Annotated in this window: 52 protein-coding genes, 3 tRNA genes and 4 pseudogenes (2 of these 59 running past the window's edge); 23 read left to right on the forward strand and 36 right to left on the reverse strand. The window is 70.4% G+C overall.

The genetic code is table 11. From position 1 onward, the window contains the following. Together BMZ18_RS01595 and BMZ18_RS01600 are read right to left on the reverse strand one after the other, a co-directional pair. Positions 1-811: the 5' portion of a S9 family peptidase gene (locus BMZ18_RS01595; protein WP_068362316.1), read on the reverse strand. The gene continues 1,244 nt to the left of window position 1, outside the view; only the first 811 of its 2,055 coding nucleotides appear in the window; its start codon is at positions 809-811; the stop codon falls past the left edge of the window. Positions 812-868: 57 nt separating this feature from the next. Continuing rightward, positions 869-1,870 carry an iron-siderophore ABC transporter substrate-binding protein gene (locus BMZ18_RS01600; protein ID WP_068100118.1) on the reverse strand — a complete coding sequence of 334 codons (1,002 nt, stop codon included), beginning with the start codon at positions 1,868-1,870 and terminating at the stop codon, positions 869-871. A gap of 193 nt (positions 1,871-2,063) precedes the next feature. Here BMZ18_RS01600 and fdhD point away from each other — a divergent pair, with 193 nt between their 5' ends. Then, positions 2,064-2,924, forward strand: a complete 861-nt coding sequence (gene fdhD, locus BMZ18_RS01605) for a formate dehydrogenase accessory sulfurtransferase FdhD (RefSeq protein WP_068362318.1) — start codon at positions 2,064-2,066, stop codon at positions 2,922-2,924. Here fdhD and BMZ18_RS01610 read toward each other — a convergent pair. The 5 genes from BMZ18_RS01610 to BMZ18_RS01625 form a co-directional block, all read right to left on the reverse strand. Then, positions 2,884-4,266, reverse strand: coding sequence for an amino acid permease (locus tag BMZ18_RS01610; RefSeq protein ID WP_371828473.1), 1,383 nt, complete (start codon positions 4,264-4,266; stop codon positions 2,884-2,886). The genes fdhD and BMZ18_RS01610 overlap by 41 nt on opposite strands. A gap of 69 nt (positions 4,267-4,335) precedes the next feature. Then, complete coding sequence (locus tag BMZ18_RS19555; protein ID WP_156511608.1) at positions 4,336-4,506, reverse strand: hypothetical protein; 171 nt, start codon at positions 4,504-4,506, stop codon at positions 4,336-4,338. Beyond that, on the reverse strand, positions 4,503-4,832 hold the full coding sequence (locus BMZ18_RS01615) for a hypothetical protein (RefSeq protein ID WP_068362323.1): 330 nt from the start codon (positions 4,830-4,832) through the stop codon (positions 4,503-4,505). Before BMZ18_RS01615 ends, BMZ18_RS19555 begins: the two co-directional genes overlap by 4 nt. 139 nt (positions 4,833-4,971) lie before the next feature. Beyond that, complete coding sequence (locus BMZ18_RS01620; protein WP_068100113.1) at positions 4,972-5,604, reverse strand: CoA transferase subunit B; 633 nt, start codon at positions 5,602-5,604, stop codon at positions 4,972-4,974. Then, on the reverse strand, positions 5,601-6,347 hold the full coding sequence (locus BMZ18_RS01625) for a CoA transferase subunit A (RefSeq protein ID WP_068362333.1): 747 nt from the start codon (positions 6,345-6,347) through the stop codon (positions 5,601-5,603). Before BMZ18_RS01625 ends, BMZ18_RS01620 begins: the two co-directional genes overlap by 4 nt. Before the next feature lie 92 nt (positions 6,348-6,439). Between BMZ18_RS01625 and pcaD the strand changes: the two genes are divergently transcribed. The 3 genes from pcaD to BMZ18_RS01640 are packed head-to-tail and all read left to right on the forward strand — an operon-like array spanning position 6,440 to position 9,256. Further along, positions 6,440-7,240, forward strand: a complete 801-nt coding sequence (pcaD, locus tag BMZ18_RS01630) for a 3-oxoadipate enol-lactonase (RefSeq protein ID WP_068362326.1) — start codon at positions 6,440-6,442, stop codon at positions 7,238-7,240. Further along, positions 7,237-8,031, forward strand: coding sequence for an IclR family transcriptional regulator domain-containing protein (locus tag BMZ18_RS01635; protein ID WP_068100109.1), 795 nt, complete (start codon positions 7,237-7,239; stop codon positions 8,029-8,031). The genes pcaD and BMZ18_RS01635 overlap by 4 nt, the downstream gene beginning before the upstream one ends. 16 nt (positions 8,032-8,047) lie before the next feature. Continuing rightward, positions 8,048-9,256 carry an acetyl-CoA C-acetyltransferase gene (locus tag BMZ18_RS01640; RefSeq protein ID WP_068362328.1) on the forward strand — a complete coding sequence of 403 codons (1,209 nt, stop codon included), beginning with the start codon at positions 8,048-8,050 and terminating at the stop codon, positions 9,254-9,256. Here BMZ18_RS01640 and BMZ18_RS01645 read toward each other — a convergent pair. Both BMZ18_RS01645 and BMZ18_RS01650 read right to left on the reverse strand, forming a co-directional pair. Then, a pseudogene (locus tag BMZ18_RS01645) lies at positions 9,223-10,194 on the reverse strand (MFS transporter); the annotation flags it as partial. The gene BMZ18_RS01640 and the pseudogene BMZ18_RS01645 sit on opposite strands and share 34 nt — an antisense overlap. A 76-nt stretch (positions 10,195-10,270) precedes the next feature. Beyond that, positions 10,271-10,594, reverse strand: a pseudogene (locus BMZ18_RS01650) (LysR family substrate-binding domain-containing protein); the annotation flags it as partial. On the opposite strand from BMZ18_RS01650, the pseudogene BMZ18_RS01655 reads away from it, so the two are divergent. Together BMZ18_RS01655 and BMZ18_RS01660 are read left to right on the forward strand one after the other, a co-directional pair. Beyond that, a pseudogene (locus BMZ18_RS01655) lies at positions 10,547-10,939 on the forward strand (MFS transporter); the annotation flags it as partial. The pseudogenes BMZ18_RS01650 and BMZ18_RS01655 sit on opposite strands and share 48 nt — an antisense overlap. Beyond that, positions 10,939-11,022: pseudogene (locus tag BMZ18_RS01660) on the forward strand (muconolactone Delta-isomerase family protein); the annotation flags it as partial. The pseudogenes BMZ18_RS01655 and BMZ18_RS01660, both read left to right, overlap by 1 nt. An 85-nt stretch (positions 11,023-11,107) precedes the next feature. Here BMZ18_RS01660 and clpX read toward each other — a convergent pair. The 5 genes from clpX to BMZ18_RS01685 form a co-directional block, all read right to left on the reverse strand. Beyond that, on the reverse strand, positions 11,108-12,388 hold the full coding sequence (clpX, locus tag BMZ18_RS01665; protein ID WP_068100090.1) for an ATP-dependent Clp protease ATP-binding subunit ClpX: 1,281 nt from the start codon (positions 12,386-12,388) through the stop codon (positions 11,108-11,110). A 141-nt stretch (positions 12,389-12,529) separates the two neighbouring features. After that, positions 12,530-13,201, reverse strand: coding sequence for an ATP-dependent Clp protease proteolytic subunit (locus tag BMZ18_RS01670; RefSeq protein ID WP_068100088.1), 672 nt, complete (start codon positions 13,199-13,201; stop codon positions 12,530-12,532). 67 nt (positions 13,202-13,268) lie between these two features. Then, on the reverse strand, positions 13,269-13,886 hold the full coding sequence (locus BMZ18_RS01675) for an ATP-dependent Clp protease proteolytic subunit (protein ID WP_280141905.1): 618 nt from the start codon (positions 13,884-13,886) through the stop codon (positions 13,269-13,271). Between the two features lie 204 nt (positions 13,887-14,090). Then, a complete protein-coding gene (gene tig / locus BMZ18_RS01680; protein WP_068362337.1) occupies positions 14,091-15,470 on the reverse strand; it encodes a trigger factor in 1,380 nt (459 codons plus the stop codon). A 57-nt stretch (positions 15,471-15,527) separates the two neighbouring features. Further along, positions 15,528-15,601, reverse strand: a tRNA-Pro gene (locus BMZ18_RS01685). 188 nt (positions 15,602-15,789) lie between these two features. Between BMZ18_RS01685 and BMZ18_RS01690 the strand changes: the two genes are divergently transcribed. Continuing rightward, positions 15,790-15,863, forward strand: a tRNA-Gly gene (locus BMZ18_RS01690). A gap of 87 nt (positions 15,864-15,950) precedes the next feature. On the opposite strand, the gene BMZ18_RS01695 is transcribed toward BMZ18_RS01690, so the two are convergent. Continuing rightward, the gene (locus BMZ18_RS01695; RefSeq protein ID WP_068100086.1) at positions 15,951-16,385 is read right to left on the reverse strand and encodes an STAS domain-containing protein; all 435 of its coding nucleotides are present in this window, start codon (positions 16,383-16,385) and stop codon (positions 15,951-15,953) included. Positions 16,386-16,661: 276 nt separating this feature from the next. Between BMZ18_RS01695 and BMZ18_RS01700 the strand changes: the two genes are divergently transcribed. The 4 genes from BMZ18_RS01700 (at position 16,662) to BMZ18_RS19950 (ending at position 20,735) form a co-directional block, all read left to right on the forward strand. Further along, positions 16,662-17,546, forward strand: a complete 885-nt coding sequence (locus BMZ18_RS01700; RefSeq protein ID WP_068365454.1) for a universal stress protein — start codon at positions 16,662-16,664, stop codon at positions 17,544-17,546. Next, the gene (locus BMZ18_RS01705; protein ID WP_068365455.1) at positions 17,543-18,835 is read left to right on the forward strand and encodes a sensor domain-containing phosphodiesterase; all 1,293 of its coding nucleotides are present in this window, start codon (positions 17,543-17,545) and stop codon (positions 18,833-18,835) included. The genes BMZ18_RS01700 and BMZ18_RS01705 overlap by 4 nt, the downstream gene beginning before the upstream one ends. Positions 18,836-18,844: 9 nt before the next feature. Then, positions 18,845-19,861 carry an iron-containing redox enzyme family protein gene (locus tag BMZ18_RS01710; RefSeq protein ID WP_068365456.1) on the forward strand — a complete coding sequence of 339 codons (1,017 nt, stop codon included), beginning with the start codon at positions 18,845-18,847 and terminating at the stop codon, positions 19,859-19,861. A 67-nt stretch (positions 19,862-19,928) separates the two neighbouring features. Next, positions 19,929-20,735: a hypothetical protein gene (locus BMZ18_RS19950; protein ID WP_068365457.1), complete on the forward strand. Its 807-nt coding sequence runs from the start codon at positions 19,929-19,931 to the stop codon at positions 20,733-20,735. Here the strand turns inward: BMZ18_RS19950 and BMZ18_RS01720 are convergent. Both BMZ18_RS01720 and BMZ18_RS01725 read right to left on the reverse strand, forming a co-directional pair. Further along, entirely contained in the window at positions 20,732-21,526 is a 795-nt protein-coding gene (locus BMZ18_RS01720; RefSeq protein ID WP_068365458.1) for an Fpg/Nei family DNA glycosylase, read from the reverse strand. The genes BMZ18_RS19950 and BMZ18_RS01720 overlap by 4 nt on opposite strands. Positions 21,527-21,560: 34 nt before the next feature. Continuing rightward, a complete protein-coding gene (locus BMZ18_RS01725; protein WP_068100075.1) occupies positions 21,561-22,052 on the reverse strand; it encodes a ribose-5-phosphate isomerase in 492 nt (163 codons plus the stop codon). Between the two features lie 16 nt (positions 22,053-22,068). Between BMZ18_RS01725 and BMZ18_RS01730 the strand changes: the two genes are divergently transcribed. Next, entirely contained in the window at positions 22,069-22,761 is a 693-nt protein-coding gene (locus tag BMZ18_RS01730) for a DUF429 domain-containing protein (protein WP_139203718.1), read from the forward strand. A gap of 66 nt (positions 22,762-22,827) precedes the next feature. Here the strand turns inward: BMZ18_RS01730 and BMZ18_RS01735 are convergent, their stop codons facing one another. Next, a complete protein-coding gene (locus tag BMZ18_RS01735) occupies positions 22,828-23,439 on the reverse strand; it encodes a mycothiol-dependent nitroreductase Rv2466c family protein (protein ID WP_068365459.1) in 612 nt (203 codons plus the stop codon). Between the two features lie 177 nt (positions 23,440-23,616). On the opposite strand from BMZ18_RS01735, the gene pepN reads away from it, so the two are divergent. Then, a complete protein-coding gene (gene pepN, locus BMZ18_RS01740) occupies positions 23,617-26,205 on the forward strand; it encodes an aminopeptidase N (RefSeq protein ID WP_068365460.1) in 2,589 nt (862 codons plus the stop codon). Between the two features lie 56 nt (positions 26,206-26,261). Here the strand turns inward: pepN and BMZ18_RS01745 are convergent, their stop codons facing one another. Genes BMZ18_RS01745 through BMZ18_RS01755 form a run of 3 tightly spaced genes read right to left on the reverse strand, consistent with a single transcriptional unit; the run spans position 26,262 to position 27,745 of the window. Beyond that, on the reverse strand, positions 26,262-26,744 hold the full coding sequence (locus BMZ18_RS01745) for a DUF5130 family protein (protein WP_074921692.1): 483 nt from the start codon (positions 26,742-26,744) through the stop codon (positions 26,262-26,264). Beyond that, positions 26,731-27,006, reverse strand: coding sequence for an aa3-type cytochrome oxidase subunit CtaJ (ctaJ, locus tag BMZ18_RS01750; RefSeq protein ID WP_068100069.1), 276 nt, complete (start codon positions 27,004-27,006; stop codon positions 26,731-26,733). Before ctaJ ends, BMZ18_RS01745 begins: the two co-directional genes overlap by 14 nt. Before the next feature lie 37 nt (positions 27,007-27,043). Continuing rightward, positions 27,044-27,745: an HNH endonuclease gene (locus tag BMZ18_RS01755; protein WP_082895167.1), complete on the reverse strand. Its 702-nt coding sequence runs from the start codon at positions 27,743-27,745 to the stop codon at positions 27,044-27,046. Positions 27,746-27,985: 240 nt separating this feature from the next. Here BMZ18_RS01755 and BMZ18_RS01760 point away from each other — a divergent pair, with 240 nt between their 5' ends. Together BMZ18_RS01760 and BMZ18_RS01765 are read left to right on the forward strand one after the other, a co-directional pair. Beyond that, positions 27,986-28,918 carry a mechanosensitive ion channel family protein gene (locus tag BMZ18_RS01760; RefSeq protein WP_068365462.1) on the forward strand — a complete coding sequence of 311 codons (933 nt, stop codon included), beginning with the start codon at positions 27,986-27,988 and terminating at the stop codon, positions 28,916-28,918. Between the two features lie 11 nt (positions 28,919-28,929). Next, a complete protein-coding gene (locus BMZ18_RS01765) occupies positions 28,930-29,358 on the forward strand; it encodes a globin (RefSeq protein WP_068100065.1) in 429 nt (142 codons plus the stop codon). A gap of 19 nt (positions 29,359-29,377) precedes the next feature. Here BMZ18_RS01765 and BMZ18_RS01770 read toward each other — a convergent pair whose 3' ends face one another. Then, a complete protein-coding gene (locus tag BMZ18_RS01770; protein WP_068365473.1) occupies positions 29,378-29,815 on the reverse strand; it encodes a cupin domain-containing protein in 438 nt (145 codons plus the stop codon). A 142-nt stretch (positions 29,816-29,957) separates the two neighbouring features. Between BMZ18_RS01770 and BMZ18_RS01775 the strand changes: the two genes are divergently transcribed. Continuing rightward, positions 29,958-31,580, forward strand: coding sequence for a glycoside hydrolase family 13 protein (locus BMZ18_RS01775; protein ID WP_082833757.1), 1,623 nt, complete (start codon positions 29,958-29,960; stop codon positions 31,578-31,580). 84 nt (positions 31,581-31,664) lie between these two features. Here BMZ18_RS01775 and BMZ18_RS01780 read toward each other — a convergent pair whose 3' ends face one another. From BMZ18_RS01780 to BMZ18_RS01805, 6 genes are all read right to left on the reverse strand, one after another. Further along, on the reverse strand, positions 31,665-32,333 hold the full coding sequence (locus tag BMZ18_RS01780) for a DUF8010 domain-containing protein (protein WP_068365463.1): 669 nt from the start codon (positions 32,331-32,333) through the stop codon (positions 31,665-31,667). Beyond that, positions 32,330-32,788 carry an acyl-CoA thioesterase gene (locus BMZ18_RS01785; RefSeq protein WP_068365464.1) on the reverse strand — a complete coding sequence of 153 codons (459 nt, stop codon included), beginning with the start codon at positions 32,786-32,788 and terminating at the stop codon, positions 32,330-32,332. The genes BMZ18_RS01780 and BMZ18_RS01785 overlap by 4 nt, the downstream gene beginning before the upstream one ends. Before the next feature lie 9 nt (positions 32,789-32,797). Continuing rightward, positions 32,798-37,657 (reverse strand): NAD-glutamate dehydrogenase, encoded by a 4,860-nt coding sequence (locus BMZ18_RS01790; protein ID WP_068365465.1) that lies wholly within the window; start codon positions 37,655-37,657, stop codon positions 32,798-32,800. Positions 37,658-37,875: 218 nt separating this feature from the next. Further along, on the reverse strand, positions 37,876-39,555 hold the full coding sequence (gene ettA / locus BMZ18_RS01795) for an energy-dependent translational throttle protein EttA (RefSeq protein ID WP_068100057.1): 1,680 nt from the start codon (positions 39,553-39,555) through the stop codon (positions 37,876-37,878). Between the two features lie 119 nt (positions 39,556-39,674). After that, complete coding sequence (gene ssb / locus BMZ18_RS01800; RefSeq protein ID WP_068100055.1) at positions 39,675-40,154, reverse strand: single-stranded DNA-binding protein; 480 nt, start codon at positions 40,152-40,154, stop codon at positions 39,675-39,677. Between the two features lie 136 nt (positions 40,155-40,290). After that, the gene (locus BMZ18_RS01805) at positions 40,291-42,093 is read right to left on the reverse strand and encodes an ABC transporter ATP-binding protein (protein ID WP_068365466.1); all 1,803 of its coding nucleotides are present in this window, start codon (positions 42,091-42,093) and stop codon (positions 40,291-40,293) included. Between the two features lie 98 nt (positions 42,094-42,191). Between BMZ18_RS01805 and BMZ18_RS01810 the strand changes: the two genes are divergently transcribed. Further along, positions 42,192-42,623 (forward strand): MarR family winged helix-turn-helix transcriptional regulator, encoded by a 432-nt coding sequence (locus BMZ18_RS01810; RefSeq protein ID WP_068365474.1) that lies wholly within the window; start codon positions 42,192-42,194, stop codon positions 42,621-42,623. Positions 42,624-42,672: 49 nt separating this feature from the next. After that, positions 42,673-43,080 carry a GtrA family protein gene (locus tag BMZ18_RS01815; protein WP_308124844.1) on the forward strand — a complete coding sequence of 136 codons (408 nt, stop codon included), beginning with the start codon at positions 42,673-42,675 and terminating at the stop codon, positions 43,078-43,080. On the opposite strand, the gene BMZ18_RS01820 is transcribed toward BMZ18_RS01815, so the two are convergent. Then, on the reverse strand, positions 43,077-45,098 hold the full coding sequence (locus BMZ18_RS01820) for a bifunctional copper resistance protein CopD/cytochrome c oxidase assembly protein (protein ID WP_068365467.1): 2,022 nt from the start codon (positions 45,096-45,098) through the stop codon (positions 43,077-43,079). The two genes, BMZ18_RS01815 and BMZ18_RS01820, sit on opposite strands and share 4 nt — an antisense overlap. A 112-nt stretch (positions 45,099-45,210) precedes the next feature. On the opposite strand from BMZ18_RS01820, the gene BMZ18_RS01825 reads away from it, so the two are divergent. After that, a tRNA-Arg gene (locus tag BMZ18_RS01825) sits at positions 45,211-45,283 on the forward strand. A 112-nt stretch (positions 45,284-45,395) separates the two neighbouring features. Here BMZ18_RS01825 and BMZ18_RS01830 read toward each other — a convergent pair. Next, positions 45,396-46,037 (reverse strand): YoaK family protein, encoded by a 642-nt coding sequence (locus BMZ18_RS01830; protein ID WP_068365468.1) that lies wholly within the window; start codon positions 46,035-46,037, stop codon positions 45,396-45,398. Between the two features lie 35 nt (positions 46,038-46,072). On the opposite strand from BMZ18_RS01830, the gene BMZ18_RS01835 reads away from it, so the two are divergent. Continuing rightward, a complete protein-coding gene (locus BMZ18_RS01835; RefSeq protein WP_074921694.1) occupies positions 46,073-46,501 on the forward strand; it encodes a DUF732 domain-containing protein in 429 nt (142 codons plus the stop codon). Here the strand turns inward: BMZ18_RS01835 and BMZ18_RS01840 are convergent. Then, positions 46,498-48,021, reverse strand: coding sequence for an AMP-binding protein (locus BMZ18_RS01840; protein WP_068365475.1), 1,524 nt, complete (start codon positions 48,019-48,021; stop codon positions 46,498-46,500). The two genes, BMZ18_RS01835 and BMZ18_RS01840, sit on opposite strands and share 4 nt — an antisense overlap. Positions 48,022-48,165: 144 nt before the next feature. Between BMZ18_RS01840 and BMZ18_RS01845 the strand changes: the two genes are divergently transcribed. Continuing rightward, on the forward strand, positions 48,166-48,963 hold the full coding sequence (locus BMZ18_RS01845) for a LuxR C-terminal-related transcriptional regulator (protein WP_068365470.1): 798 nt from the start codon (positions 48,166-48,168) through the stop codon (positions 48,961-48,963). 32 nt (positions 48,964-48,995) lie between these two features. Here BMZ18_RS01845 and BMZ18_RS01850 read toward each other — a convergent pair whose 3' ends face one another. From BMZ18_RS01850 to BMZ18_RS01865, 4 genes are all read right to left on the reverse strand, one after another. Next, positions 48,996-50,180, reverse strand: coding sequence for a winged helix DNA-binding domain-containing protein (locus tag BMZ18_RS01850; RefSeq protein ID WP_074921720.1), 1,185 nt, complete (start codon positions 50,178-50,180; stop codon positions 48,996-48,998). A gap of 145 nt (positions 50,181-50,325) precedes the next feature. Then, positions 50,326-50,562 carry a hypothetical protein gene (locus BMZ18_RS01855; protein ID WP_068100038.1) on the reverse strand — a complete coding sequence of 79 codons (237 nt, stop codon included), beginning with the start codon at positions 50,560-50,562 and terminating at the stop codon, positions 50,326-50,328. Positions 50,563-50,573: 11 nt separating this feature from the next. After that, entirely contained in the window at positions 50,574-51,776 is a 1,203-nt protein-coding gene (locus tag BMZ18_RS01860; RefSeq protein WP_068365997.1) for a fatty acid desaturase family protein, read from the reverse strand. Between the two features lie 26 nt (positions 51,777-51,802). Beyond that, positions 51,803-52,915, reverse strand: coding sequence for a ferredoxin reductase (locus tag BMZ18_RS01865; protein ID WP_068366027.1), 1,113 nt, complete (start codon positions 52,913-52,915; stop codon positions 51,803-51,805). A 211-nt stretch (positions 52,916-53,126) separates the two neighbouring features. On the opposite strand from BMZ18_RS01865, the gene BMZ18_RS01870 reads away from it, so the two are divergent. Both BMZ18_RS01870 and BMZ18_RS01875 read left to right on the forward strand, forming a co-directional pair. Continuing rightward, complete coding sequence (locus BMZ18_RS01870) at positions 53,127-53,795, forward strand: TetR family transcriptional regulator (RefSeq protein WP_068366025.1); 669 nt, start codon at positions 53,127-53,129, stop codon at positions 53,793-53,795. A gap of 10 nt (positions 53,796-53,805) precedes the next feature. After that, complete coding sequence (locus tag BMZ18_RS01875; RefSeq protein ID WP_068366023.1) at positions 53,806-54,615, forward strand: alpha/beta fold hydrolase; 810 nt, start codon at positions 53,806-53,808, stop codon at positions 54,613-54,615. 17 nt (positions 54,616-54,632) lie between these two features. Here BMZ18_RS01875 and BMZ18_RS01880 read toward each other — a convergent pair whose 3' ends face one another. Next, positions 54,633-55,733, reverse strand: partial view of an MFS transporter gene (locus BMZ18_RS01880; RefSeq protein ID WP_068365995.1) — the 3' portion only. Its footprint extends 231 nt past the window's final position; 1,101 of the gene's 1,332 nt are visible here — the last part of the coding sequence; its start codon lies beyond the right edge, outside the window; the stop codon is at positions 54,633-54,635.

Genomic DNA, 55,733 nt, shown 5'->3' on the forward strand with positions numbered 1-55,733 from the left:
CGTCCGGGGAGATCCGCGGGGACGACTGGTCGGCGTGCGGTTCGTCGACGAGAGTCTCGGCGCCCCCGGCGCCGTCCCGCAGGCCGATCCGCACCAGGACGTGGCGGGTCACGCCGTCGGCCCCGGGGACGCGTCGCGTCGCGACGACGAGGGCGCCGTCCGTCGACACGTCGTACTCGGTGTCGCGGAAGACGCCTCCGCCGGACGGACCGGCGGCGTCGGGCGTCACCGAGGTGAACACACCGTCGGGTCCGCCGATCCCGCCGCCGCCCACCACGTCGAACAGGTGGGTGACCGCCGGTCCGAGGTCGGCGTCCCAGTGCCGCATCGGGTACCCCGCGTGGAGGATCGCGGTGACGCCCTTGTCGCGCAGTGCCCGCACCTGTTCGTCCCGGTCGGGGTCGCCGAGGACCGGGCCGGTGACGACGATCCGGTCCGAGCGCGCGGCGCACCGCACGGTGTCCACCCCGCCGGCCCGGTGCGCGATACGCTGCGGTTCACCGCCGCGGAAGTCCAAGGCCCACAGCACCTTCGGGGAGGAGTCGGCGGTGTCGGCCGCGCGGCGGAACAGAAGCCGGCCGTCGGCCGCGAACACCGGATCGGATGCGGGCGCGCCGTACGTCAACCGCCGCGCGGGTTCCCTTCCCGCCGGGTCGATCGACCACAGCGCCGTCTCGAACCGAGTGCGGTCCTCGGACAGCGTCGACTGCACGGTGACCAGACGCGTCCCGTCCGGCGACAACGCCAGTCCCGCCGTACGCGGGGTGTCGAGGTAGGTGTCGGGATCGGCGAACGGGTGCGCGGCAACCATGCCCGTGAACCTAGACGCTCACCCCGACACCGCTCGAACCGAACGCTGCCCCGGCGGTCAGCGCACCAGCGGCGCGAGGCGACCGGGGATCTGGTCCAGCGCGAACGGGAGCGACAGAACCGTGCTCCAGGCGAGGGCCTCCGCGGCCTCGTCCTCGAGCACGATCACGCGCCCGTCCTGCACGACGGGCAGCTGCTGGTAGACCGGCGTCGCGTCGAGCTCGGCGCGGAGCTTGTCCCCGAATCCGCCGCCCGCGTACCAGACCAGCAGGTCGACGTCGGCGAGGGAGAGCTGCTCGGTGCTGATGGTGGCGAAGTTGGCCTCCCCCACCTGATCGGCGACCGGCGGGTTCACGAAACCGAGGTCGTTGAGGAACCGCACCTTCGGGTCCTGCGCGCCGTAGACGCCGAACTGTCCGGGGCCCTGCAGAGCGCCCACCAGCACCGTCTTGCCGGCGAACGACGGGTTGGCGGCGATCACCGAGGCGAACTTCTCCTCGACGCCGGCGATCTGCGTGTCGGCCTCGGCGGACTTGCCGACGGCGGCGCCGAGCAGGCGCGTCTGGTCGCGCCACGAGATGCCGAAGTCGGCGACTCCGGGCGGCGCGGTGACGGTCGGGGCGAGCGCCGACAGCTGGTCGTACTGGCCCTGCGTGATGCCGGCGTACGTGCCGACGATCAGGTCCGGGCCGACGGCGGCGACCTTCTCCACGTCGATGCCCTCGGCGGCCGTCCCGACGATCTCCGGCGTGGCGCCGCCCAGCAACGACTGCGCCCACGGCCAGGTCGCCCCCGGGTAGTCGCCGTACCAGTCGAAGACGCCGGCCGGGACCACGCCGAGCGCGAGGAGGGTGTCCTGGTCGTTGTAACCGACGCTGACGACGCGCTGCGGGTCGGCCGGCACCGTGATCTCGCCGTACTTCGTGGTGACGGTGGCGCCGGCCTCGTCGGACGACCCGCCGTCGGAACCCGAGCCGCACGCGGCGGCGCCGAGCGCGACGAGGGCGCCGGAGGCACCGAGGAGGAACGACCGACGTGACACGCGGGGCGACGAGGCCATGGTGAAGCAGTCCCTTCGGGAGACGGCCGTGAGCGACACGACCGGGGCAGTAGGCAGGTTAGGCTAACTTGCGTCGCTCGACATCCGCGACGCGAGGTGGCGGACGTGCGTGGCCGTCACGACGGACGCGGGTCCACTATGGAGTCATGCCCAGCGCCACCCCCCGCCCTCACCGATCGTCCGGACGGCTCTGATGGGCCGCGCGTCGGTCCGTCGTCCGGTACTCCGTATCCGGGGTCCGCACCACTCGTCGAGACCGGACACGCTGGTCGTCGAGGAACCGCTCGAGATCCGCGTCGCCGGTCGGGCTCTCGCGGTCACCATGCGTACACCGGGGCACGACGTGGAGCTCGCCCACGGGTTCCTGCTGACGGAAGGCGTCATCGCCGGCCGCGAGGACGTCGCCGTCGCGCGGTACTGCGACGGGGTGGACGACGAGGGTCGCAACACCTACAACGTGCTCGACATCGCTCTCGCGGAGGGCGTCCCGGCGCCGGATCCGGGCGTGGAACGGAACTTCTACACGACGTCGTCGTGCGGCGTGTGCGGCAAGGCGTCGCTCGACGCGGTACGCCTGACGTCCCGTCACGCCCCGGCCGGGGACCCGGTGACGGTGGACACCGAAGTTCTGTCGTCACTGCCGGACACGCTGCGCGACCACCAGCGTTTGTTCTCCACCACCGGCGGGCTGCATGCCGCCGCACTGTTCGACGCCGACGGCCGACTGCTCGTCGCGCGGGAGGACGTCGGCCGACACAACGCCGTCGACAAGGTCGTGGGGTGGGCGGTGTCCGAGGGTCGGGTCCCCCTGACCGGGACCGTCCTCATGGTGAGCGGCCGCGCGTCGTTCGAGCTGGCGCAGAAGGCCGTGATGGCCGGGATCCCCGTGCTGGCCGCGGTGTCGGCGCCGTCGTCGCTCGCGGTCGATCTGGCCGAGGAGACGGGTCTGACCGTGGTGGGGTTCCTGCGCGGTGACGGGATGAACGTCTACAGCCACCCGCACCGGATCGCGGTCACCGAGCCGGCTGCACCCGCTCGGAGCGCCGCGCGGTGACGGCACCGACCACCGCGAGCCCGGCGACCACGATCGCCATCGCGAGAACCTGCTGCCGGGCGCCGGGGTCGGTCAGCATCAGCACGGTCAGACCGGCCAGCAAAACCAAGGCGAACCAGCTCAGGTAGGGGAAGCCCCACATGCGGACGGGCAGGGGCCCGGCGGCCTCGAGCCGACGCCGGAGCTTCAGCTGGGCCGCCGCGGTCATCGCCCAGATGGCGAGGAGCGACGCGCCCACCGCGTTGAGCAGGAATGTCAGCAGCCCGTCGAGGTCGAGGTAGTTCAGGGCGACCGCGACGAAGCCGAAGAACACCGACACCAGGAGCGCCGCACGGGGAACTCCGGCCGACGTGACCCGCGCGAGCACGCGCGGGCCGTCGCCGCGGTCGGCGAGCGAGAACATCATGCGGCTGGTCGCGTAGATCTGCGCGTTGAACGCGCTGAGGAGGGCCAGGACGATCACCGCCTCCATGAACCCGACCACCCCCGGCAGGTTCGCCTGCTCCAGGACCAGAGCGAACGGACTCTGCGCGGCGGATTCGGCCGGCCCGAGGGAGTTCCAGGGCAGGAGCAGGGTGATGACGAGGATCGAGCCGAGGTAGAAGACGCTGATCCGCCAGACGACGCTGCGCACCGCACGACCCACCGACAGAGCAGGATCGTCGGATTCGGCCGCGGCGATGGTGACGATCTCGATCCCGCCGAACGCGAAGGCCACCACCAGCAAGCCGGCGGCGATGCCTGAGACGCCGTTCGGGGCGAATCCGCCGAGCCCGGTGAAGTTGGTCCAGCCGACCGGGTCCGACGACGGCAGCAGGCCGAAGACGAGCAACCCACCGATGACCAGGAAGCCGACGATCACGGCGATCTTGACCGCGGCGAACCAGAACTCGAACTCGCCGAAGTTGGCGACGCGGGCCAGGTTGACCGCGGCGAAGAACACCATCGCGATCAACGCCGGGATCCAGGGGTCGACGCCGAACCAGCGGCCCATGAACGCGGCGGCGCCGGTCATCTCCGCACCCATCACCATGATGAGGGTGAACCAGTAGAGCCAGCCGATCGCGAAGCCCGCGGTGCGGCCGAACGCCATCTCGGCGTACGTGGAGAACGATCCCGACGACGGGGACGCCGCCGCCATCTCCCCCAGCATCCGCATGACGAGAACGACCAGCAGGCCGGCCAGCGCGTAGGACAACAGCACCGCCGGACCCGCGGCGACGATGCCCGCGCCGGTACCGAGGAAGAGTCCCGCACCGATGGCGGACCCGAGGCCCATCATCGTCAGATGGCGGACCTTGAGTCCGGTGGAGAGTGAGGTGGGTTCGAGCGCGCTCATGATGGTCCGAACGCTAGCGCCGATCGGGATGTGACCTGCGCCTGGGTCGGGTCGTGCGGCCCGGGTTTCGGGTCAGGCCGGGTCGCGCGGCACCGTGGTCGGTTTCCCGGCGGCCACGTCACGAAGCCACTGCGGCACAGGTTCCTTGTCGTACTCGAGCAACTTGATCGATGCTTCGGCGGCCGCGGCCCGAACCTTCATCGAGCGGCCGCGGCGAACGGGCCGACGTTCGGTGGTGGTCATCGGAGGCCCTCCGTCTCGGTGTCGCTTCCAGTATCCCTGTCTTCGTCCCGTTCCGCCAGATCGTCGCCGGCGGCGTGCTGCGCGATCGTCTGCAGAGTGCGGCGATCGGTGGCGGCGATGAACGGAGTCGTCGCCACGGTGCCGAACACCGTCCATCCCAAGGCGGCTTCGTCGTCGTTGTCGCTGACGGTGCGGTCGAGGCACCAGGTGATGCGTTGCCACGATTGCGCACGGTTGTCGGCACGAGTCCGCTGCACAACGGTGAAGGCGACACCGCAGACGGCAAGAACGCCCACGATCAGGGTTACCCATGCCTGAGCGGTCATACGGTGACGTCCTTTCGGCGAAGAGGCGAGTCGGTCCGCGGCTCGACCACGGATCCGGACCGTAGCGGCTCCGTCCGACACGTCCCCTCCCGCGCTAACGGTGCGAACGAACACGCAGCGCGGGAACGGCGGGGCAGGGTCAGCGCACGATCAGGTCGGCCTCGGTGGCGGCGCGGACCTCGTCGACCGTGACGTCGGGCGCGGTCTCGACCAGCACCAGCCCCTCGGGCGTCACGTCGATCACGGCAAGGTCGGTGACGATGCGCTGAACGCAGGCCGCGCCGGTGAGCGGAAGTGTGCACTGCCGCATGATCTTCGGACTGCCGTTCTTGGAGACGTGGTCCATCATGACGATCACCCGCCGGGCGCCGTGGACCAGATCCATCGCGCCGCCCATGCCCTTGACCATCGAGCCGGGAATCATCCAGTTGGCCAGGTTGCCCTGCGCGTCGACCTGCATCGCGCCGAGCACCGCCACGTCCACGGCGCCGCCGCGGATCATGCCGAAGGACTGCGCGGAGTCGAAGAACGACGCGCCGGGCAGCACCGTGATGGTCTCCTTGCCGGCGTTGACCAGCTCCGGGTCGACGTCGTCCTCGAGCGGGTACGGCCCCACTCCCAGCACGCCGTTCTCCGAATGCAGGACCACCGTCACGTCGTCGGGAATGTGACCGGGAACCAGCGTGGGCATGCCGATGCCGAGGTTGACGTACTGGCCGTCCTCGAGTTCGGCGGCGACGCGGGCCGCCATCTCGTCGCGCGTGAGTGTCATGAGCGCACCGTCCGTCGTTCGATTCCTGTGGTGACCGGCCCCACGGGGACCACGCGCTGGACGTGGATGCCGGGGGTGTGGATGTCCTCGGGGCGCAGCTCACCGGGCTCGACGAGATGTTCGACCTGCGCGATGGTGATGCGGCCCGACTCGGCGGCCGGCGGGTTGAAGTTCCGCGCGCTGGCGCGGTAGACCAGGTTGCCCATCCGGTCGCCCTTCCATGCGTGGACCAGCGCGAAGTCGGCGACGATGCCGCGTTCCATCACGTACGTGACGCCGTCGAACTCGCGGGTCTCCTTCGGCTGCGACGCGAGCGCCACCCCGCCGTCGGCGTCGTAGCGCTGGGGCAGCCCGCCGTCGGCGACCTGCGTGCCGACGCCCGCCGGGGTGAAGAAGGCGGGGATGCCCGCGCCGCCGGCGCGCAGACGCTCGGCCAGTGTTCCCTGCGGGGTGAGTTCCACCTCGAGTTCGCCGGCGAGGTACTGGCGCGCGAACTCCTTGTTGGACCCCACGTACGAGCTGATCGTGCGCCGGATCCGCCCGGCCTCGAGCAGGATGCCGAGGCCCGTGCCGTCGGTACCGCAGTTGTTGCTGACCGTCTCGAGGTCGGTCGCGCCCTGCTCGAGCACCGCGGCGATGAGTGCGTTCGGCACACCGACGAGCCCGAAGCCTCCGACCGCGATCGACGCCCCGTTCGGGATGTCCGCGACTGCGTCGGGTGCCGACGCCACCACCTTGTTCATCATGACCGTCACTCTAGCGCGGTGTACGCTTGTCGGACAACAGTCCGCGATGCGGACACAATCGCAACCGCCGACCCCCCGAGGAGCGCCCGATGACCGTCCCGCTCGCCCACGACCTCTCCCCGGCCCCGAGGCCCGACGCGCCCACGGTCGTCTTCCTGGGCTCGCTCGGCTCGGACCGCTCCATGTGGAACGCGCAGGTCGCCGCGCTCGCCGACGTCGCGTCGGTGCTCACGGTCGACGTCCGCGGTCACGGCGGCAGCCCGATCACCGACACGGTCACCGACACCCGGGGATCCGGCGACGTGACGGTCGACGATCTCGCCGCGGACGTGACGGCCCTGCTCGACGGCCTCGGACTGGGTCGCGTACACGTGGTCGGCCTGTCCCTCGGCGGCGCCGTCGCGCAGACCCTCGCCGCGCAGCATCCGGAACGGATCGCGTCCCTCGCCGTGATCTGCTCCGCCGCCCGCTTCGGCGAGCCCGACGCGTGGACGACGCGCGCCGACACCGTGCGCCGCGACGGCGTCGCGTCGATCGCCGACTCCATCGTCGAGCGCTGGTTCACCGCCGAGTTCGCCGCCGCGCATCCCGACGTCGTCGACCGGTCCGTCGCCATGGTGTCCGCGGTGCCGGACGAGGGGTACGCCGTGTGCTGCGAAGCCCTGTCGCGCTTCGACTCTCGGACTCTGCTCGGCTCGATCTCCGCTCCCACGGTGGCGATCGCCGGCGACCGCGATCCCGCGACACCACCGTCGTCCCTGTCGGTGATCGCCGACGGCGTTCCGGGGGCGCGTCTCGAGGTCCTCTCCCCCGCAGCGCATCTCGCGGCCGTCGAGCGTGCCCCCGAGGTGTCCGCCCTCGTCCGCGACCACGTTCTCGCGCACTCGTGAGCGACGAGCGCACCACGTCCCCCGATCACGTTCAGTCCCTCGCGCGGGGTCTGGCCGTCGTCCGGTGCTTCGACGCCGCGCATCCGCGCCGCACCCTCGCCGACGTCGCCCGGGCCACCGATCTGAGCCGCCCGACGGCCCGACGGTTCCTGCTCACCCTGGTCGAGCTCGGCTACGTGCGCACCGACGGGACCACGTTCGCCCTGACCCCCGCCGTGCTCGAGCTCGGGTACTCCTACCTCTCGGCCCTCGGCCTCCCCGAGATCGCGCAGCCCCACCTCGAGGCACTCTCGACCGAGGTCGGCGAATCGTCCTCGGTGTCGGTGCTCGACGGCGACGACGTGGTGTACGTCGCGCGAGTTCCGGTGCGGCGCATCATGACCGTCGCGATCACCATCGGAACCCGCTTCCCGGCCTACGCCACGTCGATGGGTCGCGTCCTGCTCGCCGCGCTGCCCGACGACGAACTCGACGCCTACCTCGCGCGGACCGACTTCACCGATCTGACGGGCCGCACCGCGGTCACGCCGGACTCGCTGCGGGACCGCATTCTGGCGGCGCGGTCCGACGGCGTCGTCGTGGTCGATCAGGAACTCGAAGTCGGCCTGCGATCGCTCGCCGCCCCCGTTCACGGGCCCGACGGCGCCGTCGTCGCCGCCCTCAACATCAGCACCCCCGCCGCCCGCTACACCGACGAGGACCTGCACTCCGTGCTCGTCCCGGCCCTGCGCCGCACCGCGGCCGCCATCGACGCCGATCTCACCCGAGTCGGCGTGACCACCCAGCCCTGACCACCCGGAGGACCTCATGCCCGACGCCGTCGTCTGCACCCCGCTGCGCACCCCCGTGGGCCGCTTCGGCGGAACGTTGAAGGACGTGTCCGCCCCCACCCTCGCCACCACCGTCGTCGCCGAGATCCTCACCCGCACCGGCCTGTCCGGCACCGACGTCGACGACGTGATCCTCGGCCAGGGCTCGCCCAACGGCGAAGCCCCCGCGATCGGCCGCGTCGCGGCCCTCGACGCCGGCCTCGGCATCGGCGTCCCCGGCCGCCAGGTGGACCGCCGCTGCGGCTCCGGCCTGCAGGCGGTGCTCGACGCCGCCATGCAGGTGCAGTCCGGCGCGAGCGAGCTCGTGCTCGCCGGTGGGGTGGAATCGATGTCGCAGACCGAGTTCTACTCCACCGGGATGCGGTGGGGGGTCCGCGGCGACGCCCTCACCCTCCACGACCGACTCGCCCGCGCCCGCGTCACCGCCGGCGGCGCCGCATACCCCGTCCCCGGCGGGATGATCGAGACCGCCGAGAACCTGCGCGCGCAGTACGGCATCACCCGCGCCGACCAGGATGCGCTCGCGGTGCAGTCGCACCACCGCGCCGTCGCCGCCCAGAACAACGGGGTCTTCGCCGAGGAGATCGTCCCCGTCACCGTCCCCGGGCGCCGCGGCGACGACGTCGTCATCGACCGCGACGAGCACCCCCGCGCCGACACCACACCCGAGTCCCTCGCCCGCCTGCGCCCCCTCCGCAGCGCGATCGACCCCGAGTCGACGGTCACCGCCGGCAACGCCAGCGGCCAGAACGACGGCGCCGCGCTCTGCGTGGTCACCACCCCCGAGAAGGCCGCCGCCCTCGGGCTGACCCCGATGGTGCGCCTGGCCGGGTGGGCGGTGACCGGCATCGCCCCCGCCACCATGGGCATCGGACCGGTCTCGGCCACCGCCGCCGTCCTCGGCCGCCTCGGCTTGACCCTCGCGGAGATGGACGTGATCGAACTCAACGAAGCGTTCGCCGCGCAGGTGCTCGCCGTCCTGCGCGAGTGGGAGATCGCCGCCGACGACCCGCGGCTCAACCGCCACGGGTCCGGCATCTCCCTCGGACACCCCGTCGGCGCCACCGGAGCCCGCATCCTCACCACCCTGGCGCGGGAGATGGTCCGCACCGACGCCCGCTACGGCCTCGAGACCATGTGCATCGGCGGCGGTCAGGGCCTCGCCGCGGTGTTCGAACGCGTCTGACCGGCAGACGACGGGACCGGGTCCACCGGTCCCGTCGTGCGCCGCGGCACCGTCAGGGTGACCGCGGCGCCCACCAGGGCGACACCGGCGAAGAGGTGGAACGCCGTTGCCGACGTCACGCCCGCACCGAGCAGCAGTCCGCCGACGAGCGGACCACCGATACCGCCCAGACGGCCGAATCCGGCGCACCACGCCACTCCGGCGGCCCGGGACGACGTCGGGTAGTAGCCGGAGACGAAGCCGTAGATCAGCACCTGCGTGCCGATGGCACCGATTCCGGCACCCGCCACCGCGACCAACAGAATGCCCAGTGGCGCACCGGACGTCAGCACCACCAGAGCCAGGGCGGCCAGACAGAACGTCGCCGCGACCACGCGCTGCGGGCCGGTGCGGTCGGCCACCCGCGACGCGATCAGACCGCCGACGATGGCGCCGCCGTTGAGGACCAGCAGGAAGGACAGCGAGCCCTTCGCGTCGTAGCCCGCCTCCGACATGATCTGCGGCAGCCAGGTGTTCAGGCCGTAGGTGAGCAGCAGTCCGCAGAAGCTCATCGACCCGAGGAGGAGCGTCGGGCGTCGGAGCGGACGGCGGGCCAGGGCGGCGAAGCCGACCCGATCGCCGGGCGCGGACACCTCGGCCTCGGGCAGGGGGATTCCGGTCGACGCGCAGACGGCGCGCGCCTCGGCAACGCGGCCGCGGGCCAGCAACCACCGGGGCGACTCGGGCATGCGCACGATCGCCAGCGGCAGCAACGTCACCATCGGTAGAGCACCGAGCCAGAACAGCCCCCGCCACCCGATGGCGTCCTCGGCGACGATCGCCGCGAGGGACGCCAGCACGCCACCGGCCGGGATACCGCTGTAGACGATGGCGTTGAACAGGTTTCGGCGATCGGCCGGCGCGAATTCCGCGATCATGGCGCCCACGGTCGCCACCAAGGGAATGGACCGCGGCGGGAGCGTCGCGGTGGAAGGCGAGGGCGAGGTCGATGGTCTCGGCGCCGGTGACGTCACGGAAGACGACGCCGTCGAGCTTCATGGACCGCACCGATTCGGGGACCAGGGCCACGCCGAGTCCGGCGGAGACGAGAGCCAGGAGTACGGACGTGTCCGGTGCCTCGTGCGCGCGGCGAGGGGTGAAACCGGCTGCGCGACAACTGCGTACGACGACGTCGTTGACCGCGGAATGAGTGTCCGCGTACATCACGAAGCCGTCGTGGGCGACGTCGAGGACCTCGAGCGACGGCTCGTCCGCCAGTCGGTGGTCCGCCGGCAGCGCGAGGACCAGCGCATCGCGGTCGCCGAGCCTCGCGCGGACGGCTGGGCGAGCGATCGCCACCGCCGCAGTGTTCTCTGGATCGTCGCCCTCGCGACGGCCGCCATCGTGTTCGACGGCTACGACCTCGTGGTCTACGGCGCAGTACTGCCCACCCTGCTGGCCGATCCCTCGGCGCTCGGATCCATCGACCCCGCCACCGCGGGAGCGCTCGGGTCCTACGCCCTGATCGGGGTCATGGTCGGCGCGCTCCTCGCCGGTGCGGTCGGCGATCGCATCGGACGTCGCCGCACCATGCTCACCGCCATCGTGTGGTTCTCGGTGGGGATGGGTGCGACCGCACTGGCCCCGACCGTCGGGGCGTTCGGCGCCCTGCGGTTCCTGACGGGAATCGGCGTGGGCGCCCTCTGTGGAATCTCCCACTGTTCCCGTACATGACCATCGCGGTCACCCCGCTGGCGCAGCACCCGTCGGACATCGCGGCGGGCTGATCACCCGGGCCACGCCCGGCCGCTGCACCCCCGAACGAGACGAGCCCCCGATCCGCACGGATCGGGGGCTCGCGTCGTGTGCAGCTCAGGCGCTCTTGTTGCGTCGCTCCGGACGATCGGGCTTACGCGGAACGATGGTCGGCAGCACGTTGTCGTTCACCGTCTCCGCCGTCACCACCACCTTGGCGACGTCGTCTCGACTCGGGATGTCGAACATCACCGGGTTGAGCACCTCCTCCATGATGGCGCGCAGGCCGCGGGCACCGGTCCCCCGGTGGATGGCCTGCTCCGCCATGGCGTCGAGCGCGTCCGGCGTGAACTCCAGCTCCACCCCGTCCATCTCGAACAGGCGGGTGTACTGCTTGACCAGCGCGTTCTTCGGCTCCGACAGGATGGTGACCAGGGAGTCCTTGTCCAGGTTGGTCACCGACGCGACCACGGGCAGACGGCCGATGAACTCCGGGATCAGACCGAACTTGATCAAATCCTCCGGCATGACCTCCGCGAAGTGGTCCTGCGTGTCGATCTCCGCCTTCGACCGCACCTCGGCGCCGAAACCGACGCCGCGCTTGCCCACCCGGTCCGAGACGATCTTCTCGAGACCGGCGAACGCGCCGGCCACGATGAAGAGCACGTTGGTGGTGTCGATCTGGATGAACTCCTGGTGCGGGTGCTTGCGTCCGCCCTGCGGAGGGACGCTCGCCTGCGTGCCCTCGAGAATCTTCAGCAGCGCCTGCTGCACACCCTCACCGGAGACGTCGCGAGTGATCGACGGGTTCTCGCTCTTGCGCGCGATCTTGTCGACCTCGTCGATGTAGATGATGCCGGTCTCGGCCCGCTTGACGTCGTAGTCCGCGGCCTGGATCAGCTTCAGCAGGATGTTCTCGACGTCCTCGCCCACGTAACCGGCCTCGGTCAGCGCGGTGGCGTCGGCGATGGCGAACGGTACGTTGAGCATCTTCGCGAGCGTCTGCGCCAGGTAGGTCTTGCCGCAGCCCGTGGGGCCGAGCATGAGGATGTTGGACTTGGCCAACTCGACGGACTCGCCCCGCGAATCACGGGCCTTGTCCCCGGCCTGGATGCGCTTGTAGTGGTTGTAGACCGCCACGGCGAGCCGACGCTTCGCGGCGTCCTGACCGATGACGTAGTTCTCGAGGAAGTCACGGATCTCGGCGGGCTTGGGCAGCTCGTCGAGCTTGACCTCGCTGGACTCGGCCAGCTCCTCTTCGATGATCTCGTTGCAGAGGTCGATGCACTCGTCGCAGATGTAGACGCCGGGCCCGGCGATGAGCTTCTTGACCTGCTTCTGACTCTTCCCGCAGAAAGAGCATTTCAGCAGGTCGCCACCGTCTCCGATGCGTGCCATGGGAATCGATCCTCACTTGTCGTTCGAATTCGGCTCCCCGCGCACGCCGACGCGACGGCGGGGAGCCGAACTTCTGCCTGCGACCGTACCCGTCCACACGCCGCGCGGCAGAGATGTGGCGAGAACGTGTCGGAGTGTCCGTCAGCGGCGAGCCGAGAGCTTCCGGTACTCGAACACGGTGTCGATGATCCCGTAGTCCTTGGCCTCTTCGGCGGTGAGGATCTTGTCCCGGTCGGTGTCCTTGCGGATCACGTCGGCGTCCTTGCCGGTATGGCGACCCAGGGTGGTCTCCATGAGTCGACGCATGCGCTCGATCTCCGCGGCCTGGATCTCGAGATCGGACACCTGGCCCTGCACGCCGCCGGTGGACGGCTGGTGGATCAGCACGCGAGCGTTCGGCAGCGCGGCCCGCTTGCCGGGCGCACCCGCCGCCAGCAGCACGGCCGCGGCGGAGGCCGCCTGGCCCAGGCAGACGGTGGCCACGTCGGCCCGCACGTACTGCATGGTGTCGTAGATGGCCATCAGCGAGGTGAACGAACCGCCGGGCGAGTTGATGTACATCGTGATGTCCCGATCGGGATCGAGTCCCTCGAGCACCAGCAACTGCGCCATGATGTCGTTCGCCGAGGCGTCGTCCACCTGCACGCCGAGGAAGATGATGCGCTCCTCGAACAGCTTGTTGTACGGGTTGGACTCCTTGACGCCGTAGCTCGAGTGCTCCACGAACGACGGCAGGATGTAGCGGGAGTCGGGGCCCACGGGCGAGGTGGATCCCGGCGCGAAGGTCTTGCGGGGGTCGAACAGTTCTGTCATGGAAGTCTCCAGGTGTGAGAACGTGCCGCGAGCGGCGCGAAGGAGGGGTGACGGGTGTCGCCGAGCGTCAGTTGTCGGCTCCGCTGGTGCCCCCGGCCTGCTGCGCACGGGTGATGACGTGGTCGACCATGCCGTACTCGAGAGCCTGCTGCGCCGTGAACCACCGGTCGCGGTCGGAATCCTCGGTGACCTGCTCGAACGACTGGCCGGTGTGCTGCGCGATGAGCTCGGCCATCTCGCGCTTGGTGAGCGCGAACTGCTCGGCCATGATCGCGATGTCCGCGGCGCTGCCGCCGATGCCGGCGGAGGGCTGGTGCATCATGATGCGCGCGTGCGGGAGGGCGTACCGCTTGCCCTTGGTGCCCGCCGTCAGCAGGAACTGGCCCATCGACGCCGCGAGTCCCATCGCGTAGGTGGCGACGTCGCACTCGGCGAAGTTCATCGTGTCGTAGATCGCCATGCCCGCGGAGACCGAGCCACCGGGCGAGTTGATGTACAGCGCGATGTCGCGGGTGGGGTCCTCGGCGGAGAGCAGCAGGATCTGCGCGCAGAGCTTGTTGGCGATGTCGTCGTCGACCTGAGTGCCGAGGAAGATGATGCGCTCGCGCAGCAGGCGCTCGTAGACGGAATCGGAGAGGTTGAGTCCGGCGGTCGCGGACGTCATGACCGGAGCGGCCTGGTGGATCGATCCCGCGGGGCCGGACTTACCGACCGGGTTCGTGCTGGTCACGTTACCTGCCTTCTGGTGCTCGGATGGTGCTCGTGGTGTTGTCTCGTCCGACGCGGCGGCGGGAGGTCCCCCGTCCGCCGCACGCCTTCTCGACACCGACACTAACGAAGGACGGCGGCTCCGGAGTCCCGGAACCGCCGTCGTTCGCTGTCAGCGTTATTACTGCTCGGCGGCCGTGTTCTCGCCGCCGTCGTTGCTCTCGCCGCTGTCGTCACCGTCCGGCTCGCCGAACAGTTCCTTGGTGTCGACGCTCGCACCCGCGGTGTCGGTCACCTGCACGCGATCGACGATCGTGGCGAGGGCCTTGCTGCGGCGGATGTCCGCGAACAGGGCGGGCAGCTGGTTGGCCTGCTGCACCTGCTGGATGAACTGCTCGGGCGCGATGCCGTAGCGCTGCGCCTGGAACACGATGTTCTGCGTCAGCTCGTCCTGACCCACCTGCACCGACTCGGCGTCGGCGATGGTGTCGAGCAGGAGCTGCGTCTTCACCGACTTCTCGGCGTTGGCCTTGGCCTCGGCGTCGAACTCCTCGCGCGAGGAGCCGGCCGCCGTGAGCTGCTCGGCGAGCTTGTCCTCGTCGTGGTCCAGCGGGTGGATCGCGTCGTGCAGGGCGGAGTCGACCTCGGCCTTGACGAAGGCCTCGGGCACGGGCACCTCGGTCTGCTCGAGAAGCGCCTCGAGCACCTTGTCCCGGATCTGCCCGGCCTGCTCGACCTTCTTGACGCGACCGACGCGCTCGCGCAGATCGGCAAGGAGCTCGTCGAAGGTGTCGAACTGGCTGGCCAGCTGCGCGAACTCGTCGTCCGGCTCCGGCAGCTCGCGCTCCTTGACCGACTTGACGGTCACGGTCACGACGGCCTCGCGGCCGGCGTGCTCGCCGGCGAGCAGCGTGGTGCCGAATTCCTTCGACTCGCCGACCGACAGGCCGACGATGGCGTCGTCGAGGCCCTCGATGAGCTGGCCCGAGCCGACCTCGTGCGAGAGACCCTCGGTGGACGCCTCCTCGACGTTCTCACCGTCGACCGTCGCGGACAGGTCGATGGAGACGAAATCGCCGGTCTGTGCGGGACGCTCGACGCCGGTGAGGGTGCCGAAACGCTGACGCAGCGAGAGCAGCTGCTCGTCGACGGCCTCGTCGGTGATCTCGACCGGATCGACGGTCACGGCCAGCGACGAGAAGTCGGGCAGCGTGATCTCGGGACGGACGTCGACCTCCGCGGTGAATGCGATCTCCTCGCCGTCCTCGAGCTTGGTGATCTCGATGTCCGGCTGGCCGAGCGGCTTGAGCTCGGTGGCGTTCAGCGCATCGTTGTACTTGCCGGGAAGCGCGTCGTTCACCACCTGGTTCAGCACGTTCGCACGACCGACGCGGGCCTCGAGCAGCTTGGCGGGTGCCTTGCCCGGACGGAATCCGGGCAGACGGATCTGCTGGGCGAGCGTCTTGTAGGCGCGATCGAAATCAGGCTTGAGCTCCTCGAAGGGCACCTCAACGTTGATACGGACTCGCGTCGGGCTGAGCTGCTCGACGGTGCTCTTCACGGACATGGCTCCTTCGTGTGGTTCGTCGGGTGTTCACGGGCCCGAGCCCGGTCGGGGTCGGGATGACAGGATTCGAACCTGCGACCCTCCGCTCCCAAAGCGGATGCGCTACCAAGCTGCGCCACATCCCGTTCATGTGCAGGGGCGCAGGTACGTCGCGCCCGGACACGGCACGCGTCGGACCCCGTCCTCGCGCGGTCGATCCTACGGTGACCACGCACGCTCGGTCGACGCCGGGCCGATTTACGATTCCCGCGCCGGGTTCGGTACAGTCTCCTCGCAGGCGACGGGCCGGCGATCCCGGACTCGCCGTCGGCATGCGGGCGTAGCTCAATGGTAGAGCCTCAGTCTTCCAAACTGATTACGCGGGTTCGATTCCCGTCGCCCGCTCCAGACAGAAGACGTCGACGAACGGACACGGCCCCGAACTCCGCGGAGTTCGGGGCCGTGTTGCGTCGTGCCGGGGTTCGACAGGGAGGGTCAGCCCACCTCGGAGAGCACGTCGTCGTCCGCGAACGACGCGACGGCCTCGTCCAGGTCGCCGTACACCGTGATGGGCGAGCAGACCCCCAACAGATCGAGCGGGCGTCGCACGGCCGGGTGGGTCGCGACCAGTGCCATCGGCCGGGCGGCGACGGCCGACGCCGCATCGAGGAGCAGGACGGCTCCGGCAGACCCGAGGAACGTCACGTCGGAGAGATCGAGGACGACGGCGTCCTCCCGCCGCGCGGCGAGGCGAACCAGGATCTCGCGCAGTTCCGGGGTGGTGCCGAGGTCGATCTCGCCGCCGATGGAGAGGACCGCCACCCCGTCGCGATCGTGATCGACGACGGTGAGGTCCGCGGGTCGCGCGACGGCGCCGTCGGCACGGTCGGTGGAGGCGATGTCGTAGGCGAAGGTCTCGAGTGCGCTCATGGTGTGGCTCCCCTGTCGTCGTGCATCCCGGTCAGGGACCGGTGTCGAATCCGTGCGCGGCGCTGGTCTGCACCGAGTGCGGTATGGAGTCGTCGGTGTCGGCGAGAGGTTCGCCCCGTCCGGCGGCTGTGTCTTCAGATTCGACCGTGGACATGACGAGGCAGCGATCTCAGGGTCTCGATACGGTAACGATGACGTCGCTTATCGATAACTACGTTGCGTTTGCAATCAGCGCGTTTCGCCGCGGCCCGGTCGATCGCCGACGACACTGTCCTCATGGCGGACACAGGACCGGGCAGCGCGAGTACGAGTCGTCGCGGACCGGTGGTGGTGGGGGTGGACGGTTCGGCCGACGCGGAGGACGCCGTGTCCTGGGCCGCCGACGTGGCGGGGCGACAGGGACTGGACCTGATTCTCCTCACCGCGGTGGCCTCGGGGGTCCACGTGACCGCGACCGTCGACAGTCCGCCGGGGTCCACCGCGGACGCCCTCCTGGGCCGGGCCCGACGCGTCGCAACGGACCGGCTCGGCGATGCCCGAGTCCGCATCGACGTCGAGTCGGACCACGGCACACCGGCCGGAGTCCTGGTCGACCGGTCCGAGACGGCGTGGCTCGTGGTCGTGGGCACCCGCGGACTGGGCGAGTTCACCGGGGGCCTGTCCGGGTCGGTCAGCACGGCGGTCGCCACCCACGCGCGCTGCGCCGTCGCCGTCGTCCCGGACGGAACGGCCCGGGCCACCGGGCCCGTCGTCGTCGGCGTCGACGGGACGGCCAACAGCATGCCCGCCCTGCGTCTCGCGTTCACGACGGCCGCGGCACGCGGCGAGCGGCTCGTCGCCGTGCATGCCTGGAGCGACGTCGACCGGCATCTCGAGCCCGACGCCTGGTCTCGCACGGAGGAGGGTGAGCAGGCCGCCCTGGCCGAGTCGCTCGCGGGGTGGTCCGAGGAATTTCCGACCGTCGACGTCGAGCGCGTGGTGGTGCGCGATCGACCGGTCCGCGAACTCGTCGCCCGGTCGGCGTCCGCCTCGACGGTCGTCGTCGGACGTCGCGGCCGCGGCGGGTTCCGGTCCCTCCTGCTCGGCTCGACGTCGCGCGCGGTCCTGCATTCGGTCGAGGTTCCGGTGGTGGTCGTCCCGGCCGGAGACGAGACCAGGTGACGCCGGCTCTGCCGGACGTCGTCGAGGTCCGCTCCCTCTATCAGCCGGTGGTGGATCTGACGACGCGGGCGATGGTCGGCGTCGAGGCCCTCGCCCGCGGTCCGGCGGGCTCCCCGTTCGAGCGGCCGGAGGAACTGTTCGCGGCGGCACGGGCCGCGGGCCGCCTGCGCGAGATCGACTGGCTGTGCCGGGTCAGCGCACTGCGCGGCGCGCTCTCGGCACCGTTGCCGCCGGGTCAGGTGCTCTTCGTCAACATCGAGCCCGGGGTCACCGACGGATTCGTGCCCCCCGATGCCGTGGACCTGCTGCAGCGTGCGGAGCAGCTGTCCGTCGTCGTGGAGATCACCGAACGCGATCTGCTCGTCGACCCCGCCGCCCTGCTCCGGGCGGTCGATCGCACCCGCGGCCGCGGATGGATGATCGCGGTCGACGACGTCGGCGCCGACACCGCGTCGTTGGCGCTGCTCCCCTTCCTCGAGCCGGACGTCATCAAGCTCGACATGTCGTTCACGCAAGCCCGAGCCGCGGACGACACCGCGTCGGTCGTCTCCGCCGTGGCCGCGGAATCGGGGCGGACCGGGGCGCGCGTCCTCGCGGAGGGTATCGAGACCGAACAGCACCTGAGGCTGGCCCTCGATCTGGGTGCGGGCCTGGGCCAGGGCTACCTGTTCGGCGAGCCGGCGCCGCTGCCTCGGCGGGCTCCCGAGCCGACCCGGTCGGTCGCCACGCTCGACACGACGGCCGACACCGCCCCCGTCGGCACCGCCGTCGGCATCACCGCACGTCGTCGGCCGCAGGCCACACCGTTCGCCGTCGGCGCGGCGTCCGGACCGTTGCAGCGGGCGGACGGCGAACTCGTCGTCTCACTGTCGCGCCGCCTGGAGCGACAGGCACTGGCCAACGGCCCGTCGACGGTCGTGCTCACGACCATCCCCTACGCCTTCCCACTCGACACCGAGGCGATCGACGCAGCCCGAGGAGTCGGCACGTCCGGCGCTCTGGTCGCCGTGTTCGGGCGCGACGCGCACCGCGCCGCGCTGCCGACCCTGCCCAACCTGCGAACCATGGACGTTGCGCCCGACGACCCGATCGCGGCCGAGTACACGCTGATCGTCGTGAGTCCGCACCTCACGGCCGGGATGCTGGCCCGCGTGGTCCACGACGGCCCGGAACCCGGCTTCGACTACCGCCTCACCTACGACCGCGGCGTGGTGCTCGATGCCGCGACGTACCTGCTCGACCGAACATCCGCCGCCGCTCCGATGTTCGGACCCCCGGTGAACGGGTAGTCGCGGGTCGTGACGTCCATTCTGTCCTCCGCCCCCGCAGTTCAGGCCGCCGCCGCTCTGCCCGCTCCCCGCGGGCCGCTGTCGGAGTCGGTGATCGGCGCCCTGGCAACGACCCCCGACTCGGGATCGGCGGCTCTCGCCGGCACCGCCGTCGCCGGGGCCGATCCGTACGGTGACGACCTGCACCTCGCGCTGTACGTCTGCTACGAGCTGCACTACCGCAGCTTCGTCGGCGTGGACGATGCCTGGGAGTGGAACCCCGAGCTGCTCCGCCTGCGCGGCGACATGGAAGCCCTCTTCCTCGACCACCTGCGCGCCCGAGTGCCCGCCGGCGGCTCGGTCGACGACGAGATGGACGTGCTCGCCACCGAACACGTCGACGGCAGCGGCCCGTCGTACCACCTCCGCGATCACGGCACGGCCGAGCAGATGCGCGAGTACCTCGCCCACCGGTCGCTCTACCACCTCAAGGAGGCCGACCCGCACGCGTGGGCCATCCCGCGTCTGCAGGGACAGGCCAAGGCGGCCTACGTCGCCGTGGAGTTCGACGAGTTCGGCGGCGGTCGCGGATCCCGCATGCACCAGGTGCTCTTCCGGGACCTCCTGGAGGCCGCCGGCCTCGACTCGTCGTACCTCGGCTACCTCGATCGCGTGGGCGCTCCCACGCTGGCCCCGGTCAACCTCATGTCCTTCTTCGGGCTGCACCGGCGGTGGCGCGGCGCCGCGGCCGGTCACCTCGCCGCGACCGAGATCACCTCGTCGCCCGGCTCGTCACGCCTCGTCGCCGCCCTGCGCCGGCTCGGGTTCGACGAGCGGTGCGTGGCCTTCTACGCCGAGCACGTCGAGGCCGACGCGGTGCACGAGCAGGTGATGCGACACGACGTCGTCGGGGACCTCGTGACGCGCGATCCCGCCCTCGAGGCGGACGTCGTCTTCGGGATGCGGGCGCTCGGGTACGTCGAGGACGTACTCGCCGCGCACCTCATGGACACCTGGGCCGAGGGCCGTCGCACCATCGAGCTCTGACGCTCGTCCGATTCGTCCGATTCGGGGCCTCCGTACACTGGATTCCGAAGCCGACGTTGGAGGAACGATGGAACCCCTGCTGCTGATCGTCGTCGTCATCGCCCTGGTGGGCGCTGTCGTGATGATCTCCCAGAAGAACACCGGCAAGCGCGAGGCCGTCGCCGTCGACGACGCGAAAGCCGATGCGCGGCAAGCGATCGAGCGGCTCGGCGGACAGGTGTTCAATCTGGTCGGCAGCGATACCGCCTCCAGGCAGGCCCTGGCCGACGCCTCCGAGCGCTACACCGCGGCGGGCTCGCAGATCGACCAGGCGCGCACCTCGGCCCAGGCGCGACTGGCCAAGCAGACCGCCCTCGAAGGCCTGTACTACATCCGCGCCGCGCGCCTCGCCATGGGCATGGACCCCGGCCCGGACGTGCCCACCATCGACGGCCAGAAGTCGGCCGGCGAGGTCACCGAGGAACGCACCGTCGACTTCGAGGGCCGACAGGTCACCGCGGCGCCCGCCCCGAGCGAGAAGACGCCGAACTACTACCCCGGTGGCCGGGTCGCAGGCCGTCCCGTGCCGGCCGGCTGGTACTCCGAGCCGTGGTGGAAGCCCGCCCTCGTGGCCGGCGCCTGGGGCGTCGGGTCGATGTTCCTGTTCTCCGCGATGTTCTCGGGGATGGCCGGCGTGGGGTACGACGCGCAGGCGTTCGAGGACGGGTACGGCGACGGGTACCAGGACGGTATGAACGACGGTGGTGGTGACGGCGGCGATGCCGGTGGCGACTACGGCGACGGCGGTGGCGACTACGGCGATGCGGGCGGTGGCGACTTCGGCGGCGGGGACTTCGGCGGCGGGGACTTCGGCGGCGGTGGCTTCGACTTCTAGTCCGCCTGGCAGGTCGGGCACCAGAAGAGGTTGCGGCCCTTCATGTCCTGCGTACGGATCGGCGTTCCGCAGATCCGGCAGGGCAGACCCGTCCGCTTGTACACGTAACTGCGCGGCCTTCCGGGACCCCGGGAGGCCGCGCTGTCGTGTTCGGGGCGCAGGGTGACGATGCGCCCGCGCCGCACCCCGATCTTCATGAGGTCGACCAGGTCCACCCACATCTCCGACCATCGCTCCACATCGAGCTTCCTGCCCGGCAGAAACGGGTCGACGCCGTGTCGGAAGAGCAGTTCGGCGCGGTAGACGTTGCCGATGCCCGCGACCACGTCCTGTTCCATCAGCAACGCACCGATTGCCACCGACGACTTGTGGATGCGGTGGAACGCCTTGTCCGGGTCGGACTCTCGGCGCAGCGGGTCCGGACCGAGCCGCGCCACGAGCGCGTCGACGTCGGACTCGTCGAAGATCTCGCAGCGCGTCGGCCCACGCAGATCGGTGCCCTTGTCCCGGCCGACCAGCCGCATCCGCACCTGGCCGACCGGATCCTTCATGGGCACGGGCTGATCGGTGAACTTGCCGTAGAGGCCGAGGTGCACGTGCACGATCGCCCCGTTGTCGTATCGGTGCAGCAGGTGCTTGCCCCACGCATCGGCGCGCAGCAGCACATGCCCGGTGACCCACTCCGCGCCCTCGTCGAACCGCCCCTGCGGACTGGACACCTCGAGTTCCTGACCGGCGAAGGACTTCTGGTGCGCGCGGGCCAGACGATGCAGGGTGTGACCCTCGGGCATGAGCGGTCCTGTCCGGTGGGAAGGGTGTGGGCCCTTACTGTTCGGAGCCGGCGGGCGCTCCGGGCACTGCCGGTGCGTCGCCCGTGCGCTCGTACTCGGCGAGGATGTCGATGCGACGCTGGTGCCGCTCCTCCCCGGACCACGGCGTCTCGAGGAACGCGTCCACGATCGCGAGGGCCTCGGGCAGGGTGTGCATCCGGCCGCCGATGCCGATCAGCTGCGCCTTGTTGTGCTGGCGGGCCAGCTGCGCCGTCTCCACGCTCCACGCCAGGGCGCAGCGCGCGCCGGGCACCTTGTTGGCGGCGATCTGCTCACCGTTGCCGGATCCGCCGAGCACCAGGCCGAGGCTGTCCGGATCGGCCACCGTGCGGCGCGCGGCCTCGATGCAGAACGCCGGGTAGTCGTCGACGGCGTCGTAGGTGAACGCACCGCAGTCCACGGGCTCGTGCCCGGACTCGCGGAGGTGGTCGATGATCTGATTCTTGAACTCGAAGCCGGCGTGATCGGCACCCAGGTAAACGCGCATGGCTAGAGTTTGACAGGTGCGCGGCACCGGCTCGGCCTCCGCTCCCCCGGTCGCCGGTGTGGACGGCGCCGCCGGCCGCTGGGTGGTCGCCGTCCTCGCCGAGGGCGCCGTGCGCCTCCACCTCGCGGACACCCCGGCCGACGTGCTTCGGACGACCGCCGACTGCGCCGTGGTCGGCGTCGACATGCCGCTCGTGGTGCCGGTCGACCGAACGCGGGACTCGGAGGTCGCGCTGCGGGCCTTTCTCGGCCCGGCCCGCTCCTCGTTGTTCCCCACCCCCGTGGCCGACGCGGTCCGGGCCTCGTCGTACGAGGAGGCGTGTGCGGCGTCGCGCGCCCGGACCGGCAAGGCGATCAGCAAGCAGGCCTGGTTCCTGTGCCGGCACATCTTGGACTGGTCGGCTGCGCTGGGCGCGTCACCGGACCGGAACCGGGTGGTCGAGGTCCATCCCGAGTCGTCGTTCCGCGCTCTGGCGCCCGAGGTGGCGTTCGGGTCCAAGAAGCGGGCCCGCGGTCTCGCGCAGCGGCTCACGGCGCTGGACGCCGTCGTCGACCCGGCCGCCGTGCTGGAGGCCACGGCCTTACTGGACGACGGCCCCGCGCTCGACGACGTCCTGGACGCGGTGGCCGCCGCGTGGTCGGCCCGGCGTTGGCGCGACGGAGAGGCTCTGACGTTCGGCCGGTCGCCCGCCGACCGCATCGTGGTGTGAGACGTGCGGCGGGGGCCGACGCCGTGGCGCCGACCCCCGCCACGAGTCCGCGAAAACGCTTGTCGCTCAGTCGAACTGCGGATCCTCGTGCCGAGTTCGCTTGAGCTCGAAGAAGTGCGGGTACGACGCGAAGATCACCGAGGCGTCCCACAACTTGCCGGCTTCCTCGCCGCGCGGAATGCGCGAGAGGACGGGTCCGAAGAACGCGACGCCGTTGACGTGAATGGTGGGCGTGCCGACGTCGTCACCCACTTTGTCCATGCCGGCGTGGTGGCTCTCGCGCAGCGCGTCGTCGTAATCCGTGCTGGTGGCCGCGGACGCGAGTTCGGCGGGCAGATCCAGTGCGGCGAGCGAGGACTCGATGACGCTCGCGAAGTCCTTGTTCCCCTCGTTGTGGATTCGCGTGCCCATCTCGGTGTAGAGGGGTTCGAGGATCTCGTCCCCCTTCTCCTGCGCGGCCGCGATGGCCACGCGTACCGGACCCCACGCCTTCGTCATCAACTCGCGGTACTCGTCGGGCAGGTCGCGGCCCTCGTTCAGCACCGCGAGGCTCATGACGTGGAAGTTGGTCTCGATGTCGCGGACCTTCGCGACCTCGAGGATCCACCGCGAGGTGATCCAGCACCACGGGCAGAGGGGGTCGAACCAGAAATCCGCCACGTCCTTGGTCTCGCTCACATCTGTCCTTCCGTCGTGGAAACTGTGCGCTCGCACCCGCGCTGTGCGCGGTGCGCCCACACCTGTTTGTACCCCCATCTCCCGGACGAGACATGATGGGATGTGTCGAGCCCGTGCGGAGAGCACGAGCTCCGTTCACCTCCGCGCATCATCCGCCCACGAGAAGGAAGGGTGCACGTGGTTGCTCCCAATCTGACCAGGGACCAGGCCGAGACCCGTTCGGGCCTGATCGCCGTGTCGCACTACGCCATCGACCTCGATCTCACCGACTCGGCCGGTGGGCCGGGCGAGAAGACCTTCCGGTCGAGCACCACCGTGTCGTTCACCGCCACGCCCGGTTCGTCGACGTTCGTCGACATCGTCGCGGCCGGCGTCCACAGCGCGACCCTCAACGGCACCGACCTCGACGTCTCGGACTACGACGAGTCCACCGGCATCGCACTGCCGGACCTCGCCGAGACCAACGAGCTCACCGTCGTCGCCGACTGCGTCTACTCCCACACCGGGGAAGGACTGCACCGCTTCGTCGACCCCGCGGACGGATCGGTCTATCTCTACAGCCAGTTCGAGACGGCGGACGCCAAGCGCATGTTCGCCTGCTTCGACCAGCCGGACCTCAAGGCGACGTTCGCGCTGACGGTCACCGCGCCGTCGGGCTGGGCCGTGATCTCCAACGCGGCCGCCGGAGACACCGAGACCGGTGACGAGACCACCGGAGTACGCCACGTCTTCGAGACGACGCCGGTGATGAGCACCTATCTCGTCGCGCTGATCGCCGGGCCCTACGCCAAGTGGACCGACAGCTACAGCGACGACCACGGCACCATTCCGCTGGGCATCTACTGCCGCGCGTCGCTCGCCGACCACATGGACGCCGAGCGGCTCTTCACCGAGACCAAGCAGGGTTTCCGCTTCTATCACGACAACTTCGGCACGCCGTACGCCTTCGGCAAGTACGACCAGCTGTTCGTGCCGGAGTTCAACGCGGGCGCGATGGAGAACGCGGGCGCCGTCACGTTCCTCGAGGACTACGTCTTCCGGTCCAAGGTGACGCGCTACTCCTACGAGCGCCGCGCGGAGACGGTGCTCCACGAGATGGCGCACATGTGGTTCGGTGATCTCGTCACCATGCGCTGGTGGGACGATCTGTGGCTCAACGAGTCCTTCGCGACGTTCGCCTCGGTGCTCTGCCAGGCCGAGGCCACCGAGTACACCAACGCGTGGACGACCTTCGCCAACGTCGAGAAGTCGTGGGCCTACCGCCAGGATCAGCTGCCCTCGACGCACCCCATCGCGGCCGACATCCCCGACCTCGCGGCCGTGGAGGTGAACTTCGACGGCATCACGTACGCCAAGGGCGCCAGCGTGCTCAAGCAGCTCGTCGCCTACGTCGGACTCGAGGACTTCCTCGCCGGCCTGCGCAGCTACTTCCGCGACCACGCCTACGGCAACGCGACGTTCGACGATCTGCTGTCGGCCCTCGAGACGGCGTCGGGACGGGACCTGTCGGATTGGGGCGCGCAGTGGCTCCGCACCACGGGACTGAACACGCTGACCCCGGACTTCACCGTCGGTGACGACGGCACCTACACGGCGTTCGCCGTCGTGCAGGGGCCGGCGGAACCCGGTGCGGGCGAGCGTCGTGTCCACCGCATCGCGGTCGGGGTGTACGACGACGACGCGACCGGCAAGCTGGTCCGCACCCACCGCGTCGAACTCGACCTCGACGCGGCCGAGCGCACCGACGTGGCCGAGCTGGTGGGCGTCCCCGCGGGGCGCTTCGTCCTGGTCAACGACGACGATCTGACCTACTGCTCGCTGCGCCTGGATCCGGCGTCGCTCGAGACCCTGACGTCGCGGATCGGCGACATCGCCGAGTCGCTCCCCCGCACCCTGGCGTGGTCGGCGGCCTGGGAGATGACCCGTCAGGCCGAGACCAAGGCCCGCGATTTCGTCGCGCTGGTCGAGCGCGGGATCGACGCCGAGACGGAGGTGGGTGTGGTGCAGCGGCTGCTGCTGCAGGCGCAGACCGCCCTCGGCTCCTACGCCGATCCGGAGTGGGCCGAGAGCACCGGCTGGCCGGGCTTCGCGGACCGGGTGCTGGAACTGGCCCGGGCCGCCGAGCCGGGTTCCGACCACCAGCTCGCCCACGTCGGCGCCCTGACGTCGTCGGTGCTCGCCGACCGGCATCTGGACGTGCTGCGGGCGCTGCTCGACGGCGACACGACGGGGCAGGGCCTGACGGGCCTGACCGTGGACACCGATCTGCGGTGGCGCATCGTCACCGCGCTCGCGCGCAGTGGTGCCGTGGACACCGGCGACGAGACGCCGACCATCGACGCCGAGGCGGAGCGCGACAACACCGCAGCGGGAGCACGGCACGCCGCGGCCGCACGCGCCGCCCGGCCGCAGGCCGCCGTGAAGGATCGGGCGTGGACCTCGGTCATCGAGGACGACAGTCTGCCCAACATCACCGCGCGGGCCATCATCGGCGCGTTCCCCGGCGTCGGCCAGGGCGAGCTGCTCGCGCCGTTCGTCCAGCGCTACTTCGACGTCGTCGCCGACGTGTGGGCACGCCGCTCCAGCGAGGTCGCGCAGACGGTCGTGGTCGGCCTCTACCCGTCATGGGCGATCTCCGAGGACGCCGTCGCCGCCGCGGACGCGTTCCTGGAGGGCGATCATCCCCCGGCGCTCGCGCGGCTGGTCGTCGAGGGCCGGGCGGGCGTGGTCCGCTCTCTCCGCGCCCGCGCCGCGGACCGGGCCTGACACGCCGAGAGCCCGTCACCGATCGGTGACGGGCTCTCGGATGTTCGGGGTGAGCGTCAGGCGGACGGGCTCGCGATCGCCGCGCTCATGACGCGGACGGCCGCGACGAGACCGTCGATGAGGTCGCCGTCGCGGAACGGGCTCAGCGCGGCGGTGACGCCGAGCTGCGCGATCCGATCGTCGACCCGGTGCGCGATGCCGCGACCGGACCGGACCTCGATCACGCGCTGGTTGGGCGAGACCGCGATGAGCACGGAGTACTCGGACTCCGGCGCCGCGGCGAGCGCCTGCTCGGCACCCACGGCGGGGTCCGCACCGAGGTCACCGACGACGATGCTGAACCGGATGCCGGTACGGCGGGTCGCCTCGATCAGCGTCTCGTCGAGCTGGATCAGCTCGTCGGCCGCGAAAGGCGAGAGGTCAGGGTTGGGCGTGCCCACCTGGTGCACGCCGGAGACGCGTCCGCTGGCCGTGACGACGTGGCCGACGGGCAGGTCCTCCTCGTTCACCGCGCGATGCGCGAGTTCACCACTTGCCACTTGCCCGGCCTCCGATCAGTGCCTGCGAGCCCGCGGTGAGCTCGGCGTGTCCCGAGTGCGCAGCACCCGCTTGATGTGTGTACGGCGTGACCTCGTCCGTCGCCGTCCACAGCACCGGCGCGTGCGTCCAGGTCTGCCCCAACCGGTAGGGAGCCGGACGCGGTGCCGGTGCGCGAGACGTGATCTTCGCGAAGACGAACAACGCGAGGAAGATCACGAGCGGGATCAGTCCGAAGATCACCGTGGTTTCCAGGATGCTCACGCCGCTCAGCCTAGTGGACGGGCCCGGGGACGTCCGCTCAGGCAGCACCTTCGCCGAGGTAGGGAAGCCACGTCGGGTCGAGCTCCTTGATGCCGGCCAGCAGCCGCCAGTGCGGCCCCGTGGGGGGCGTGAGGGCCGCCCGCAGGGTCCACCCCAGCTCGGACAGCAATTTGTCCGCTTTGCGATGATTGCACGGAGCGCAGCAGGCGACGCAGTTCTCCCACGAGTGACCGCCGCCGCGGCTGCGCGGTACGACGTGGTCGATGGTCTCCGCCTTGCCTCCGCAGTAGGCGCACCGGAAGCGATCACGGTGCATGAGCGCCGACCGCGTCATGGGGATGCGGGCCCGATACGGCACGCGCACGTAGGTGCGGAGGCGGATCACGGACGGAACCTGCAGAGCCAGGTCGACGGAGCGGACCACCGGCCCCTGGTCGTCGTCGTGCACGACGGTGGCCTTCTCGCACACGAGGAGAACGACGGCGCGACGCATGGGCAGGGCGGTGAGCGGTTCGTAGGTCGCGTTCAGCAGGAGCACGCGACGGGAGAGCCAGGCCGGGACGCAGTCGTCACCGGCGGGCAGCGCGTCCCGGTGGAGCGGGTCGGCGGTCACCGAGCGCAGGGCTCGATGGCCGGAACTGGTGTGGGCCCCCGACGACGGCGCGGACGGCGCGGAACGCGCGTCGGTGGGCGACAGTTGTCGATGTTCGGCGAGGGCTGCGGGCCGGTTCTTCGTCATGCCACCTCCAGTACGCACCACACGCGCTGTCGACCCCGCCGGGGGCGGGTCTGATGCGCGTCGGTCGGCATCGCGCCGCCGGAGTGCGGCCGACGCCGACACACGTGACGTCGACAACAGTGCATCACGGATCGACGCAGGACGCACGGCGTTTCGGGGGTCGGTGAACCGTCCGGCGGGTGAATTCTCGGGACCCCGGACCGGATTCACGGGGCCGGGGCCGGGAGGCCGATCCGTAGACTGTTCGCCGTGTTCTCGACTCTTGCGCTGTCCGAGACCGGCCGCGACTGGCTGGTCGACCGTCCGCTCCAGATCGTGGGCTATCTCGCGTTGGCGCTGGTGCTCCGATTCGTGCTGCACCGGGTCATCGACCGGGTGACGCTGCGGCGCCCCGGCGACGGGCGCAAACCCGCCCTGCTCAAGCCGCTCCGCGAACGTACGTCGACGAAGTTGCAGGCCGACATCGTCCACGAACGCCGGTCGCAGCGCGCCCGCACCATCGGGTCCGTCCTGAAGTCGGGCGTGTCCGTGACCATCCTGGTCTGGTTCGTGCTGTCGGCTCTGTCCATCGTCGGGGTCAACGTCGCCCCGTTCATCGCCTCGGCCGGCATCGTGGGCGTGGCGCTGGGCTTCGGTGCGCAGAACCTGGTGCGGGACTTCCTGTCCGGCATCTTCATGCTGCTCGAGGATCAGTACGGGGTGGGTGACATCGTCGACCTCGGCGAGGCGACGGGCACCGTCGAAACGGTGGGTCTGCGCGTCACCACCGTGCGGGACATCTCCGGCACCCTCTGGTACGTCCGCAACGGCGAAGTTCTCCGCGTGGGCAACATGAGCCAGGGCCACGCCGTGGCCGTGCTCGACCTCCCCGTGGCCCATACCGCGAACATCGACACCGCGTGCGAGGTGGCGGAGCGGACCGCGACCGAGGCGATCGCGCACGGCGACTTCGACGACGACATTCTCGAATCTCCGCAGATGCTGGGCGTCGACGCGGTGACCTCCGACACCGTGACCCTGCGCCTGACCGTCAAGGTCCGGCCCGGGCGCCAGTGGGCGGTGCAGCGCCGTCTGAACCGACGGATACTGGAGGCGTTCGACGAGGCCGGTATCGCCGCGCCGTACCCCAACGGGCGCCCGTTCGGCACCGCCACCAGCTCCGCGACCACGTGAGGACTCCCCCGATGACAGCAGGCGGCGACACCCCGGCGAAACAGCCCGCGAAGCCCGCGCAGACGTTCTACGACGCCGTCGGTGGCGCGGAGACCTTCCGTGTCCTGACGGCCCGGTTCTACGAGGAGGTCGAGCGCGACGAGATCCTGCGGCGCCTCTACCCGGAGGAGGACCTGGGGCCGGCGGAGCGGCGTATGCGGATGTTCCTCGAGCAGTACTGGGGTGGCCCGCGCACGTACTCGGACGAGCGCGGCCACCCGCGGCTGCGGATGCGGCACAACCCGTTCGTCATCGGCCCGTTCGAGCGCGACGCGTGGCTCCGTGCCATGCACACGGCGCTGGCGTCGATCGACTCGGACACGATGGACGACGAGCACCGACAGCAGTTCGTCGACTACATCGAGATGGCCGCACAGTCGATGATGAATTCCCCGATCTGAGCCGCCCCTGCCGGGCCGGTCAGCCCGTGAAGCCGCCCGACCGTGCGCCCCCGCCCCGCAGCTTGCGGGCGACGCGCATGGCGAACCAGATCGGACGCGGGATGTGCGGACGCAGGATGGCGTGCTTGCGCACGTAGTGCGGCACGTGCCAGCGGGCCCAGGTGTCGGCGTGGAAGAGCGCCGCGTCGCCCGCGCGGAGGGTGCGCGGCGGCTGCCCGGCGGACGTGACGATCACTTCGCCCTCGATGACGTGGATGGTCTCGTCCTGCTCGAAGTACCAGTCGAACGTGCCGGCCGTGCAGTCCCACACCCAGGTCGACGTGGTGGTGTCGGGGCTGCAGGACCACTGCCCGCTGCGGGCGACGGGATTGCCCGCGACGATCCACGAGGGATCGATGGGGGCGGCGGTGAGCTCGACGTCGTCGAGGCGAACGGCCTCGAAAACGGGAGTGGTCATGTGCATTCCTTTACCGTGGCTTGACGATCGCCCTGAAAATACCCTACGAAACCGACTCGTGGTTGCTTTACCGTCGACGGGCGGTTGCACCGGCCCGAGGGAAGTCCACGCCACGACGGTGTCCGTCCCCGGCACTGGCACTATGACTGCTGTGAACACGCGCGCCAGCAGAGCCATCGCCGCCCGTCGCGGCGGTGCCGGGGCACCCTGGTGGTCCGACGCGGTCTTCTACCAGATCTATCCCCGCTCCTTCGCGGACGCGAACGGAGACGGTGTCGGCGACCTCGCCGGAGTTCGCGACAAGTTGGGCTATCTCGAACTGCTCGGCATCGACGCTCTGTGGCTGAGCCCGGTGATGCGGTCCCCGATGGTCGACCACGGGTACGACGTGTCCGACCCCCGTGACATCGACCCGCTGTTCGGCACGCTCGACGACATGGACGGCCTCATCACCGACGCGCACGCGCGCGGCATCAAGGTGACGATGGACCTGGTGCCGAACCACACCAGCGACGAGCACCCGTGGTTCCGGGCCGCTCTGGAGGCCGGACCCGGTAGCCCCGAGCGCGATCGGTACATCTTCCGTGACGGGCGTGGGGACGGATCCGAGCCGCCGAACAACTGGCCCAGCATCTTCGGCGGCCCGGCCTGGCACCGTGTCACCGAGGCCGACGGCACACCCGGTCAGTGGTACCTGCACATCTTCGCGCCGGAGCAACCGGACCTGAACTGGCACAACGACGAGGTTCGCGCCGACCTCGAGGCCACGCTGCGATTCTGGCTCGACCGCGGGGTCGACGGATTCCGTATCGACGTCGCGCACGGTATGGCCAAGCCGGCCGAGCTGTCGGACATGGACCTCACCACCAACGAACTGATGCGCAACGCGGACGGCGACCCGCGGTTCGACCAGGACGGCGTCCACGAGATCCACCGCGCCATCCGCCGGGTCGTCGACGAGTACGACGCCATGACGGTCGGCGAGGTCTGGGTGCGCGACAACGAGCGCTTCGCCCGCTACCTTCGACCCGACGAGCTCACGCTCGGGTTCAACTTCCGACTCGCCGAGGCAGCGTTCGACGCCGACGAGGTCAAGGACGCCGTCGACAACTCCCTCGCCGCGGTGGCGCTCGCCGAGACCGAGGGCACGCCCGGTGTGCCGACCTGGACCCTGTCGAACCACGACATCGACCGGGAGGTCACCCGGTACGGCGGCGGCGAACTCGGCACCCGCCGGGCCCGCGCGATGGCCCTGGTCACGCTCGGACTGCCCGGGGTGGTGTTCCTCTACAACGGCGCCGAGCTCGGCCTGCCCAGCGCCGACGTTCCGGACGACGCCCGACAGGACCCGGCGTGGTTCCGGTCGGGCGGCACGGAGAAGGGTCGCGACGGCTGCCGGGTGCCCCTCCCCTGGGAGGGCGACGAGCCGCCGTTCGGCTTCGGCACCGGCGAGCCGTGGTTGCCGATCCCCGCGGAGTGGGCCTCCCTGACCGTCGAGACGCAGCTCGAGGACACCGACTCGATGCTGAACTTCCATCGGACGGCTCTGGAGCTGCGGGCGACGCGGCCGGAGTTCGCCCACCCCGGACTCGATTGGTACGGCAGCCCGCCGGGATGCCTGGCCTTCCGGCGGCGCGGCGGACTGGTCTGCGCCCTCAACACCACCTCCGAGCCCGTCCCGCTGCCGCCGGGGTCGGTGCTGCTGTCCTCGACCCCCGTCGTCGACGGGATGTTGGCGGGCGACTCCGCCGCCTGGCTGGTCTGACGTCCGTCCGCGCTGCGCGGATTGTGGTCACGTGCTCAGGTTGCAACCGGTGAGGGTGACCGGAACCTGCGCGGGAACGAACCGTCAGCGCCCCCGGGTCACCATGAGCGGGATCGACGCGCCCCGAGCGCGGACGACGGAGCCGTAGCGCGCGTCGAGGCGCACCCACGAGCGGTGCAGCCGCACCCGTACGCGGTCGTCGGAGTCCTCCCCGGGCACGAACTTCATCGCGTTGAGCGCGAACACCATCCGCATGGGGATGTCGACGGACTCGTCGGCGGACCGCGCCGTCAGCACCGTCTGATCGAGCAGCGAGGTCGGTGGGCCGTGCTCCCCGCCGTGCTCGCGGGCCAGGGCGACGCCGCGCTCCGCGAGATCGACCAGAACGGGCCCGGGAATGTCCTCGACGTGGACGAAGCCGTCGGCACGCTCACCGGGAACCGGTCCGCGCCACGCGGAATCCATCGCGAACCCGGGATCGAACGGTGCCGATCCTGCGCCGGCGAGCAGCGCGCGCAACCCGTCGGCGGCGACGGTCACGTCCGCCGGCTGCAGGGAGCCGCGCACCGCGCGGGTGGCCAGGACGTCGAACCCGGTCTCGCACCAGGCGACGACGTGATCGGGCGCCCGTCGCCGCAGACGGACCACCGCGGCCGCGTCGAGCCGCGTGACGTGCCCGAGGAAGGTGGACAGGTCGCTCCGGTCGGACGGCGCGGGGAGGGTGAGCGACCGTTCGGCGAGGGCGCCGGTCACGGGCGGCCGGTCGTGTCCGCACGCACCCAACGCTGAAGGTACTCCCGCTCCGCGGGCGCGAGTCGGCGCAGGCGCTGGGTCGCGATGTCGAACACGGCGATCTGTGTGGAGGCGACGATGGACGGCGGGGTGGACATGGCCGCGCCGTGCGGTCGCACCTCGTACCCGACGGTGAAGTCCACCGCCCGCAGCTGCTGGGTCCACATCACCACGTCGAGCGGAGTGTCGTCGTGGCGGAGTTGGCCGCGGTAGCGCACGCGCAGGTCGGTGATCACGGCGCTGTTGCGGAGGGTCGCGGTGGGGACGCCGTCCGCCATCAACCACGGAATGCGCGCCTCCTCGAGCAGCGTCACCATGCGGGCGTGGTTGATGTGCTGGTAGGCGTCCATGTCGGACCACCGCACCTCGACGGGGCAGTGGAATCCGACGGGCTCGTCCGCTTCGCGATCGGTCACCCCGACAACCTAGCGGGTGCCGGCGCCCGTGCTCGCGGCCCGAACCATGCTCCGGATCTGCCGCGCCGCGACCGACAGGGTGGCGAGGTCGACGGTCCCCGATTCGCCGATCTCCGTCAGGGCCGCCCGCGCCCGACCCAGCCGGGAAGCATTGGTGGACTCCCAGTCCGCGATCATCTCCTGCGGGGTCTCTCCGGGGGCGCCGCCGTCGACGACATCGAGTGTGAGCGCCCGCAGCGACGAGTAGAGATCGTCCCGCAGCGCCAGCCGGGCGAGGGAATGCCACCGGTCGCCGCGTTCGAGCGTCGACACGGCGCCGAGCAGCCAGTCGATGCCCAGGTGCTCGCTCAGGGCGTAGTAGACCCTCGCGATCTCCACCTCGTCCGCGCCGCCGATGTCGGCGACCTCGACGACATCGAGGAGGCAGAAGACGTCGAGAAGCCGAAACACCCTGTGCGCCAGGTCCGTCGGCGCACCGAGCTCGATCGCCGCGGTGGATCGTGCGAGACCCGCGTCCGCGAGCCGACCGGCCGTCCATTCCGACAGGTGCGGCGCCATCGACCGGACCTTGCGGGCGAAGCGGGTGATCTCGGCGCCGACGGCGATCGGTTGCGGCCGGTTGGTCAGCAACCACCGCGAGCCCCGATCGAGCAGCCGCCGACTCTCGAGCACCAGGGCGTCCGAGGCGGCGGTGGGCATGTCCGTGCGTGCGATCTCGTCCCACAGGTCGTGCAGGCCGAAGATCTCGGTGGTCGCGGCGAAGGCCCGCGCCGCGTCGGTGCTGCCGACACCGGAATCCTCGGCGAGCCGGTAGGCGTAGGTCAGCCCGGCGTGATCGACGGTGTCGTTGACGATGCGCGTGGCCACCAGTTCCCGTCGTAGCGGGTGCGACCGGACCGCGCCGGCGAAGCGCTCGCGTAGCGGCTGCGGGAAGTAGTCGACCAGGAGCGGAGCGAACACGTCGCTGTCCGGCAGTTCGGTCGCCAGCAGGTCTTCCTTCACGGCCAGCTTGACGTGCGCGAGCAGGGTCGACAGCTCGGGTGAGGTGAGTCCGATCCCGTGCTGGAGGCGTCGGTCGATCTCCGCCGGGGACGGAAGGGCGTCGAGTTCCCGGTCGACGCGGCCGTCGCGCTCGAGGTCCGCGATCTGGCGTGCGTGCACGCCGAGCAGATCGGGCGCGTGGGAGCGGGAGACGCCGAGCACCTCGTTCTGCGCCACGTTGTCGGCGAGCACCAGGGCGCCCACCTCGTCCGTCATGGACGCCAGGAGGTCGGTGCGCTCGTCGGGGTCCAGATCGCCGGCGGTGACCGCCGAGTCCAGCAGGATCTTGATGTTCACCTCGTGGTCGGAGCAGTCGACTCCGGCGGAGTTGTCCACCGCGTCGGTGTTGATCTTGCCGCCCGCCAGGGCGTACTCGATCCGACCGAGGGCGGTGACCCCGAGGTTGCCGCCCTCGCCGACCACCTTCGCGCGCACGTCGGCCCCGTTGACGCGCACCGCATCGTTGGCCTTGTCCCCCACGTCGGCGTGGGACTCCGTGCGCGCCTTGATGTACGTGCCGATACCGCCGTTCCAGAAGAGGTCGACCGGGGCGCGCAGGATCGCGCGCATGAGGTCCGGCGGCGACAGCGCCGTCACGTCGTCCTTCAGGCCGAGCGCCGCCCGAATCTCCGGACCGATCGGCACCGACTTGACCGTGCGGTCGAACACGCCGCCGCCGCCGCTGATGAGGTCGGAGTCGTAGTCCCGCCACGACGAGCGCGGGAGCTCGAACAGTCGTCGCCGCTCCGCGAACGACGCCGCGGGGTCGGGATCGGGGTCGAGAAAAACGTGGCGGTGGTCGAACGCCGCGACGATCCGGAGACGGTCGCTGAGCAGCATGCCGTTGCCGAAGACGTCGCCGCTCATGTCGCCGATGCCGACGACGGTGATCGGGTCCCGCTGGGTGTCGACGCCGAGTTCGCGGAAGTGCCGCTTGACGCTTTCCCACGCGCCCTTGGCCGTGATGCCCATGGCCTTGTGGTCGTAGCCCACCGACCCGCCGGACGCGAAGGCGTCGCCGAGCCAGAAGCCGTACTCGGCGGACACTTCGTTGGCGAGGTCCGAGAACGTCGCCGTGCCCTTGTCGGCGGCCACCACCAGGTAGGTGTCGTCGTCGTCCCGACGGACGACGCGCGTCGGCGGCACCGTCGCGCGGGTCTCGGGATCGAGATTGTCGGTGACGTCGAGCAGGCCCGCGATGAACATGCGGTAGCACGCCCGGCCCTCGGTCTGCGTCGCCTGCCGGTCCGCGGCCGTGTCGCCGGTGGCGACCGGCGGCCGCTTGACGACGAAGCCACCCTTGGCGCCGACGGGCACGATCACGGCGTTCTTGACGGCCTGCGCCTTCACCAGACCCAGGACCTCGGTGCGGAAGTCGTCACGGCGGTCGGACCACCGGAGACCGCCGCGGGCGACCGCACCGAAGCGCAGGTGCACGCCCTCCACCCGCGGTGAGTACACGAAGATCTCGAACCGCGGACGCGGTTGGGGCAACACGTCGACGGCCCGCGGATCGAACTTGAGCGACAGGAACGGCCGCGCCGCCCCGTCGGCTCCCCGCACGAAGTGGTTGGTCCGCAGCGTCGCGCGGATCAGACCGAGCAGAGATCGCAGCACTCGGTCGGCCTCGAGGCCGACCACCTCGTCGATGAGCTGCGTCAGCGTGTCGGCGAGCTCGGTCGCGCGCTCCTCGGACCGCGTCCCGGCCTCGTCGACCGCATCCGGGTCGAACTGCGCGTCGAACAGATCCGCGAGCAGACGCGCGGCGCGTGGGTCCGCCAGCAGCACGCCCTCGACGGTGTATTGACTGTAGGGAAAGCCGGCCTGCCGCAGGTACTTCGCGTACGCACGGAGCACGACGGCGCGACGCCAGTCCAGTCCCGCCCGCAGGACGAGCTCGTTGAAGCGGTCGGCCTCGGCCCGGCCGGACCAGACGGCGTGGAAGGCGTCGGTGAACCGGGCACCGAGCTCGGCGGGGTCGACGTCACCGAGCACCTCGGGCTCGGCAGCGAGACCGAAATCGTAGATCCAGCAGCGCACCCCGTCGGGTCGGACCACGGCGTAGGGACGTTCGTCCACCACCTCGACGCCGAGGCTCTGGAGAACCGGAAGCACTTGCGAGAGTGACACTTCCGCCCCGGAGACGTACAGCGAGAAGCGCCAGCGGCCGCGCTCGGAGTTCTCCGGGCGGTACAGGCACATGTCGATCGCGTCGCCGGTCAGCTCGCTCACGCGGGCGATGTCGCTGAGCGCGCGGGCCACGCCGAAGTCCTGCTTGTACGCCTCGGACAGGGCGGCGGCGTAGCGCGCGGCCATGTCGGGCGACACCCGTGACGTCGTCGCCGCCGCCGTGCGCACCGCGTCGTCCCAGCTGCGCGTGGCCTCGGCGACGAGACCGCGGATGCGCTCGGCGTTGGCCTCGGACACGTCGACGGCGTCCGCGGACTGACCGGTGAAGCGCACCGTGAAATGCACCAGGGCGAGCGGACTGTCCGTCACCCGCGCCTCGTACTCGATGCCCGTTCCGCCCAACTCCTGCACCAGGATTCGCTGCGTCTCGAGCCGAACACGGGTGGTGTAGCTGTCCCGCGGGAGGTACACGAGCGCCGAGACGAAGCGCCCGTAGCCGTCGCGGCGCAGGAACACCAGCACGTCACGGCGCAGCCCGCTGCGCTCCACCGCGGTGGCCACCCGGTACAGGGACCGCGCATCGGCGGAGAAGAGCTCCACCCGCGGCACCGCCTGGATGGACTCGAGCATGACCTGGCCCGACCAGGAGGTCAGGGTGTGACCGGCACGCTCGATGACCGAGCGCACCCGATCCCCCACCACCGGGATGTCGAGCGCGTTGCCGTAGAGCGCGCTGATGGTGAAGAGCCCGACGAATCGGTGCTCTCCCACCGTGTTTCCTTCGTCGTCGAGGTCGTGGACACCGACGAAGTAGGGGTGCACCGTCCGATGCACCGACGTCGAACCCGACGCCTGCGTCAGCACCAGCAGGTCCTCGCGGGCCACCACCCGGTCGGTCGGCAGATCGAAGTCCCCGACGTGCGCGGACCCGTCGGCGTCACCGGAACCGTCGGCGCGCAGGATGCCGAGCGCGGTGCCCTCGATCGGAGTCAGCCCACCGTCCCCGGCGGCGGACGCATCGGTGACGGAGTAACGGCAGCTGCCCAGGAGTCGGAAATTGCCCTCGGAGAGCCACCGCAGCAGTCGCGCCGCCCCCATCCGTGCCTCGGGACCGACGGCCCCGTCGTGGCGCTCCCGGTCGAGTCCCGCCGCCAGATCGAGCAGCCGGTCGCGCATGTCGGCGCTGTCGTCGGCGACGCGGCGCACGTCCCGGAGCACGGCGATGAGCGCGTCCTCGAGCGCGTCGAAGGTCTCCGACGACGCCGCGGGGTGGAGCACGACGTGGATCCACGACTCCAGCACCTCGCCGCCGCTCGCCTGGCGGTCGGCGTCGTCGGCGGGCGTCGCCGACCCGAGGACGCCGCGCAGTCGGCCGTCGGCATCCCGGTCGACGCGCAGGATGGGGTGGACGACGTCCATGACGGCGATCCCGACGCCGCTGAGCCAGGCGGTCACCGACTCGACGAGCATCGGCATGTCGTCGGTGACGATCTGGAGGGCCATCCCGACGCGACTGTCGGTGCCGCGGCGCAACGCCAGAACCGGGGTGCCGGGTCGACGCGACGACGCGAGCTCGGTGTGGAGCCGCACGATTTCCGCGGGGTCGACGTCGCTCGTTCGGCCGAGCTCGTCCGGATCGACGTCACCGAAGTAGGCGGCCTGTACCTGCTCCGTCGTCAGGGCGTCCGATTCCGCCATCTGCGCTCCACCTTCCGACCCGGGTTGCGCCACCGCGACGAGGGTGGGCGGTTTCGTTCGACCCTAACGGTGTCGGCCGGTCGAGAGGGCCGCGGGTGGGCGGCGATTCGGGGGCAATCCGGTTACCGGCCAGTACATTCGGTGCCGACATGCCGCGCAGACGGCGACGGCGCCGACGGAGCGAACTCCGTCGGCGCCGGCCGGTCGTGCAGGGTGCGTCAGTCGCGCGTGAGCTTGCGGTGGGTGACGCGGTGCGGACGGGCGGCGTCGGGACCGAGCCGCTCGACCTTGTTGGCCTCGTAGCCCTCGAAGTTGCCCTCGTACCAGTACCAGGCCGCCTCGTTGTCGCCGAAGCCGCCTTCCCACGCGAGGATGTGGGTGCAGGTCCGGTCGAGGAACCAGCGGTCGTGCGAGATGACCACGGCGCAGCCGGGGAACTCCTGCAGCGCGTTCTCGAGCGATCCCAGCGTCTCGACGTCGAGGTCGTTGGTGGGCTCGTCGAGCAGGATCAGGTTGCCGCCCTGCTTGAGCGTCATCGCCAGGTTCAGACGGTTGCGCTCACCACCGGAGAGCACTCCGGACGGCTTCTGCTGATCGTGGCCCTTGAACCCGAACGAGCTGATGTACGCGCGGGACGGGAACTCCTGGGTGCCGACGGTGATGAAGTCCAACCCGTCGGACACCGTTTCCCACACCGTCTTGGACGGGTCGATGCCGGCGCGGTTCTGGTCGACGTAGCTGAGCTTGACCGTCTGGCCGATCTTGACCTCGCCGCTGTCCGGCTGCTCGAGACCGACGATGGTCTTGAACAGCGTCGACTTACCGACACCGTTGGGGCCGATGACACCGACGATGCCGTTGCGCGGCAACGTGAACGACAGGTCCTTGATGAGGATGCGGCCGTCGAAGCCCTTGTCCAGGTGCGAGACCTCGACCACCACGTCGCCGAGGCGCGGCGGGTTGGGGATCTGGATCTCGTCGAAGTCGAGCTTGCGCGTCTTCTCCGCCTCCGCGGCCATCTCGTCGTACCGATCGAGGCGGGCCTTGTTCTTGGCCTGACGGGCCTTGGCGCCGGAGCGGACCCAGGCCAGCTCGTCCTTGAGCCGCTTCTGCAGCTTCTGGTCCTTCTTGCCCTGGACCTCGAGACGCTCGGCCTTCTTCTCGAGGTAGGTCGAGTAGTTGCCCTCGTACGGGTACAGGCGACCGCGGTCGACCTCGCAGATCCACTGTGCGACGTGGTCGAGGAAGTACCGGTCGTGGGTGACGGCCAGGATGGCGCCCTGGTAGGCGGCGAGGTGCTGCTCGAGCCACAGCACCGATTCGGCGTCCAGGTGGTTGGTGGGCTCGTCGAGCAGCAGCAGATCGGGCTTGCTCAGCAGCAGCCGGCAGAGCGCGACGCGCCGCTTCTCACCACCGGACAGGTGCACCACGCTCTCGTCCGGCGGCGGGCAACGCAGGGCGTCCATGGCCTGCTCGAGCTGCGAGTCGATCTCCCACGCGTCGGCGTGGTCGAGCTTCTCCTGCAGCTCACCCATCTCCTCCATCAGCTCGTCCGAGTAGTCGGTGGCCATGAGTTCGGCGATCTCGTTGTACCGCTTGAGCTGCACCATGGTGTCGCCCAGGCCGTCCTCGACGTTCTCGCGGACCGTCTTGGTCTCGTCGAGCTCCGGCTCCTGCATGAGGATGCCGACGGACGCGCCCTGCGCGAGGAACGCCTCGCCGTTGCCGGGCTGGTCGATGCCCGCCATGATCTTGAGGATCGAGGACTTGCCGGCGCCGTTGGGGCCGACCACGCCGATCTTCGCTCCCGGGTAGAAGCTCATGGTCACGTCGTCGAGAATGACCTTGTCGCCGTGCGCCTTGCGCACCTTCTTCATGGTGTAGATGAATTCCGCCACGGGTTCCTCTCGAAGTGGTCAGATGCGATCGGAGTCTACCGGGACGCCCGGCGCCGCCCCAATCGCCGGAGCGGGGTGCCGATCGCCGACCCGGGGGCCGCGCGACCGGCACCCGGGTCCTACCCGACCGGCGTCGGAACGGCGTCCCGATGCACGTCGGCCTCGTCCTCGGTGAGGTCCGGGGGGCCGTCCACGTCGGCGGGTTCGCCCGCGTCGGACTCGGCCGGGACGGTGTCGCGTCGCGGCCGCTGGAGCGTGGCCTGGCAGCGCGAGAGGTCCGGCCCGACGGCCGTCGCGGTGATCTCGAGACCGGATCGGCCCACCCCCTCCTTGGTGGTGTACTCGCTGGTGCGGGCGCGTCCGTAGACGATCACCGGGTCGCCCTTCATCAGCGAGGCCCCTACGCCCGAGACCAGTCGCCGCCAGCAGGAGACCGACGCGTAGAGCGTGTCTCCGTCGATCCAGTCCCCCGTCGCCCGGTCCTGCCGGCGGGAATTGCTGGCCACGCGGAAACCGAGCACCTCGTCCCCGGCCTGCGTGGTGCGCTTGATCGGATCGGTGATGACGGTGCCCACCACCGTCGTCCAGACGTCGTTCATCTCTCCCCCTCCCGTCCGGCGGTTCTGCCGGTACCTCGCCGAGGATGCCGTCGGGCCGCGACGACCGGGGTGCGCCGGACCGTGCCCTGGGGACGGTGATCCACAGGGCACGAGGAGGGGGTTGACAGGGTCGTTCCTAGCCGACCGGGACGGCCTCCGGTTCGAGGTCCGGGGCGGCGAGCAGGGCGGCGTAGGCGCTGTCGGCCGCCACCAGCTCGTCGTGCGTGCCCTGCTCCAGAATCCGGCCGTGGTCGAGCACCACGATGAGGTCCGCGTGCCGCACGGTGGAGAGCCGGTGGGCGACGACGATCCGGGTGCGGCCCCGGCCGAGCTCGTCCATCGCCGTCGCGACCGCCCGCTCGGTGGCGGTGTCGAGAGCGCTGGTGGCCTCGTCGAGCACGAGGATCGGTGGGTCCCGCAACACCGTGCGGGCGATCGCCAGCCGCTGTTTCTCCCCGCCGGAGAAGCGGTATCCGCGTTCACCGACCAGGGTGTCGTAGCCGTCCGGCAGGGCGAGCACGAACTCGTGGATCTGCGCGATGCGGGCGGCGTTCTCGATCTCCTCGTCGGTGGCCGAGGGCTTCGCGAAACGCAGGTTCTCCCGAATGGTGTCGTGGAACAGGTAGGTCTCCTGCGACACCACGCCCACCAGGTCGGCGACGGTCGCGAGCGGGAGCGACCGCAGGTCCACACCGTCGATCTCGACGCTGCCGGACTCCGGATCGTGCAGACGGGCGGTGAGATAACCCAGGGTGGTCTTGCCGGCACCCGTGGCACCGACCACCGCGAGCGTGCTCCCGGCCGGGACGGCCAGGTCGATGCCTTCGAGGGTCGGTGCACTCGACCCCGGATAGCGGAAGCTCACGTCACGGAACCGCACGTCGCCACGAGCCCGGCGGGGGTCCATCGCGATCGGCGCGGCCGGCTCGTCGATGTCGACCGGCAGGTCCAGGTACTCGAAGACACGGCCGAACAGGGCGAGCGAACTCTGCACCTCGACCCCGGTGTTCAGCAGCGACATCGTCGGTCTGAACAGCTGGGTCTGCAGGGTGGTGAACGCGACGAGCGTGCCGACGGTGATCGTGTTGCCGTGCCCGATGGTCACCCCGGCGAACCAGTAGACCAACGCGGGCATGGCCGCGAAGCTGATCGAAATGGTCGCCATCCGCCACTTGCCGGCCATGGTCGAGCGCAGCTCGACATCGGCGACCTCGGCGGAGCGAGACGAGAACCGTTCCGTGAGAACCGATCCCGAGCCGGTGGTCTTGCCCAACAGCACGCCGCTGACCGACAGCGACTCCTCGACCTGGACCGACAGTTCCGAGAGCAGACGCTGACGGACGGTGGAGATACGACGACGCTCCTCCCCGACTCGGCGGGCGATGCGCACGAACACCGGGAGGATGAGCAGGGAGAACAGCGCCAGCCGCCAGTCGAGCAGGACCAGGGCGACGACGGTGGCGAGCACCGTGGTCGCGTTCTGCGCGATGGACGTGGCGGTGTTGGTGACGACGGACTGCATGCCGCCGATGTCGTTGGCGATGCGGGACTGCACCTCGCCTGTCCGGGTCCGTGCGAAGAAGCCGAGCGACTGCCGCTGCAGATGCGAGTACACCTGCACCCGCAGGCGGTGCATGAGGGCCTGGCCGATGCCGTTGGACATCCACGTCTGGGCGACGCCGAGACAGTTGGTGACCACGGCGACGGCGATCATGCCCGCGGCGAGCAGCGTGACCAGCGTGGTGTTGCCGTCGGGAATGGCGTGGTCGAGCATCTCGCGCAGCAGCAGCGGCGACGCCAGGGCGACGACGGCGCTCGCGGTGATGACGGCGGTGACGGCGAGAACCCGACCCCGGTAGGGACGGAAGAGGGAGACCACCCGGCGGAGCGGGGCGGGCGACGACACAGCGGTGGTGGTGGGAGTGGGAGAGGGATGCATACGACCTCCCGGGGTTCGGTCGGCCCCGTGGGTCGCGGGCCGAATACAATGAGGTTACCTCACTATGAGGCTGACCGCTACAACGTAGGATGTGGTCCGTGCATTCCTCCGACCGCGATCTCGGCGACCTCACGATCACCGTCGCGCGCGCGCTGCGACGGCGTCATCTGGCCGCTCTCGAACCGTTCGGACTCCCGCCCTCGCACGGGCGAGCCCTGAAGGTGCTGGCGCGCAGCAACGGCCCCGTGCGGCCCGGGTATCTCGCCGATCGCCTGCGCATCGCGCCCCGCTCGGTCACCGACGTGGTCGACGCCCTGGTCGAGGCCGGGCTCGTCCGGCGTCGACCCGACGACACCGACCGCCGTGCCGTCCTGGTCGACCTCACCGACGCCGGGCGTGCCCTCGCCGCGGACGTCGCCCGCGCACAGCGACGCGCGTCGGCCGGGTTGTTCGACGTGCTCGACGAGGGCGAGCAGCGCGCACTCGAGGCGCTGCTCGGCCGCCTCGTCACGGCCGTCGATCCGTCGTGAGGTTAGGTCGGTCCCGAACCGGGAACAGGCCTGTCTCATGAGGGGACGGGTGATCGCTGCTGCGGTCGTGCGGAACGATTCCGTCGTTCCCCAACTGGTCCGCTTCGCGGCCGTCGGCGCCGTGAGCAACGTCCTCTACGTCGCGGTGTTCGTCCTGATGCAGCCCGAGGGTCGGGTGATCGCGAACGTCGCGGGCGCCGCGGCCTCCACCGTTCTCGCAAACGAGCTGCACCGCCGCCTGACGTTCCACGCCGGTGAGCGGGTCCACTGGTTCACCGCGCAGTGGGAAGCCGGCGGGCTCGCCCTCGTGGGTCTCATGGTGTCCACGGCGGCCGTCACGGCGCTCGAGGTTGCCGCCCCGAACACGAGCGCGCTCGCATCCGCCCTGCTGGTGGTCACGGTGACCGCCGTGGTCGGCGGACTCCGCTTCCTCGCGTTGCGGGGGTGGGTCTTCTAGCGGCCGTCGCGGTCGCGTCGGGCCAGCTCGGCGAACATCGCGTTGTGGGCGGCGAGTTCGGCGTCGTCGTCGCGGTCCGCGGCGCGGTCGGTCCGCACGGCTTCCTTCCGGTCGCTCGCGGACCACTGCACCAGCAGCGCGATCATGACCAGCAGCAGCGGGATCTCGCCCGTCGCCCAGGCGATGCCGCCGCCGAGACGCTGATCGGCCAGCAGGTCCTGGTTCCACGGCAGGCCCAGTCCGCGGAAGAACTGCTCCCCCATCACCGATTCGGTGCTCATCAGCGCGACACCGAAGAAGGCGTGGAACGGCAGCGACCCGAACACCATGGCCAGCTTGGTCACCGGGGACAGTCGACGCGGTGCCGGATCGACCCCGATGACCACCCAGTAGAAGAGGTAGCCGCTGAGCAGGAAGTGCAGGTTCATCAGGAGGTGCGCGCCGTGGGAGTCGACCGCCGAGTCGTAGATCCCGCCGAGGTACAGCGCGTAGAACCCGCCCACGAAGATGACGGCGGCCACCACCGGCTGGGTAAGAAAACGCGACACCGGGCTGTGCAGCGCGGCGAGGATCCATTCGCGCGGTCCGGGCACGCCGTTCTTCCCGGCGGCCGGCAGCACTCGCAGTGCCAGCGTGACCGCACCACCGAGCGCGAGCAGCACCGGCGTCAGCATCGAGAGCACCATGTGCGCGCCCATGTGCACGGAGAACATGGCCATCGAATACCGCCCGATGCCGGACGACGTGGCGACCAGCAGGCTCAGGCAGCCCAGGACCCACGCGACGGTGCGGCCGACGGGCCAGGTGTCGCCGCGTCGGATCAGGCGACGCACACCGACGAGATAGACCGCGGCGAGCACGATCGCGGCGGTGCCGAAGATCAGGTCGAAGCGCCAGTCGGTGACGAAGGTGGCGAACGACGGCGGCCGGGTCAGGTCGTAGCCGAGTTCGACCTCGGTGAGGGTCAGCTCGCGACCGTCACCGGCGGGCGGCGGGGTGCGCGAGAGTCCCACGGCCAGTCCGACAGTGGCCGCGAACACCAGCATCTCGGCGCCGGCGAAGCAGGCGAGCGCGGAGCGTGACGACGGGTCCGCGGCGAGGTCGGGCAGTGACCGCCGGCGGTGGACGTAGCCGAACGTTCCGAGCGCGATCAGCGCCACCACCTTCGCCAGTACCAGGCGGCCGTACGTGGTGTCGATCAGGTCGGACGGGGTGATGCGGACGAAGGCGTTGACCACGCCGCTCACCCCCATGACGACGAACGCGATCAGCGCGACGGCCGAGAACCGGCGAGCCGCGACGTCGGTGTGCGCGCCGCGACGACGGGCGTGCGCCAGCAGTGCGAAGAGTCCGCCGGCCCACAACGAGGCCGCGACGAGGTGGAGGATCAGGCTGTTGGTGGCGACGTCGTGCGACCCGCCGGACGACGAGTGTCCGGTGAGCGCCAGCGGCATGAGCGAGGCGAGACCGACCAGCAGGAGCACGGGAGTCCAGCCCCAGCGGAGCACGCTGCGCGCGGCGACGGTGAGGATCAGCGCGATGATGGCCGTCCACTGCCAGGCCCGTGCCAGTTCCACCTGCGCGAGGCCGGACCACAGATTCGCCGGCTCGAGCGCCTGCCCGAGCGGCTGGCCGGAGGTGTCCGACAGGGTCAGCGGTACCAGGACGATCGCGCACGCGGCCCACACAGCAGCGGCGACGGAGGCGGTGCGCACCGCGCGATAGCCGTCGACGTCGAGGACGCCGGACGCCTGCGGCGGGACCAGGAAAGCTGCGAGCAGCAGCGACCCGATCGCGATCACGGCGGCGATCTCCCCGAGCGCCCGCACCGCCGGCAGTCCGTAGGTGGTGACGGGCCCCGGATCGGGAATGCCGAGCAGCACCAGGGCCTGCGACGCGGACAGCGCGACGATCAGCGCCGCGACGACCGCCGCGACCAGGCCGGCTCCCGCGGCGACGCCCGACGACCCCGCGCCCCGCTCGGGCGTCGTCACGGGTCGGACCTCGGTGGTTGCCATGCTTCCAGGGTAGAAGCCGTTCGCCGCCCAATCACCGACAGGTTGTAGTAGATGCGCCACACCCGACGGGACCGGTGTGGCGCCGAGGGTCGCTTGGCTACACTCTCCGTGCGCCTCCGTAGCTCAGGGGATAGAGCAAGGGCCTTCTAATCCCTTGGTCGCAGGTTCGAATCCTGCCGGGGGCACTCCGCGTCCCGGCGCCCGGCCTTCCCGCTGATCGCTCCTGCGTTCACGGACGGTGCACCGTCAGCACACGTCGACACCGTCAGCGGGAAGCCCGCCGCACCCCCGTCGCCGCTACTGCCCGGCCCGATACGCCACGCCGGCAGCCAGAACCACCACCGCCAGAGCGATCGCCGGCGCGGAGAACCCCAGCAGCCGGTACGCCGCCGCTCCCGCCACGGCCCCGAGAGTCAGTGCGGTCCAGAGTCCCAATGGCTGCAGCCAGGTCGCGGTCCCGCGCCCGAGAACCCGATCGGCCACGCGCAACCCGGCGGTGACGAGCATGCCGGTCATGTAGGTGACGGCGACGGCCCCACCGCGACGGGCGAACGCGGCGTTCAGCGCACCCATGCCCGCAGTGAGGACCAGGGCCGACGGCAGGGTGGCGTGCACCAGCAGGTGCACCACCCTGGCGAGGGCCAGCAGAACCGCGACCGTCGCCAATACCGCCGACCGCCGACGACGGTCCGCGACCGCCCCGACCACTCCCCCGACGATCACGCCGACCACGAACGTCGCCACGATCGACAGGCCGACCGCCACCGCCCCGAGGTCGCCGCCCACGAGCATCACCGCGCTGCGGGTCGAGTTGCCGGTGATGAAGGACAGGAAGAAGCCGCCGAGCGCGACGAACCCCACGCCGTCGACGAAGCCGGCCACCGCGGCGAGGCCCGCCACCGTTCGGAACTCGCGCACGTCGTCGATCACGCGGGACATTCCACCACCCCGAGCCGGGTAGCGTCGCTGCGGTGATGCGCCGACTCCTCGCCGCCGGGGCGTGCGCGCTGGTACTCGCCGGATGTGCACCGTCCGACCCGCCCGCCGACCCACCAGCGACGTCCGACGGGGCCCCGCGGACGTCCGAGGACCCCACCACCGAGCAGAGCACCCCCGCCGTCGCCGGCCCCGCGGTCCCCACCGGAGCCGACGCCGTCGCGGCCGACGATCTGTTCGTCGCCGGTCTGCGGGCCGGGGCCGTCGACTTCGCCGACCCCGAGACCATGGTCATCCTCGGCCGGGGCATCTGCGCCGAGCTGCAGCAGGGCGCGCCGGTGATCGCCGAGGTGGACGCGGTGACCACCGGCAGCGGCGGCAAGTGGGACCAGGGTGCGGCCGGGGCCATCGTCGGCTCCGCGATCGGGGCGTATTGCCCCGAGTTCCGCGCCCTGCTGCCTAACTAGCGCTTGCGGCGCAACAGGAATCGCTGGATCTTGCCGCTCGGCGTCTTGGGCAGGGCGTCGACGAAGTGCACGGTCCGCGGGTAGGCGTGCGCCGCGAACTTCGTCTTCACCAGCTGCTGCAACTCGGCCTCGAGTTCGGCCGAGCCCTCGGTGCCCGGCGCGAGCACCACGTACGCCTCGACCACCTCGCCGCGGATGTCGTCGGGCTGGCCCACCACGGCCACGTCGATCACGGACGGGTGCTCGACCAGCACGCTCTCGATGTCGAACGGGCCGATGCGGTACCCGGCCATGATGATGACGTCGTCGTTGCGCGCGGAGAAGAAGTAGGAGCCGTCCTCGACCCGGCCCGCGTCGCCGGTGAGGTACCAGGCGCGGTCCTCGGTGAACCGCTCGGCGGTCTTGTCGGGGTCGTCGAGGTAGCCGTCGAACCACATGAGCGGCGAGCCGGCGACGTCGAACGCGATCTGGCCGTCGATCACCCCCGCGGCGAAGCCCGGCAGCGGCGTGCCCATCGACCCCGGAATGACCTCGGCGCGCACGTCGTCGTGCCATCCGTTCACGATGACCATGCCGTGTTCGGTCTGCCCGTAGTGGTCCCGCACGGTCACCCCCAGCGCCTTCTCGCCCCAGACGAGGACGTCGGGCGTCAGCGGTTCGCCCGCCGACGACGCCCGACGCAGGGACAGCCCGCCCACGGACGGGTCCTTGCTCAGGCTGCGGTAGACGGTGGGCGCGGCGGCGAAATTGGTGACACCGAAGGTGGTCATGACGGCGGACGTCACCGCGGGGGTGAAGCCGGCGTGCAGCATCAGGCTGCGTCGACCCATCGCCATCGGCCCGAGGATCGCGTAGTAGAGCCCGTACGCCCAGCCGGGGTCGGCGGCGTTCCAGAACACGTCGTCCTCGCGCACGTCGAGTCCGTAGGTCATGTACGCGACGAACGAGGCCAGCGCCCGCGCCGGCACCGGCACGCCCTTGGGGCGACCCGTGGTGCCCGAGGTGAACAGCTGGACGATGATGCCGTCGCCACCCACCGCGACCGACGACGCCAGGGGCTCGTTCTCGGTGACCATCGCGTCGAAACCGGGGCCGGTCTCCACGACGGCGATGCCGTCGATGCCCTCGAGCTTGGGACGCTGGTCGCTGTCGACGACGACCACGCGCGCCGCCGCGGCCGTCACTCGCATCTCGATCGCCGGCGTCGCGAACGCGGTGAACAGCGGCACGTGGACGGCGCCGAGTCGCCAGATCCCCAGCAGCGCGACGATCAACTCCTCCCGCTTGCTCATGAGCACGCCGACGCGGTCGCCCTGGCCGATGCCCATCGACGCGAGTCCCCTCGCGAAGCGTGCGGACTTGTCCGCGAGATCGCCGAACGTCAGATCGTGATGGGTGAGCGCGCCGGCGGCGTCGACGTCGACGAACGTGAAGGCGATCGCCGACGGATCGTGGTCGTCGCAGAGCACGGCAGCGACGTTCAGCGATGCGGCGCCGTAGGTCTCCGCGAGGGCGGTGATGGCGGCCGTGGTGTCGGCCGCTGCAGGTGCCGAGGCAACTCCGTGCACAGTGGTGTCCTTTCGCTCGTTCTGTGATTCAGTGTGGTCCACACCACGTGGCGCCCGATACCCTCCGAAGTGAGTGATGGGCAGGGAGACGGAGAGATGATCGCCAGTACGAGTACGCGCATGGACACCGCCGTCGCCCGGTTGCGGGAGGCCACGGGGGTCTCGCTCGCCTTCGGCGGCACGGTCGGCGCGTCGCGGAAGTTGTCGCTCGCCCATTTCTGCGGCCGCTCGGTCGGCGCACTCGACGGCGTGACCCTCGATCCCGGGCAGGGCCTGGGTGGGCGAGTCCTGCAGATCGGCCGGACCGTCTCGGTCGACGACTACACCACCACGTCGGTCATCAGCCACCGATACGACGCGATCATCGCCGCCGAGGGTCTGCGCGCCATGATCGCGGCGCCCGTCGTGGTGAACGAACGCCACGTCGGCGTGCTCTACGGCGCGAATCACCGCGTCGGCATCATCGGCGGACGGGTCCTGGATGCGTTGAGCGACGAGGCCCGTCGCGTCGGGCAGGAACTCGCGGTCGACGAGGAGCGGGCTCGCTCCGATCGGCTGCGCGAAGACATTCGCAGCGCGTACGCGAACCTGCGCATGCTCGCCGCGCGTGTCGACGATCCGGCCGTGAAGGCCGCGCTCGACCGAGCCGGAGCGGACCTCGCCGGCGCCGTGGTCGGGGGCGTCGAACCCGACTCGTCCTGCTCGCTCACCGCGCGCGAACTCGATGTCGTCGCCCTCGTCGCGACCGGCAAATCCAATGCTGCCGTGGCGGATTCGCTGGGGCTGACCGTCGGGACGGTGAAGAGCTACATGAAGTCGATCATGGTCAAGCTCGGCGCCACCACGCGCATGGAGGCGGCCACCTCCGCGCGACGGGCGGGCCTGCTGCCCTGACTGTCGGTGCAGTTGTCCACCGTGGGGGTGGACTACTGCACCGAAGTTCGCAGTTCCTTCTCCAGCGGCGTCGGGAACGACGGGGTGACCGGTGTTCCGTCCAGGACGGCGGAGATGCGGGCGGCCTCCCGCGCTATTCCCGCGACGGCGCGGGCCGGAACGTCCTCGAGCAGTCGGGTGACGACGCCCTCCCCCGGCCGCACCGCCCACCCCCCGACCACGCGGCCGTTCCACCACACGGTGGGGCCCACGTTGCCGGAGGTGTCGAAGAGCGCCGGGCGGAGTGTGTCGGGCAGAAACCACCGACGGTCCTTCCAGCCCATCGGCGTCGGATCCAGGGCCGGCAGCAGTGCCGCACCACCGGTTGCGGGTTCGATCTCGGTGTTCGACAGCATGATTCCCGGCCCCGCGTCCAGCTCGACCTCATGAATGTCGAGGGCCGCCACGGCCTTCTGCGTGTGCCCCTTGGACCACCCGGTCCACCACTGCAGGTCGTCGACGGTCGCGGGCCCGAACACCTCGAGCCACCGCCGCGCCAGCTCGATCCGCGCCTCGGCCTCGTCGATCACGGGAAGACCCTCGGGCCACCAGTACTCCACCGGCGCCCAGACGTGATGCCGCGACGACCACGACCCCCGCGGCTGCACCCGCACCATGCGCCCCTCGGCGGACAGCAAGGCGAGCAGCGTGGACGTGACGTTACGACGCACGTCGTACTTCTTGTCCGTCGTCGGCAGGAAAGCGGTGCGCAATGCCGGTACGGCCGTGGACAATTCGGCGCCCGTCGCCGTCCCGGCCGCGCGCAACGCCACGTCGACGTCCGCCTCCACGCCGGCGAGCCAGGCCTCGGCGTCGTCGATCACGGGGTCCGTCGGCTTGGTCGACAGTTCCTTGACCAATCGAGTCCGCAGGGTGCGCGCCACCCCGGCACTCGCCCCCGCCTGCACGACGGGCATGAACGGCTTCTCGACGACGAACAGGGTCCGGCGCATGGCGAGAACGCGGACCAGCGTGCGGGCGTCGTACATGGCGGTCGCGATGTCGGCGAGCGTGGCGGTCCGCGACCGGGCGATCACCTGCAGCGAGACGCTGGCGGGATCGGTCGCATGGAGCGCCAGGATGCGGGCGGTCACCGCGTCGGGCGTGAGGGACTCCCCCGTCCCCACCGCATGCCGGGAGATCAAGCGGGCGCGGCGCTGGGTGTCGGTGATTCTCACGGACACAGTGTCGTGCACGTGAGCCCGCGGCAACAGGGATAGTGGAACCCCGGCCCCGGCATCCGGGGCCGGAATTCCACGATCCACCCCACACACGACGAACGCCCCACCCTCAACGGACCGGGGTGGGGCGTCGTCGGTCGAGCTATTTCTCCGCGACCTGCTCGAACTCTCCGTCGATCACCTCGAAGGATCGGTTGTCGCGCTGGGCGCGGCGGGATGCTTCGCGCATCTCGATGCCGTCGGTGACGAGGTCGCCGATCTCCCGGGTGACGTCGCGGACCGCCGTGGCGATGATGACGGCGATCCGGCCCACGTGCATGGCGGCGGACTCGGTCAGCTCCTGCACGGTGTCCTTGTTGCGTTCGAACTTGCCGACCACGAAGGTCCTCCTCAGGCTGCGGCCTTCTCGCGCTCGATGATCACACCGGTGACGGTGTCCGGACCGGTGAACCGGTTCGGCAGCGCGAGCTTGAAGATCTTGCCCCACACAGTACCGATCTGATGGAAGAAGCCGCCGGTGTTGTACGGCAGGCCGTACTCCTCGCACAGCGCCCGAACCTCGGGGGCGATCTGCGGGTACCGGTGCGCGGGCAGATCCGGGAAGAGGTGGTGCTCGATCTGGTGCGAGAGGTTGCCGGACAGGATGTGGAACAGCGGCCCGCCCTCGATGTTGGCCGAGCCGAGCATCTGCCGGACGTACCACTGGCCGCGGGTCTCCTGCGCGGTCTCCTCGGCGGTGAAGGTCTGCACACCGGTCGGGAAGTGGCCGCAGAAGATGATCGAGTAGGCCCACACGTTGCGCACGATGTTGGCGGTCGCGTTGCCGACCAGCGTCGGGACGAACAGCGGACCGGTCAGCGCCGGGAAGACGATGTAGTCCTTCAGGACCTGGCGGCCGGCCTTGCGCCACCAGCCCTGGACCAGCGGCTTGATGTCGCTCCACTTGCGCTTGCCCTGCACCACGTTCTCGGCCTCGAGATCGTGCAGCATGACGCCCCACTCGAAGAAGGTCATCAGCAGGAACGCGTACACCGGGTTGCCCAGGTAGTACGGGTTCCACTTCTGGTCCTTGTCCATGCGGAGGATGCCGTACCCGATGTCCCGGTCCATGTCCAGGATGTTCGTGTACGTGTGATGCATGTAGTTGTGCGAGTGCCGCCACTGGTCGGCGGGGCACGCGGTGTCCCACTCGAACTTCTTGGAGTTCAGGCCCGGCTCACGCATCCAGTCGTACTGGCCGTGCATGACGTTGTGGCCGATCTCCATGTTGTCGAGGATCTTCGACATCGACAGGGCGCCGACGGCCGCGATCCACGCCGGCGGGAAGAAGCCGAGGTACATCAGGCCGCGCCCGGCGACCTCGAATCCCCGCTGGGCCTTGATGATCTTGTAGATGTAGTCGCGATCCTCCTGGCCGAGATCGGCGACGGTGCGCGCACGCAGGTCGTCGAGCTTGCGGCCGAGTTCCTCGACGGCTTCGTACGACAGGACGACGGGGCCGTCGGTGCCGGGCTTGTCGAGGGCGGTGGACGTCGGCTCCGGCTTGGAGCCCGAGCCGACGAACGGGAGGAAGGACAAGGACAGTCCGAACATGATGCCTCCTGCTGGTGGTGGTGTGGTCAGACGTCGATGTCGACGTCGCCCACGGGAACGGAGACGCACAGCTGGATCTCGGTGTCGGGATCCGAGCTCGTCTCGCCGGTCTTGACGTTGCGGGTGCATCCGGACTTCTTGACCGAGGTGCACGTGAAGCAGATGCCCATCCGGCAGCCGAATTCCGGGGTGAGCCCGACGTTCTCGGCCTGCTCGAGCAGCGTGGCGCCGTCGTTCTCCGCCGTGGCGCCCGACGCGGAGAACGTCACGGTGCCCGTGGCGTCGCCGTCCGCGACGGGCGTGGCGGTGACGAACTCCTCCTTGTGGAGGGCGTCGGCGAGCCCGAGCTCGTCGAACACGGCGGTGACACCGTTCATCAGCCCGGGCGGCCCGCACAGGAAGGTCTGCGCCGACCTGTACCAGGGCGCGGCGGTGGCCAGGTGGTCGGCGTCGAAGAAGCCGTGGAGATGACCACCGTCCTGCTGATCGGTGTACGCGTACACGACGTCGACGTTGTCGTTCTCGGCCGCGATGCGGTCGAGTTCGGCGCGGTAGCAGACGTCCTTCTCGGTGAACGCGTAGTGCAGGAACGCGACGCGCCCGGTGTACCCCTCGTGCACCAGGGTGCGCAGCATCGACATCACCGGGGTGATGCCGCTCCCGCCGCTGATCAGCAGGACGTGGCTCGGCCGAGGCGACGGGAGCTCGAACGTTCCGGTGGCGGGCGCGAGGCTCACCACCAGTCCGGGCTCGGCCGCGTCGACCAAGTAGGTGGAGACGATGCCGTCCTTCTGCTTCTTGACGGTCAGCTCGATGGCGCCGTCGGCGCCGGCGGCACCCACGGGCGAGTAGCACCGGGTGTGCCGGATGCCGTTCACCACGACGCCGATCTGCACGAAGTGTCCGGCGGTGTGGCCCTCCCACTGCCAGGTCGGCCGCAGGGTCAGGGTGACCGTGTCCGCGGTCTGACGGCGGACGGCGACCACCTCGGCCCGCATCTCGTCGACGGTGACCATGGGGTCGACCAGTTCGAGGTAGCGGTCGACGGCGTGGGGCGTGGTCAGGGTCTCCAACAGGCGCGGACGCAGCTTGGACAGCAGGGACGGACGGCGGCGAGCGGCCGGTTCGGCGATGCTCATCGAGCCTCCTTCGATGTCGGCGGGATGCGGGCGTCGGATCCGCACCCGACAACAGTGCACATCCGTTCACTGGAATCGAGTGTGACAGCCCGGACCAGGGACGTTCAAGGCCAATGTGACAACGGACACGTCCCTTCACCAGCAGTGACCCGGACACCACCGATATCGGCGGAGTGCACACGCATTCACGCAGGTGGGCTACTGTGAGCTCATGTCCGACCGATCCGGAACCGCCACGGCCAGCCGGGCCGAGCGCAAGGAGCGCACGCGCCGTGCGCTGGTCGACGGCACGCTGGCCACGATCGAGGACCGCAGTTTCGCCAGCGTGAGCCTTCGGGAGGTGACCCGCGCGGCGGGCATCGTCCCGACGGCGTTCTACCGCCACTTCGCGTCGATGGAGGATCTCGGCGTCGCCGTCGTCGAGGACAGTATGCGCATGTTGCGACGCGTCATGCGCGACGCGCGTCGACACCCGTCGGCCGAGAACGCGCGCGAATCCCTGGGCCTGCTCGTCGGTCAGATCCGGGACCACGACGTCCAGTTCCGCTTTCTCCTCCGCGAGCGCAACGGCGGAGTTCCCGAGGTCCGACGGGCCATCGCCACCGAGCTGCGGCTCATCGTGCACGAGCTGGTTCAGGATCTCGAACGCATTCCGGCACTGCAGGATTGGCCCACCGACGATCTCGACATGGTCGCCAACCTCATCGTGAACACCATGCTGGCGGCCGTGGTCGACCTGCTCGACGTGCGGCCGAACAGCGTGGCCGAGCGTGACGTCGTCGAACGCGCCCTCGCACAACTGCGTGTGGTCATGCTGGGCATGGGTCAATGGCAACCGCGCACCGCGGTCCGGGAGCGAGGCCCCGCCGCACGCGGCTAGCGTGGGGCCCATGCGCATCCCCGTGGGCGACCTGACCTTCGACGCACGCGAGTACGGCGACCGGGCGAACCGCCCGGCGTTGCTGCTGCACGGCTTTCCCGAGACCGGCGCGAGCTGGCACGACGTCGCCGTCCGCCTGGCCGACGCCGGCCGGTACGTCATCGCCCCGGACCAGCGGGGCTACTCCCCCGACGCCCGACCCGACGGCGTCGAGGCCTACCGCATCGAGGAACTCGTGGCGGACGTCGTGGGGATGCTCGACTCCCTCGGCCTCGACGCGGTCGACCTGGTGGGGCACGACTGGGGCGCCATCGTCGCCTGGCACGTCGCCGTCTGGCATCCCGCGCGGGTGCGCTCGCTCACTGCCGTGTCCGTCCCCCACCCCGGCGCGTTCGGCTGGGCGCTGCGGAACGACGCGGATCAGAAGGAGCGCAGCGCGTACATGCAGCTGTTCCGTCAACCGGACAAAGCCGAGGACGTTCTGCTGGCCGACGACGCCCGTCGCCTGATCGCCATGTTCTCCGGCGCGGCGGATCCGACGATCGTCGAGCGCCACCTGCCGGCCGTCGTGGATCGCGCCGCGCTCACCGGCGCGCTGAACTGGTACCGCGCCATGACCCGCGAGTTCGGCGACCTCGGTCCGGTGACCGTGCCCACCACGTTCGTGTGGGGCAACGACGACACCGCCATCGGGCGCGTGGCGGCGGAGCGTTGTGCGCAGCACGTCGACGGGCCGTACGAGTTCGTCGAACTCGGCGTGAGCCACTGGGTTCCGGAGGACGACCCCGACCGTCTCGCGGACGAGATCCTCGCTCGCTGAGCATCTCTCGGGCCGAGTCAGACCACCGCGTCCCGAGCCAGATCACCCCTCGGCGCGGCGACGGGGAGCAACGCGGCCAACCCGGCGGCGAGCACCACCAGCAGCCCGACGATGCCGGCGCGGTCCGAGCCGAACACGAAGACGAAGAACCCGAACAGGCTCGGCGCCAGGAAGGACACGGCGCGGCCGGTGGTGGCGTAGAGCCCGAACATCTGACCCTCGCGGCCCGGCGGCACGATGCGGGTGAGAAACGTGCGTGACGACGACTGCGCGGGCCCGACGAACAGGCACAGGATGAGGCCGAAGATCCAGAACATCGTGGGCCCGGACACCACCAGCAGGACGATGCCGGTGGCGATCATGGCGGCCAGCGAGACGACGATGACGCGCTTGGGTCCGATCGCGTCGTCGACACGCCCCGCGGCGAGCGCCCCGAGCGCCGCGGCGACGTTCGCCGCGACGCCGAACAGCAGCACGTCGGCGGCCGAGATGCCGTAGACGGTGACGGCGAGGACGGCGCCGAAGGTGAACACGCCGGCGAGACCGTCCCGGAAGAGCGCACTGGCGAGGAGGAACCACACCGTGCGGCGGTCGGTGCGCCACAGATCGCGCACGTCGCGCAGCAGGACCCGGTAGGACTCGACGTACCCGGCGCGGGCGGCGGCGGAGTCCGCATCGGTGCGCGGCAGCTCGGGCACCGCCAGCAGGACCGGTAGGGAGAAGACGAGGAACCACGCCGCGGCGAACAGCGCGACCAGGCGGATGTTCAGACCGTCCTCGGTCGAGATCCCGAGGAAGCCACGCGTGTCGCCCTCCCCGGCGATGAAGCCGAAGTAGGACACCAGCAGGAGCACGATGCCGCCGAAATAGCCCATCGCCCAGCCGAACCCGGACACCCGGCCCAGATTGTCCGGCGTGGAGACCTGCCGGAGCATGGCGGTGTAGGGCACCTGAGCGAGTTCGAAGAGAACCGACCCACCGGCGAGCAGCACCAGTCCGAGCCACAGGTAGTGGTAGTCGTCCTTCACGAGGAACAAGCTGGCCATCGCGGCGACGGTGGCGATGCTCAGCAGGAAGAGCGACCGCTTGCGCCGCCCCCTGGCATCGCTGCGCTGGCC

It is taken from the genome of Rhodococcoides kroppenstedtii (assembly GCF_900111805.1).
Classification (GTDB): Bacteria; Actinomycetota; Actinomycetes; order Mycobacteriales; family Mycobacteriaceae; genus Rhodococcoides; species Rhodococcoides kroppenstedtii.

Coding starts and splice junctions, on each gene's coding strand:
- BMZ18_RS01600 (WP_068100118.1), bottom strand. CDS start 1,870: ATGGCCTCGTCGCCCCGCGTGTCACGTCGGTCGTTCCTCCTCGGTGCC.
- fdhD (WP_068362318.1), top strand. CDS start 2,064: ATGGGCCGCGCGTCGGTCCGTCGTCCGGTACTCCGTATCCGGGGTCCG.
- BMZ18_RS19555 (WP_156511608.1), bottom strand. CDS start 4,506: ATGACCACCACCGAACGTCGGCCCGTTCGCCGCGGCCGCTCGATGAAG.
- BMZ18_RS01615 (WP_068362323.1), bottom strand. CDS start 4,832: ATGACCGCTCAGGCATGGGTAACCCTGATCGTGGGCGTTCTTGCCGTC.
- BMZ18_RS01620 (WP_068100113.1), bottom strand. CDS start 5,604: ATGACACTCACGCGCGACGAGATGGCGGCCCGCGTCGCCGCCGAACTC.
- BMZ18_RS01625 (WP_068362333.1), bottom strand. CDS start 6,347: ATGAACAAGGTGGTGGCGTCGGCACCCGACGCAGTCGCGGACATCCCG.
- pcaD (WP_068362326.1), top strand. CDS start 6,440: ATGACCGTCCCGCTCGCCCACGACCTCTCCCCGGCCCCGAGGCCCGAC.
- BMZ18_RS01640 (WP_068362328.1), top strand. CDS start 8,048: ATGCCCGACGCCGTCGTCTGCACCCCGCTGCGCACCCCCGTGGGCCGC.
- clpX (WP_068100090.1), bottom strand. CDS start 12,388: ATGGCACGCATCGGAGACGGTGGCGACCTGCTGAAATGCTCTTTCTGC.
- BMZ18_RS01670 (WP_068100088.1), bottom strand. CDS start 13,201: ATGACAGAACTGTTCGACCCCCGCAAGACCTTCGCGCCGGGATCCACC.
- BMZ18_RS01695 (WP_068100086.1), bottom strand. CDS start 16,385: ATGAGCGCACTCGAGACCTTCGCCTACGACATCGCCTCCACCGACCGT.
- BMZ18_RS01700 (WP_068365454.1), top strand. CDS start 16,662: ATGGCGGACACAGGACCGGGCAGCGCGAGTACGAGTCGTCGCGGACCG.
- BMZ18_RS19950 (WP_068365457.1), top strand. CDS start 19,929: ATGGAACCCCTGCTGCTGATCGTCGTCGTCATCGCCCTGGTGGGCGCT.
- BMZ18_RS01720 (WP_068365458.1), bottom strand. CDS start 21,526: ATGCCCGAGGGTCACACCCTGCATCGTCTGGCCCGCGCGCACCAGAAG.
- BMZ18_RS01725 (WP_068100075.1), bottom strand. CDS start 22,052: ATGCGCGTTTACCTGGGTGCCGATCACGCCGGCTTCGAGTTCAAGAAT.
- BMZ18_RS01755 (WP_082895167.1), bottom strand. CDS start 27,745: ATGACGAAGAACCGGCCCGCAGCCCTCGCCGAACATCGACAACTGTCG.
- BMZ18_RS01765 (WP_068100065.1), top strand. CDS start 28,930: ATGACAGCAGGCGGCGACACCCCGGCGAAACAGCCCGCGAAGCCCGCG.
- BMZ18_RS01770 (WP_068365473.1), bottom strand. CDS start 29,815: ATGACCACTCCCGTTTTCGAGGCCGTTCGCCTCGACGACGTCGAGCTC.
- BMZ18_RS01775 (WP_082833757.1), top strand. CDS start 29,958: ATGACTGCTGTGAACACGCGCGCCAGCAGAGCCATCGCCGCCCGTCGC.
- BMZ18_RS01790 (WP_068365465.1), bottom strand. CDS start 37,657: ATGGCGGAATCGGACGCCCTGACGACGGAGCAGGTACAGGCCGCCTAC.
- ssb (WP_068100055.1), bottom strand. CDS start 40,154: ATGAACGACGTCTGGACGACGGTGGTGGGCACCGTCATCACCGATCCG.
- BMZ18_RS01805 (WP_068365466.1), bottom strand. CDS start 42,093: ATGCATCCCTCTCCCACTCCCACCACCACCGCTGTGTCGTCGCCCGCC.
- BMZ18_RS01820 (WP_068365467.1), bottom strand. CDS start 45,098: ATGGCAACCACCGAGGTCCGACCCGTGACGACGCCCGAGCGGGGCGCG.
- BMZ18_RS01830 (WP_068365468.1), bottom strand. CDS start 46,037: ATGTCCCGCGTGATCGACGACGTGCGCGAGTTCCGAACGGTGGCGGGC.
- BMZ18_RS01835 (WP_074921694.1), top strand. CDS start 46,073: ATGCGCCGACTCCTCGCCGCCGGGGCGTGCGCGCTGGTACTCGCCGGA.
- BMZ18_RS01845 (WP_068365470.1), top strand. CDS start 48,166: ATGATCGCCAGTACGAGTACGCGCATGGACACCGCCGTCGCCCGGTTG.
- BMZ18_RS01860 (WP_068365997.1), bottom strand. CDS start 51,776: ATGTTCGGACTGTCCTTGTCCTTCCTCCCGTTCGTCGGCTCGGGCTCC.
- BMZ18_RS01865 (WP_068366027.1), bottom strand. CDS start 52,915: ATGAGCATCGCCGAACCGGCCGCTCGCCGCCGTCCGTCCCTGCTGTCC.
- BMZ18_RS01870 (WP_068366025.1), top strand. CDS start 53,127: ATGTCCGACCGATCCGGAACCGCCACGGCCAGCCGGGCCGAGCGCAAG.
- BMZ18_RS01875 (WP_068366023.1), top strand. CDS start 53,806: ATGCGCATCCCCGTGGGCGACCTGACCTTCGACGCACGCGAGTACGGC.